47 protein-coding genes (2 of these 47 running past the window's edge) are annotated in these 57,671 nt (G+C 62.4%); 29 read left to right on the forward strand and 18 right to left on the reverse strand.

Annotated features, from left to right (window positions below):
- Positions 1-5,577, reverse strand: partial view of an amino acid adenylation domain-containing protein gene (locus tag Q7514_RS22980; RefSeq protein WP_456239151.1) — the start only. It extends 13,266 nt beyond the left edge of the window; 5,577 of the gene's 18,843 nt are visible here — the first part of the coding sequence; the start codon lies at positions 5,575-5,577; the stop codon falls past the left edge of the window.
- Positions 5,578-5,792: 215 nt separating this feature from the next.
- Here Q7514_RS22980 and Q7514_RS22985 point away from each other — a divergent pair, with 215 nt between their 5' ends.
- Positions 5,793-7,625: a DUF4012 domain-containing protein gene (locus Q7514_RS22985; RefSeq protein ID WP_330135574.1), complete on the forward strand. Its 1,833-nt coding sequence runs from the start codon at positions 5,793-5,795 to the stop codon at positions 7,623-7,625.
- 307 nt (positions 7,626-7,932) lie between these two features.
- On the opposite strand, the gene Q7514_RS22990 is transcribed toward Q7514_RS22985, so the two are convergent.
- The 9 genes from Q7514_RS22990 to Q7514_RS23025 all read right to left on the reverse strand — a co-directional run bounded on the left by Q7514_RS22990 (position 7,933) and on the right by Q7514_RS23025 (position 19,158).
- On the reverse strand, positions 7,933-9,237 hold the full coding sequence (locus Q7514_RS22990; RefSeq protein ID WP_330135575.1) for a polysaccharide pyruvyl transferase family protein: 1,305 nt from the start codon (positions 9,235-9,237) through the stop codon (positions 7,933-7,935).
- Entirely contained in the window at positions 9,174-10,430 is a 1,257-nt protein-coding gene (locus Q7514_RS22995) for an MATE family efflux transporter (RefSeq protein WP_330135576.1), read from the reverse strand. Before Q7514_RS22995 ends, Q7514_RS22990 begins: the two co-directional genes overlap by 64 nt.
- Complete coding sequence (locus Q7514_RS23000) at positions 10,427-11,500, reverse strand: O-antigen ligase family protein (RefSeq protein ID WP_330135577.1); 1,074 nt, start codon at positions 11,498-11,500, stop codon at positions 10,427-10,429. The genes Q7514_RS22995 and Q7514_RS23000 overlap by 4 nt, the downstream gene beginning before the upstream one ends.
- A gap of 312 nt (positions 11,501-11,812) precedes the next feature.
- The gene (locus Q7514_RS33250) at positions 11,813-12,856 is read right to left on the reverse strand and encodes a nitroreductase family protein (protein ID WP_408016163.1); all 1,044 of its coding nucleotides are present in this window, start codon (positions 12,854-12,856) and stop codon (positions 11,813-11,815) included.
- Between the two features lie 57 nt (positions 12,857-12,913).
- The gene (locus Q7514_RS23005; RefSeq protein ID WP_330135578.1) at positions 12,914-13,789 is read right to left on the reverse strand and encodes a glycosyltransferase; all 876 of its coding nucleotides are present in this window, start codon (positions 13,787-13,789) and stop codon (positions 12,914-12,916) included.
- A gap of 56 nt (positions 13,790-13,845) precedes the next feature.
- The gene (locus tag Q7514_RS23010; RefSeq protein ID WP_330135579.1) at positions 13,846-14,625 is read right to left on the reverse strand and encodes a glycosyltransferase; all 780 of its coding nucleotides are present in this window, start codon (positions 14,623-14,625) and stop codon (positions 13,846-13,848) included.
- A gap of 238 nt (positions 14,626-14,863) precedes the next feature.
- Complete coding sequence (locus Q7514_RS23015) at positions 14,864-16,192, reverse strand: UDP-glucose dehydrogenase family protein (RefSeq protein WP_330135580.1); 1,329 nt, start codon at positions 16,190-16,192, stop codon at positions 14,864-14,866.
- 116 nt (positions 16,193-16,308) lie between these two features.
- A complete protein-coding gene (locus tag Q7514_RS23020) occupies positions 16,309-17,403 on the reverse strand; it encodes an acyltransferase family protein (RefSeq protein ID WP_330135624.1) in 1,095 nt (364 codons plus the stop codon).
- Positions 17,404-17,589: 186 nt separating this feature from the next.
- Positions 17,590-19,158 carry a sugar transferase gene (locus Q7514_RS23025; RefSeq protein WP_408016164.1) on the reverse strand — a complete coding sequence of 523 codons (1,569 nt, stop codon included), beginning with the start codon at positions 19,156-19,158 and terminating at the stop codon, positions 17,590-17,592.
- A gap of 499 nt (positions 19,159-19,657) precedes the next feature.
- Here Q7514_RS23025 and Q7514_RS23030 point away from each other — a divergent pair, with 499 nt between their 5' ends.
- Positions 19,658-20,578, forward strand: a complete 921-nt coding sequence (locus tag Q7514_RS23030; protein ID WP_330135581.1) for a UTP--glucose-1-phosphate uridylyltransferase — start codon at positions 19,658-19,660, stop codon at positions 20,576-20,578.
- 75 nt (positions 20,579-20,653) lie between these two features.
- On the opposite strand, the gene manA is transcribed toward Q7514_RS23030, so the two are convergent.
- The gene (gene manA, locus Q7514_RS23035; RefSeq protein ID WP_408016168.1) at positions 20,654-21,919 is read right to left on the reverse strand and encodes a mannose-6-phosphate isomerase, class I; all 1,266 of its coding nucleotides are present in this window, start codon (positions 21,917-21,919) and stop codon (positions 20,654-20,656) included.
- Between the two features lie 451 nt (positions 21,920-22,370).
- Between manA and Q7514_RS23040 the strand changes: the two genes are divergently transcribed.
- Positions 22,371-23,129, forward strand: a complete 759-nt coding sequence (locus Q7514_RS23040; RefSeq protein ID WP_330135582.1) for a helix-turn-helix domain-containing protein — start codon at positions 22,371-22,373, stop codon at positions 23,127-23,129.
- A 652-nt stretch (positions 23,130-23,781) separates the two neighbouring features.
- Here Q7514_RS23040 and Q7514_RS23045 read toward each other — a convergent pair.
- A complete protein-coding gene (locus tag Q7514_RS23045; protein WP_330135583.1) occupies positions 23,782-25,176 on the reverse strand; it encodes a DUF4041 domain-containing protein in 1,395 nt (464 codons plus the stop codon).
- 92 nt (positions 25,177-25,268) lie between these two features.
- Positions 25,269-25,700, reverse strand: a complete 432-nt coding sequence (locus Q7514_RS23050; RefSeq protein ID WP_330135584.1) for a hypothetical protein — start codon at positions 25,698-25,700, stop codon at positions 25,269-25,271.
- Between the two features lie 495 nt (positions 25,701-26,195).
- On the opposite strand from Q7514_RS23050, the gene Q7514_RS23055 reads away from it, so the two are divergent.
- Both Q7514_RS23055 and Q7514_RS23060 read left to right on the forward strand, forming a co-directional pair.
- Positions 26,196-26,843, forward strand: coding sequence for a hypothetical protein (locus tag Q7514_RS23055; protein WP_330135585.1), 648 nt, complete (start codon positions 26,196-26,198; stop codon positions 26,841-26,843).
- A gap of 955 nt (positions 26,844-27,798) precedes the next feature.
- Positions 27,799-28,569 (forward strand): Ltp family lipoprotein, encoded by a 771-nt coding sequence (locus Q7514_RS23060; protein WP_330135586.1) that lies wholly within the window; start codon positions 27,799-27,801, stop codon positions 28,567-28,569.
- A 448-nt stretch (positions 28,570-29,017) separates the two neighbouring features.
- Here the strand turns inward: Q7514_RS23060 and Q7514_RS23065 are convergent, their stop codons facing one another.
- The gene (locus Q7514_RS23065) at positions 29,018-29,173 is read right to left on the reverse strand and encodes a hypothetical protein (RefSeq protein WP_330135587.1); all 156 of its coding nucleotides are present in this window, start codon (positions 29,171-29,173) and stop codon (positions 29,018-29,020) included.
- 272 nt (positions 29,174-29,445) lie between these two features.
- Complete coding sequence (locus Q7514_RS23070) at positions 29,446-29,961, reverse strand: hypothetical protein (RefSeq protein ID WP_330135588.1); 516 nt, start codon at positions 29,959-29,961, stop codon at positions 29,446-29,448.
- Positions 29,962-30,046: 85 nt separating this feature from the next.
- Here Q7514_RS23070 and Q7514_RS23075 point away from each other — a divergent pair, with 85 nt between their 5' ends.
- From Q7514_RS23075 to Q7514_RS23085, 3 genes are all read left to right on the forward strand, one after another.
- Positions 30,047-30,631, forward strand: coding sequence for an NADPH-dependent FMN reductase (locus Q7514_RS23075; protein WP_330135589.1), 585 nt, complete (start codon positions 30,047-30,049; stop codon positions 30,629-30,631).
- A gap of 187 nt (positions 30,632-30,818) precedes the next feature.
- The gene (locus tag Q7514_RS23080; protein ID WP_330135590.1) at positions 30,819-30,965 is read left to right on the forward strand and encodes a hypothetical protein; all 147 of its coding nucleotides are present in this window, start codon (positions 30,819-30,821) and stop codon (positions 30,963-30,965) included.
- An 87-nt stretch (positions 30,966-31,052) separates the two neighbouring features.
- Positions 31,053-31,838, forward strand: coding sequence for an alpha/beta fold hydrolase (locus Q7514_RS23085; RefSeq protein ID WP_330135591.1), 786 nt, complete (start codon positions 31,053-31,055; stop codon positions 31,836-31,838).
- A gap of 51 nt (positions 31,839-31,889) precedes the next feature.
- Here Q7514_RS23085 and Q7514_RS23090 read toward each other — a convergent pair whose 3' ends face one another.
- The gene (locus tag Q7514_RS23090; protein ID WP_330135593.1) at positions 31,890-32,069 is read right to left on the reverse strand and encodes a hypothetical protein; all 180 of its coding nucleotides are present in this window, start codon (positions 32,067-32,069) and stop codon (positions 31,890-31,892) included.
- Between the two features lie 302 nt (positions 32,070-32,371).
- On the opposite strand from Q7514_RS23090, the gene Q7514_RS23095 reads away from it, so the two are divergent.
- Positions 32,372-34,036: a hypothetical protein gene (locus Q7514_RS23095; RefSeq protein ID WP_330135594.1), complete on the forward strand. Its 1,665-nt coding sequence runs from the start codon at positions 32,372-32,374 to the stop codon at positions 34,034-34,036.
- 117 nt (positions 34,037-34,153) lie between these two features.
- Here the strand turns inward: Q7514_RS23095 and Q7514_RS23100 are convergent, their stop codons facing one another.
- Positions 34,154-36,946, reverse strand: coding sequence for an FAD-binding and (Fe-S)-binding domain-containing protein (locus Q7514_RS23100; protein WP_408016169.1), 2,793 nt, complete (start codon positions 36,944-36,946; stop codon positions 34,154-34,156).
- 83 nt (positions 36,947-37,029) lie between these two features.
- Positions 37,030-38,190: a ketopantoate reductase family protein gene (locus Q7514_RS23105; RefSeq protein ID WP_330135596.1), complete on the reverse strand. Its 1,161-nt coding sequence runs from the start codon at positions 38,188-38,190 to the stop codon at positions 37,030-37,032.
- A 102-nt stretch (positions 38,191-38,292) separates the two neighbouring features.
- Here Q7514_RS23105 and Q7514_RS23110 point away from each other — a divergent pair, with 102 nt between their 5' ends.
- The 20 genes from Q7514_RS23110 to Q7514_RS23205 all read left to right on the forward strand — a co-directional run.
- On the forward strand, positions 38,293-39,663 hold the full coding sequence (locus Q7514_RS23110) for an aromatic ring-hydroxylating oxygenase subunit alpha (RefSeq protein WP_330135597.1): 1,371 nt from the start codon (positions 38,293-38,295) through the stop codon (positions 39,661-39,663).
- Positions 39,660-40,136 carry an aromatic-ring-hydroxylating dioxygenase subunit beta gene (locus Q7514_RS23115; protein ID WP_330135598.1) on the forward strand — a complete coding sequence of 159 codons (477 nt, stop codon included), beginning with the start codon at positions 39,660-39,662 and terminating at the stop codon, positions 40,134-40,136. Before Q7514_RS23110 ends, Q7514_RS23115 begins: the two co-directional genes overlap by 4 nt.
- 13 nt (positions 40,137-40,149) lie before the next feature.
- Positions 40,150-40,383 carry a hypothetical protein gene (locus Q7514_RS23120; RefSeq protein ID WP_330135599.1) on the forward strand — a complete coding sequence of 78 codons (234 nt, stop codon included), beginning with the start codon at positions 40,150-40,152 and terminating at the stop codon, positions 40,381-40,383.
- Complete coding sequence (locus Q7514_RS23125) at positions 40,380-41,492, forward strand: zinc-dependent alcohol dehydrogenase (RefSeq protein WP_330135600.1); 1,113 nt, start codon at positions 40,380-40,382, stop codon at positions 41,490-41,492. Before Q7514_RS23120 ends, Q7514_RS23125 begins: the two co-directional genes overlap by 4 nt.
- Positions 41,489-41,683: a ferredoxin gene (locus Q7514_RS23130; protein ID WP_330135601.1), complete on the forward strand. Its 195-nt coding sequence runs from the start codon at positions 41,489-41,491 to the stop codon at positions 41,681-41,683. The genes Q7514_RS23125 and Q7514_RS23130 overlap by 4 nt, the downstream gene beginning before the upstream one ends.
- A 1-nt stretch (position 41,684) precedes the next feature.
- Positions 41,685-42,872, forward strand: coding sequence for an NAD(P)/FAD-dependent oxidoreductase (locus Q7514_RS23135; protein WP_330135602.1), 1,188 nt, complete (start codon positions 41,685-41,687; stop codon positions 42,870-42,872).
- Positions 42,873-42,909: 37 nt separating this feature from the next.
- A complete protein-coding gene (locus Q7514_RS23140) occupies positions 42,910-43,878 on the forward strand; it encodes a LysR family transcriptional regulator (RefSeq protein ID WP_330135603.1) in 969 nt (322 codons plus the stop codon).
- A 140-nt stretch (positions 43,879-44,018) separates the two neighbouring features.
- Positions 44,019-45,416, forward strand: coding sequence for an MFS transporter (locus Q7514_RS23145; RefSeq protein ID WP_330135604.1), 1,398 nt, complete (start codon positions 44,019-44,021; stop codon positions 45,414-45,416).
- A gap of 46 nt (positions 45,417-45,462) precedes the next feature.
- Entirely contained in the window at positions 45,463-46,353 is an 891-nt protein-coding gene (locus tag Q7514_RS23150; RefSeq protein ID WP_330135605.1) for an alpha/beta fold hydrolase, read from the forward strand.
- Positions 46,353-47,297 carry a 3-carboxyethylcatechol 2,3-dioxygenase gene (locus tag Q7514_RS23155; protein WP_330135606.1) on the forward strand — a complete coding sequence of 315 codons (945 nt, stop codon included), beginning with the start codon at positions 46,353-46,355 and terminating at the stop codon, positions 47,295-47,297. Before Q7514_RS23150 ends, Q7514_RS23155 begins: the two co-directional genes overlap by 1 nt.
- Before the next feature lie 226 nt (positions 47,298-47,523).
- A complete protein-coding gene (locus tag Q7514_RS23160; RefSeq protein WP_330135607.1) occupies positions 47,524-47,949 on the forward strand; it encodes a LapA family protein in 426 nt (141 codons plus the stop codon).
- 737 nt (positions 47,950-48,686) lie between these two features.
- The gene (locus Q7514_RS23165) at positions 48,687-49,439 is read left to right on the forward strand and encodes an SDR family NAD(P)-dependent oxidoreductase (RefSeq protein WP_330135608.1); all 753 of its coding nucleotides are present in this window, start codon (positions 48,687-48,689) and stop codon (positions 49,437-49,439) included.
- A 116-nt stretch (positions 49,440-49,555) separates the two neighbouring features.
- Positions 49,556-50,596: an LLM class flavin-dependent oxidoreductase gene (locus Q7514_RS23170; RefSeq protein ID WP_330135609.1), complete on the forward strand. Its 1,041-nt coding sequence runs from the start codon at positions 49,556-49,558 to the stop codon at positions 50,594-50,596.
- Positions 50,593-52,230, forward strand: coding sequence for a long-chain-fatty-acid--CoA ligase (locus Q7514_RS23175; protein WP_330135610.1), 1,638 nt, complete (start codon positions 50,593-50,595; stop codon positions 52,228-52,230). Before Q7514_RS23170 ends, Q7514_RS23175 begins: the two co-directional genes overlap by 4 nt.
- Before the next feature lie 68 nt (positions 52,231-52,298).
- Complete coding sequence (locus Q7514_RS23180; protein ID WP_330135611.1) at positions 52,299-54,263, forward strand: LLM class flavin-dependent oxidoreductase; 1,965 nt, start codon at positions 52,299-52,301, stop codon at positions 54,261-54,263.
- The gene (locus Q7514_RS23185) at positions 54,260-54,985 is read left to right on the forward strand and encodes an SDR family NAD(P)-dependent oxidoreductase (RefSeq protein WP_330135612.1); all 726 of its coding nucleotides are present in this window, start codon (positions 54,260-54,262) and stop codon (positions 54,983-54,985) included. The genes Q7514_RS23180 and Q7514_RS23185 overlap by 4 nt, the downstream gene beginning before the upstream one ends.
- 143 nt (positions 54,986-55,128) lie before the next feature.
- Positions 55,129-55,548: a nuclear transport factor 2 family protein gene (locus tag Q7514_RS23190; RefSeq protein WP_330135613.1), complete on the forward strand. Its 420-nt coding sequence runs from the start codon at positions 55,129-55,131 to the stop codon at positions 55,546-55,548.
- A 42-nt stretch (positions 55,549-55,590) separates the two neighbouring features.
- A complete protein-coding gene (locus Q7514_RS23195; protein ID WP_054714124.1) occupies positions 55,591-56,688 on the forward strand; it encodes an LLM class flavin-dependent oxidoreductase in 1,098 nt (365 codons plus the stop codon).
- A 64-nt stretch (positions 56,689-56,752) separates the two neighbouring features.
- Positions 56,753-57,247 carry a flavin reductase family protein gene (locus tag Q7514_RS23200; protein ID WP_330135614.1) on the forward strand — a complete coding sequence of 165 codons (495 nt, stop codon included), beginning with the start codon at positions 56,753-56,755 and terminating at the stop codon, positions 57,245-57,247.
- 4 nt (positions 57,248-57,251) lie between these two features.
- A protein-coding gene (locus Q7514_RS23205) for a bifunctional 3,4-dihydroxy-2-butanone-4-phosphate synthase/GTP cyclohydrolase II (protein ID WP_330135615.1) crosses the window boundary here: on the forward strand, positions 57,252-57,671 show its 5' portion. The gene runs 825 nt beyond the window's last position; the window shows 420 of its 1,245 coding nt (coding positions 1-420); it begins with the start codon at positions 57,252-57,254; its stop codon lies off the right edge, out of view.

Below are 57,671 nucleotides of genomic sequence, written 5' to 3' on the forward strand. Positions count from 1 at the left end.
GCCGAGTTCGATTCGGAACCCGCGGATCTTGACCTGATGGTCGGCGCGGCCCACGAATTCGAGGGCGTAGTCGCGGGTCCAGCGCACGAGGTCGCCCGTGCGGTACATGCGTCCGCCCCCGAAAGGATCGGCGACGAAACGCTCGGCGGTGAGGGCGGGTGCGTCGAGGTAGCCGCGGGCCACGCCCTGCCCCATGAGGTAGAGCTCGCCGATCACGCCGTCGGGCACGCGTTGCAGTCGATGATCGAGCACCGCGACGGTGACACCGACGAGCCCGGTGCCGATGGTGAGCTTCTCGCCCGGATGCAGCGGTGTGCTGGAGGTGGCGATCACCGTGGTTTCGGTGGGCCCGTACACATTCAGCATGGTTCGGCCCGGCGACCACCGGGCCGCGGTCTCGGCAGGCCACATCTCGCCGCCCACCGCGAGGACTTCGAGATGGTCGAGTCCCGACGGGTCCAGCTGAGTGGGCACCGACGGCGTGGTGAACCAGTGCGTGATGCGTTCGCGACGGAGCAGCTCGAGCAGTTCGTCGCCGCCCAACAGCTCGGGCGGTGCCACCACGAGGGTCCCGCCCGCGGTCAGGGCCATCACCTGTTCGAGGACGGCGCCGTCGAAAGCGGGGTTCGCGAAGTGCAGGACGCGGGCGTCGTCGTGGAGTGCGAAACGGTCGATGAACGACTGTGCGAGCGGCCCGAGTCCGCGGTGCGCGACCGCCACGCCCTTCGGTTTACCCGTCGACCCGGAGGTGTAGACGAGGTAGGCCAGGTTGTCGAGATGCACCGGACGCGTGCGGTCGGCGTCGGTGATCTCACGTGTGTCGCCGTCGAGAGTGAACGGCACGATCTCCACACCGGACGGCACGGGCACGTCGGGCCCTGCGATGGCGTAGGCGACGCCGGAGTCGGTGAGCAGCGCGTTGATACGAGCGGCGGGCTGGCCGGGGTCGACGGGCACGAACGCCGCGCCGGTGAGTGTCACGGCGGCAGCCGCGATCACCGACGACGACCCGCGCGGCAACATCACCGCGACACGGTCTTCGGCTCCCACTCCGCTGTCGAGCAGCGACCACGCCAGCGGCCGGGCGGCGGTCGCGATATGAAGCGGCTCGCCACCGGGCTCGACGACCCGCGCACCGGATCGTTCGATGATCTCGGCGAAGGTGGCTTCGGGTCCGGGTTCGGCGACCGTCACCGGGACGGCGCCGAGATCGACGTCGCTCACGGGCGTGGTGGGGTGCTGCGCAACATGCTCGAGGACCACGCCCAGTCGCTGCGACCACGACGTGATGGTGGTGTGGTCGAACAGTGTCGTGTCGTAGACGAGCCGGCCCGTCAGCGATCCGTCGCGCATGGCGCGGATCGAGATCTCGAGGTCGAACCGTGCTCGGGCCGAGCCGATTTCCTGCGGCCGCACCGTGAGGCCCGGAAGTTCGAGGTCGGGCACATCGACGTTGTCGTAGGCGAGCATCACGCTGAACGGGCCGAACCCGAGCGCATCGACAACCTGCTCGAACGGCACGGTGGCGTGCGCGAACGCGTCGAGGTCGGTGTCGCGGGCGGCTGTGAGCAGCGAGGTGAAGGGCGCTGCGGGGTCGACGTCGAGGCGCAGCGCGACGGTGCCGACGACCATGCCGACGAGGGCGTCGAGGTCGGGGTGGTCGCGGCCGGCGGTGCCCGTGCCGATCGCGATGTCGCGGCCGGAGGTCCACGCCGACAACCACACCGAGACCGCGGCGTGCACGGCCATGAACACCGTGGCGTCGTGGGCGGCGGCGATCGAGCGCAGTGCGTCGACCTGGTCGGCGGGCACCGTGAACTCCACTGCCGAGGCCGGGCCGAATCCACCGCCCCGGGGACGATCGGTGGGCAGCGGCGCTGCGGCGTCGAGACCGTCGAGGGCGGTGTTCCAATAGGCGAGTTCGCGGCCGGCGGGGCTCGCGGGATCGGCGGCATCGCCGAGCCGGTCGCGGTGCCAGCGGGCGTAGTCGCGGTACTGCAGCGGCAGCGGCTTCCACGCGGGTGCCTTGTCCTCGACGCGCGCGGCGTACGCAGTGGCGACGTCGGTGGTGAGCGGCACGAACGACGCGCCGTCGAGTGCGATGTGGTGGGCGACCACCACGAGCACGTGCTTATCGTCGGCCACGCGAAACAGGCGGACGCGGAACGGGGTATCGGCGGTGAGATCGAACGGTGCCGCCGTCCACTCCCTGATCACCGCGTCGACAGCGTCCTCATCGATGTCCTCGAGGTCGAGCGTCGCCGCAGCATCGTCGATGTCGAGTACCTGCTGCACCGGCCCGTCGCGCGTCGTCGGGAAGACGGTGCGGAGGATGTCGTGGCGGCCGAGCACATCGGTGAGCGCGGCCTGCAGCGCCAGCACGTCGAGTTCGCCGTCGAGGTGCAGGGCGAACGGCAGGTGGTAGGCGGCGGGGTCTCCGTGCGCGCGGGCGAGCAGTAGCAATCGCTGCTGAGCGGGCGCCAGCGGAGCCGGTCCCGTTTCGGCCAGCGCAACCGGCGCCGACGCTGCGAGCGGGCGCGCTTCGGCTGCGGCGGCGAGGCGAGCGACGGTGGGGTGCTCGAACACATCGCGGAGCTGCACGTCGCGGCCGAGTGCGGCGCCGAGGCGTGCGGCGAGCTGCGCAGCGCCGAGCGAGTGCCCGCCGAGCTCGAAGAAATCGGCGTCGCCGCCCACGTCGCCAGTGCCGGTGAGGTCGGCGAACAGGTCGGCGACAAGCGTTTCGGTGGGCCCGTTCAGCGGCGTCGACCCGGCGGACACCACCGCGGGGGCGGGCAACTCGCGGTGGTCGATCTTGCCGCCCGGAGTGAGCGGCAGGGCGTCGAGCACGGTGATCGACGTGGGCCGCAGGTAGCCGGGAAGCTGTTCGGCGAGGTGGATGGTGAGGTCTGCGACGAAGGTGCCGTCTCCGACGGCGGGCGTATCGACGTCCCCCACCACGTACGCGGCGAGGTGCTCGCCGCGCACCACGACGGTGGCCGCGCGCACGGCGCCGAACGAGGTGAGCGCCGTTTCGATCTCGCCGAGTTCGATGCGGCGGCCGCGGATCTTCACCTGCTGATCGGCGCGGCCCAGGAATACGAGCTGCCCGCCCGAATGCCAACGCACCACGTCGCCTGTGCGGTACATCCGCCCACCGAACGGAGATGCGACGAAACGTTCGGCGGTGAGTGCGGGTGCGCCGAGGTAGCCTCGGGCCACGGCGTCTCCCCCGAGGTACAGCTCGCCGGACACTCCGACGGGCACGGGGTGCAGGCGGGAGTCGAGGACCACGGCGGTCATGCCGTCGATGGGTCGCCCGATGGGGACGCCGGCGCCGGGTTCGAGTGGCGCGCTCAGCGTTGCGAGGACGGTGGTTTCCGTCGGCCCGTAGGCGTTGAGCATGGTGCGACCCGGCGACCAGCGGTCGGCGACAGCCTGCGGCAACGATTCCCCGCCGGCGTCGAGCATCGTCAGATCGGGCAGTCCGTGTTCGGGGGTGACGGCGAGGACGGCGGGCGCGGTGATGGCGTGGGTGACGCGCTCGGTGCGCAGCAGTGTCGCGAGGGCTGGGCCGCCGACGGCGTCGGGCGGGCACAGGACGACGGTGGCACCGGCATCGAATGCGAGCAGCAGTTCCTGCAGTGAGGCGTCGAAGCTGGGTGCGGCGAGATGCAGCACGCGCGAGCTCGCGTCGGCGTTGTAGCGGTCGCGCAGTGTGGTCACCAGCGCGGCGATGCCACGGTGCCCGACGGCAACTGCCTTCGGCGTGCCGGTGGAGCCGGAGGTGTGGATCACCCACGCCGGGTTGTCGAGGTGCAAAGGGCGCAGCCGATGCTCGGCGGTGAACTTCTCCGACGCTTTGCTATCGGAGACGGGCACGACGCGGGTGAGGTGCTCGGGCAGTTCCGGATGTTCGCCCGCGACGGCCACCTGCACGTCGACGAGGAGTTCGGCGAGGCGGAGCGCGGGAAGTTCGGGGTCGATCGGGGTGTAGGCGGCGCCGGTCTTCGCCACTGCCCACAACGCAATCACCGAGTCGATCGAGCGCGGCAGCAGCACCGCCACGCGATCTTCGGGGCCGGCGCCGGCAGCGACGAGGCGATGAGCGAGTTCGTCGGAGCGGGCGTCGAGTTCGCGGTAGGTGAGCGAGTGATCGCGGTCGCGCACGGCCACGCGGTACGTCTGTGCGTGTGCGGCCAGTAGGTCGGGCAGCAACGCCGGGGCCGGTGCCTTGTTGCCGCGCGCCGGGGTGAAGCCGTCGAGTTCGTCTGCGGTGGCGAACGGCAGGTCGCCCACAGGGGCCGACGGATCGCTGACGAAGTGCAGGAGGAAATCGAGGAACCTGCGATGCAGGAAATCGAGGTATTCCTGCGTGTACAAATTGGGGTTGGCTTCGAAATCGACGCGGAGGGTCTTACCCGGGATTCCCGCATACACGTTCATCGACAGGTCGTCGACGGGACCGGTGGACTGCACGTGGTAGTCGGCCGGCACATCGCCGTAGACGATCGGCTGATGGAAATTCATGACGTTGACGACGGGCCCGAAGGCGTTGCGCGTCTCGGTGTGTTCGCGGCCGAGTGCGCGGAGGTCGGCGAGCATGTCGGCATACGGATACCGCTGATGACGCAGCGCGCCGTTGAGCTCCACCTGAACGCTACGAATCAGGTCGGTTCCCGACTCCGACAGTTCGAGCCGCACCCGCAGCGGCACCACATTCGATACCGCACCACCGGACCTGCGCAGTGCAGCTGTGGTCCGAGCCGAGACCGGAAGCGACAGAACTACATCGTCGGTGCTTCTGGTGCGAGCAAGGAAGGCAGCGAATGCGCTCAGGACGATCGGGACGTCCGTGGCATTCAGCTCTTGCGCCCGGGCGGTGATCGCGTCCGACAGTGCGATCGAGACTGCAGTCGCCGACCTGCGCGCGGGCATCGTCGGAGGAGCAACCTCGCCGATCAGTGAGAGCGGCTCGGGCAGATCCGCCAAGCGCTGCGCCCAGTGCTCGCGGTCTCCCTCCTGCCGCTTCGATCCGACGTATGCCGCCTCGAACTCGATGATCTTCTCGATCGGCAAAGACTTGACCGGCGGCGTCTCTTCACCCGCGATCCACGCCGAATACAGCTCGGCGGCGCGGCTCAGCTGGACCATCCCACCGTGGCCGTCGAGTGCAATGTGGTGGACGTAGCTCGACAGGAAATAACGCTCGTCGTCGATATGCAACAACACGCTCGCGATGAGCCGATCGCGGAACATATCCATCCGAGTCGAGAAGCGCTCGGTCATCAACCGATGCGCAGCCGCCTCCGGATCATCGAACTCGCGCAAATCGACATATGGGACATCATCGGCATACTCGACATCGACGAATTGTTCGGGAACACCGTCACCTTCAACGAGGAAAAGGAATCCCGACTCCACATCGCGGGCAGCCTGCACCATCGCCTTGGCCACAAGTCCGTGATCGAGACTGCCCCGAAACTCCAAATACTGGGCAGTAATAAAAGGCACGTCCGGATTCAATACCTGGGCGTACCACAGCCCCCGCTGGCTTGGGGACAGCGGAAGTATTTGCACCACGCTCCCTCGCCTCACCCGACAAAACACAAACCTGAGGCGCGATAGCCAGTTGTCATCCGCCCCGACAGATCGCCTTCGATGCCTCCCAACACCGTTGCGACGATCAACGCGACAAAGTGTATCGAGGGTTGTGGCACCTCACCACTTGAACGGACGGCCAACTCGATGTCGGTTATCGTTCCGGCGGAGAACACGAAGGGGGCACAGGCCGCGTGAACAATGTTACCGGTGAGTCAGATTCGTCAGGTCGGCGTCGACGCAAGGTCCGTCGACGCCTGTCCGACGAGGAGATCGCAGCACGCCGCAAGAAGCGGCTGCGCGTGCAGATCGGCAGCGGTGTCGGCGTTCTCGTGGTCGTCTGCTTTTTTGGATGGCTCGGATACGAAGGCCTCCAGGCGAAGTCGAGTCTAGAGAAGGCTCAGGATTTCGCAATGCAAGCGAAAGATGCCCTGCTGTCGGGTGATACCGACACGGCAACTCGCGCAGCCGGCGACGCCAACCGTTACGCACAGGACGCGCAGGGAGCTGTCGATTCAGCCCCATGGCGCGTGGCCGGCGCCGTTCCATGGCTGGGCAGCCCTTTCGATACGACACGTCAAATGACCACGATTGTGAGCGGTCTCACACACGATGTGCTACTTCCCGCGGTCGATGCCGGTAGTGCGGTATCTCCGGATCAGTTGATCCTCGACGGTGCGCGGATCAATCTCGCAGCTCTTCGCGACGCGGCGCCGGTACTCGAAACTACGTCCGCCGCGATTACAGACCTCGACGCGCAGGCACAGGAGGTCGACAGCACATATCTCGGACTGATCGACGACGCACGCCTGGACCTTCAAGACCAAGTGTCCGAATTGTCTGGCCTGCTGAACAATACGTCGACCGCAGCGCAGATTGCACCCGCGATGCTGGGTGCGGATGGACCGCGCAGTTACTTCATCGGGTTCCAGACCAACGCCGAGGCACGTGGGACGGGCGGGCTACTGGGCGGCTTTGCGGTGGCCCAGGCGAACGACGGCGCCGTGAGCATCGACGATGTCGCCAGCAATCGCGAGCTCACCTTCGACTACGCCCCCATCGATCTCGGACCTGATTTCAAGCAGGCCTACGGCCACAGCCGTGCCACCCAGGACTTCCGCAACAGCAACGTCAGTTCACACTTCCCCTACGCCGGCCAGATCTGGCAGTCGATGTGGGAGCAGGAAACCGGCGAGCGCGTGGATGGGGCCATCGCGACCGACCCTGTCGCGCTGAGCTACGTCCTCGAAGTAGTCGGTGATGTAACGCTGCCGACCGGTGAGAAGATCACGGCAGACAACGTGGTCGAATTGACCGAATCGACCGCATATTCCCGTTTTGGCGATGACAAACCAGCACGCAAGGCTTACCTTGAGATGGTCGCCAAGACAGTCGTCGACAAATTGACCGGCACTATCTCAAAGCCGCAGGCCCTTCTTGAAGCGCTTGGACGAGCCGCGAGTGAAGGCCGTCTCTCCGTGTGGAGTTCCGTCCCTGACGAACAAGAAACACTCGCTGGCACCGCGTTGGGCCACGTCGTCCCTAATGATCCTGCCCCATACGCAGGTGTGGTGATCAATAATCTTGGCGGCAACAAACTCGACTACTATCTGGAGCGTGAGGTCGAGTACACCGCCGGATCATGCGAAGGCGAAACACGCGACTCGACCGTAACTGTGCGTCTGACCAACAATCTTCCACCGGGCGACTACACCGACTATGTGGTGGGAATGTTCGACAACCCAACAGGTGCGCCGGCCGGTACGAACCTCGCTGATGTCGCGCTTCTTGCCACCCAGGGCGCGAAACTGAAGAAGTCGACGGTCAACGGCATGTCTAACTTCGTCTTCAATAGCACCGAAATTGGACATCCAATGTTTAACGCACAGGTCCCCATCCCTCAGGGCGAGACAGTTGAAATCGTTTACGAACTCACTGAACCCACAGCTGCAGGCGCGGCGCGCATACCACTTCAGCCGCTCGTCGACGAACCGAAGGTCACCGACAACGTGCCCGTGTGCAACTAAATATCGCGGCATTGGCCCGACCACGCAAAAAGATCCAACTGCTGACCGAGTCACGAACCTCGACCTAGAGGTGATCGTCAGGGTGTCAGACAGCAAGAGCAACCAAACACCACCACTCCAGCGCGTTCGGTCGCTCCTGTCGACTCCACACGAAGACTAGAATGCAGATAACCTCACCACCGCACAAGCTTTACGGCTGACTGAAGCAAAGCACGGCCCGCCACAGGAGGGCTCCTGGCGCGAAAAAAAATCGATCGCAGCAACCACGAGAGAAATGCCCCAAAGCAACGTCCAAGCTACGATCTCGTCAGGCAAAGGCAAGTTCTGCTCGACCACGCAACTCCTCGACATCAGCCCCCGGAATCATCCCGCTGAGTACAGAATTACGGTCAAGCTCAAGCAAGACCTCGACGATCCTTCCGCCACACCCGCCCTCGGGTTCAATGCAGAGCTCCGGCAGGCGTAACGACTCATATAGACCCTCAACCTTGCCCTGTGTAGCAATCGTAATAGGGTAAGTACCACCAAGGATCGACAGAACCGCCAGATGCATCCTGCCCGTAACAACGACAGACGCATCGCGAACAACGCCGAGTACCTGATCGGGCTCCAACAGCCGATCGACCTTTATTATCCGATCGCTTGAAACCTCGGAACAAAGGCGAGTCAACTCCTCGATATCATCGTTCCCCGGGCGCGAAACATGTGGGAGGAGGACGACACTCCAACCTGATGTGAGCAGGTAGTCGAGCACCTTCTTGTACTCTCCAACCTGATCAAACTGTTCGGCAATCAATCCACTCGCATTGACAACTGCGACGCGCCGACCATCCTTAACCTGGGAGTCCATCCATTCTTTGATCGAACCGTCCACCTGGGCTGGCGAGGTCCGAGCAAAGACAATGTCCGCACATAACTGGGCTCTCTCGACCCCATCCGCATGAATCCTCGTCAGTGAGATCGGGTCACGTACCCAAAGCTGCACCCGCTTTTCTACTCGACGAGCAGCCAGGACACTCGAATCGACCGCAGAGCCATTCCAGCTGAAGCCAAGGATCCTTGAGTCCGCACCTAGAACCGACGCAATCCGCGCCAATGAAAATCGAGAAATCGAAGCCAGTCGATTATATGCACCGTCCATTGTATCTGCTCCAATAACCCAAACCCGATCACTTCTCACAGATAAGCGGGCGAATCCAACAATGGCAATTAACCGCCGCCAGCCCAACGAATAAATTAGATCTCTGTTCTCGAAAACAGACACGTTCGGCATGTACCGCTCGGGAATCGCCAAGGAGTCATGGCTTCCCATAACAACTGCCACTTTCCCCTCACCCGCCCGATCCAGGCAAGTCTCCAGAAGCGCCTGGTCACCAATATTCCCATTGCCGGGTGCAGCAACGACACAGGTACGGAACTCCTTCTCCTCCCTGCGCCTACCAACCCTCGCCGGGAGCGCAGCCAAACCGTCCACGACCAAAACTCCCAAAGCGAACATGTTGGTGCCCATGATTCGCTTCAGTTCGCCCTTAATGAACCCAATTATATTCATCGAATTCCCTCCACTTGCTTCTTCGGCCTTGACGAAGTCGACGTCAACATCAAACCCCACGACCATGTACCTCGAAGCGCCGTTCCACCCGCAAGGCCCCACTGCGAGCCAACGGCACCTCCAAAGCTCGCCCCAGTTGCAACCGCCAATAATGTAATCGGTGCAGCCACGACCTTAATCAACATCGACGCACGCACTCTTCCTACCGCGCGCAGAACCAGACCTGGACCAACGCTTATTGCCGACACTGCCAGCGCGACTGCTGCATACGGAAGTACTTCCATGCCACCAATCGCAGCATCGCCCATCAGTTGCACAATAATTGTGTGCGGAACGAAGTGGTACACCGTCACACATACAATAGAGATAGCGAGTACTACGAGCCCATATAAGACCGGTAGCCGTTTCATAGACCTCACATCACCATTGGATGCATATCGGGTCACTTCGGGCACCAAAGCAAAATTCATTCCCAAGGTAAACACCGACAATGGCATCAACAACATCTGAGCAGCACGCAACCAGCCTGCAGCTTCCAGACCAGCTATCGCAGACACAATGAAAGTGACACCGGCAGTGAGCCCCCCTGCTGCGAGATAGTCAACGGCATAGATAGAGCCAACGTTCCGGACCGAACGTATCCAGCTGCCAATCAGCCTAATAGATAACCGGGGCCGCAATCGCCAATATCCGAATCCCACACTCAGCGCTGCCCCTGCACCCCACGCTCCAACATAGGCTGCAAATGGCATGGTCTTTGGAAACGACAGAATGATCAAGACTTCCGTCAACAACCACAGAACCTCTGCGACAAAGGCATGGGATGCTTTACCCGCATCGACGAGGGAAAATCGAACCGAATCCTGTGCAATCGAGAAGGGCAGCGATACACCGAAGGCTAGCGCCAACCACTCATCACCAGAAACTAGATATATCGTCAGACCTGCCAAGAATCCGATGCAGGCGCCGGCAAGGCTGGCCATCGCCAAGGATGCAGAACGACGTGCCTCCGACCGCAACCGTCGAATCGAGGCCTCTTTGAAAATCATCGGTTCGCTGGTCCAGGCCCGAACGATGCCAATAGCAAACCCATTCACCGACATGAGTATTGCAAATAGGCCAAGCGACTGCACTTCAAGGGCGCGTGCGATGAGGACTGTTAGAATAAAATTTGACCCGTTCGACGCAATTTGCGCCGCCGCCGACCAGCCAATCCGGCGACCCCCTTTAATAGCCTTCGCCAATAGGCTCAATTACGCGTCCTTGAAACGTCTGGAATTTCCACTGAATCCGTTCCGCCGGACCGAATTGACGATGGTCGATCAGGAAGAAATTCAGCACCCATCATGATGCCAACCAACACTACAAGCAATTCCGACGAGCCAGCGTCGTTGAGATATGGATGAATTAACATCATTCCAACTAGGCCAATCAGAAAGACGAGTATCGCCCTTCCGGATACGAACACGACAGCGTTCGACTCGGCGGACGTCTCGCGAATTCGCCGAGATAAACCAATGACCATGTTCGCAAGCAATATCAAAAATGCAATAAACCCGACTATACCAGTGGTGACCAGCACTAAAAGATACATTGACTCGACATATGCAAATACGCGATCCGATTCGCGGATGGGGCCGTAGCCAATCCACGGGTTGTCAGAAATCAGCGGGAGGTAGTCGCGCGTCCAGACGACTACTCGAAATGCCACCGTCTGAGGAAGGAAACTGTACTCCGTCGTAACCGTCTCTTGTCGGCTAAGTCGTTCGCTCAAAATACCGGTGATGGAGCTCGCACCCACACCTATCACCACCAGCACACAACCCAAGAAAAAAGCCTGGAATTTCCGGTTCTTCAAGAGCAAATATCCGGCACCCGCCGCTCCGAGACCAATCATCCCAAAAGTCATTGACGAGATCAGGCCCATACTGATACATAACGAACAGGCGGGAAGAATCCAACGACTACGAAATAAGCTCACCCCATACGCTAGAAACGCGACAGAGATTATCAAGCATAGAGCCATGTAACTCGCATACGCATGCCACGCATGAAATATTCCGATTGCTCTCGGAACTTTCCAATCCGGAATATCGACAATTGTCTTATTTCCTGTCAGGCTCGATGCAAATTGGCGAGCGCCTGGTACATCTGCCACCTGAAGGAATCCAAGAATTCCCATAAGCGATGCCATGAGGAGCAGGTATTTGATGACTCTTTTCAGCAGCCCCGACCACGCGGCACCTGCTCCGTATGCAGCAATATAAGCGATCAGCAACACCAAGGGGCCGAACCCAAACGCAAGGAAGTCTTGAGGGCCCAAGTCTGAAGAATTAAACCAATGGGCCGCCACAATCGTTGCAGTGACAGCCGAGAAGGCGAGGAGCGTCCAAAATATTGAACCCCCGATCCGCAACCTTCTATTCAAACTGAGCACTAGGTACGCACAAACACTGAGTGCCACAAATTCCGATAGACGTAACCCTGGGACGATAAGCCCCCTGGCAGTTCCCGAAACTGTCGGAATCAGCGCCAGTGCGAATGCAAGAAGTCCAACGCGGTCACGTCTCGATTCACTCGCTCTTACCGACACACTTGTCGGAGAACCATGGGTAGTACGCTGGTCCGTCACGATTCAACCAGCCGAGACTTGATGGTTTGCGCTTCGGCCCGACAACCTCACCCGATCGATATCGCGTAACGGGGATGCAGTGACGATGGCTCCATCAACTGGGTACCCGATCGCGACTAACATAATGATGACCTCGTTGTCCGGAAGATCAATCAAGCTCCGCAGCCTACGGTCCTGTCTTCGCACAGTGCTCCAATTCAGGGGACAGCTTGCGATACCACCCCCTTGCAGCGCGTAGATCAACGACATTGCGAACATGCCGCCATCGATGAAGCCTTGATTCCGTTCGCCTGGAGTGACGAATGCGTCAAGATCCGCCGTGACTACCAGAACGTGACTTGCAGTATGTCCGAAACCTCGATTCCCATTCTGGGTCTGGAGGATAAGTTCGGTAAAGTCGCCTCGTTCGAAAGCCCGCACACGGGCAGCCTGCCGATTGCAGACGCTAGGGGTAGTTTGAGCAACCGAGATCGCAGACTCAAGATCAGATGTCGACACTAACTCTGAACTAAAGTTCCGTACGCTACTCCGGTTCCGCGCAAAGACGTCGAAATTCCAGACCCCGGTGTTCTTATCCACGACCAGCGCCTCGGTTCCACCAACCACCTGGGAATGGAGCTTTTCATCCGTTAGCCTGCTCGTGGATAGGCCGCGGAACTGTGGTTCGACAAGATTCCACCAGTCAATCGGTTCGTCCTCGAATGCGACCCGATAGGCGTCAAGCGCTCCAAGCGCTCCGCAAAGTATCCCCTCGTCGTGCTGACTGTTGCCGGCGTACTCGGCACAGTTTGCGAGGAGACGCTCAACTGTCTCACGCCCAAACCATGGGCGGGGGGACGGTAGCGTGAGTCCTTTCTCAACCCGATGGAAGTCCATAACGATATGGGACTCAAGGACAGTCAAGTCCCGAGAACGGAACAGGCCCGAGGAACGTATGAACCGACGCGCATCGTGGAGATATGCATCTGTCACAAGGTACAACGAGTGCATGTTCTTGATTTTGGTTGATCGCTTCGCACGGCTACGAAGCTTACTCACCATGGACATCTTCCGTGCTCCTCACAAGGGCTGACGCGCGATGCTGGGATCCAAACTGGAGCGAGTCTAAGACGCATACAGCCTCCGAAGCTCGTCGAGCGACTCACTTTGCTCGGAAACACGTTGACGCAAAGTCGACTCGACAATGCGTGAAAACTCGGCTCTGCGGTTCGCAAGCTGAGTGGCCGCCTCCGCCAAGGCCTGAGGGTCGTGAGGTTCCACATATAACGCAGCCTCCCCTAGGAACTCACGGAGGACGGCGAAATCTGCTGTCACCTGGGGCTTACCTGCCATTAAAGCCTCGTACCCCGCGCGCTGCATAGTGTGGTCCCGGTCCGTAACAGCAACGACCCCGAGACAATCACTCAATATCCGCTCGTAGTCCCCGACATCGACATAGCCCGAGAAGCTAACGTTCGGGGGCGCTGAGGCCATGACTCTTTCTGGGGCTTTACCCGTCCATACATATTTCAGCTTCGGTGTGAGCCGGGCTGATTCAAGGAGAGCCGCAATCGGTTCGTCGTTAGCGTAACTCAGAGGACAGAGAATATACGGTTCCACCTGGGAATCTGCGTCCATATACTCCCCGACCTTAAGAATATCGTGCAGAACAATTGCATCAACCCCTGACTTACGACAGAGTTCTGCCAGCGGTCGGTTCGTCACAATCGCAAGCCGCCCCCGCATAAGACGTAGTCCCGCTTTGGTAAACCATGACCACTTCGGATCGCTGAAGAATCCAGTATGGAGATCCGCGATGAGCCGAGTCTTCGTCCCTTTAAACAAGAGGGCGACCAGGAAAGCTGGAGCTGGCGGCGCCATTACTATTACGGTCGAAGGATTCCTTTCCCGCAAAATGCGACGGGTGAATATGGCAGCGTAAAGGTACTTGACTAAAATCGGCTTAGCCGCGATATCCGCTGGCAAAAATACCGGTTCCATCCCAAGCTCACGCGCAATTCCGTCACTGCGGCCGTGATACCGTATCCAACTGATAATCAATTCCCAACACCTTCATCCACCACACGGCGCGAACTCGCATCAAGTACGTCGTCGCGTGTCAACTTAAGCGGGTCGACAGCGGTCGATATTGCAGACTGCGACACAAGGTTTGCGATCTGCATTTGGTGGTCGTCCACGTGTTCTCCTCGCGACTTGTCACGCGGAAGCACAACGGGATATTTCCCAAGCCCCAGTATCTTCAATATCGATCCCACACCGCTGTGTGTGATTACGACATCAGCGTCTTTGACCAAGGATTCAAAGTGGTCGTTTTCAACTGTTTCATATATGATCCCGGGAAGTCCCTCACGTGTTGTTGATCCCAGTTGCCACACAGTCTCATCATTTGCCAGCCCAGTACGAAGAACAGCATCGACAGCCGAATCAAATCGATAGGGTTTGATCGTTCCAAGTGTTACGAAAATTTTAGGATTACTGGCAATCTGCGTGCGCTCAACCGCACGGTAAGTACTCATAACGCTCGGACGATGCTTCCAACGGCCAGTGGCCCACCCTGCATGTTGAGCTTCCAAGGCGCTAAACCGCAGTGCATGAAGAACTCTGCCACTAAGAGACGGGCCATCTGTGCGGGAGACGCTTTCAATGTAGCGTGTCGATATCCCCGCGACTCTAGCCGCTGGCAACGCCGCGAGCGCGAGCGCGGCGCCGGTGCTCACGGCCTCGTCGAAGTCGGATCCAGTGGTTTTCAGCCGATTCCTGACGATCTGGAAAGCCTCAATCGTGCGTCTGAAATCACGGGGTGCGATGTAGGGCACTGTGAGTACCTGTTTGCCCTCCAAAAGGGACCTACTTTGCGGTGAGTCAAATGTCACCCACAGGGAATCATCAGAGGCACCAAGAGAAGGAGCCAGGCGAACCAATTGCTCAAGATGTCCTCCTGTCGAGGCTGCCAGCAGTAGCCTCCGGGTAGGTCCGCAATTCGTAGTCATCTCTCCTCCGCTTCCACCACGTGAGAACCTGCCCTCGCGATTACGTCCTTGACGGATTGTTTCATCAGGGACGACCCAATGCGCGATAGGACCAGTCAGCTGACCGCCATTTCTGAGGATCAAGACAGTTGCGGCCGTCAATCACCTGCTTCCGTCGAACCACTCCAGCGATCTCATTGGGCTCAAGGTCCCGAAACTCGCGCCACTCAGTTAGAACCAACACAACATCCGCGCCCTCACACGCCTCCTCCACACTTGTCGCGTAGTTAAGCGTAGGGAAGATCCTGCGCGAGTTATCCATTGCTTTAGGGTCAAAAACGCTGACCGAAGCACCCTGCAATTGGATTTGACCTGCAATGTTCAAAGCCGGTGAATCACGTACGTCATCAGAGTCGGGTTTAAATGCCGCCCCCAGCACTGCGACACGGGCACCGATAAGTGAACCACCTGTTGACTGCCTCGCAATCTCTACCATCCGAGTGCGGCGTCGCATATTGATGTTATCGACCTCGCGCAGAAATGTCAGCGCTTCATCGGCACCAATTTCACCCGCTCTTGCCATAAAGGCACGAATATCTTTGGGAAGGCATCCCCCACCAAATCCAATTCCGGCGTTGAGGAAACGGCGGCCGATCCGCGCGTCGTACCCAATCGCATCGGCGAGGAAAGAAACGTCCGCCCCCGCAGCCTCACACACCTCGGACATGGCATTGATAAAAGAGATCTTGGTCGCAAGGAACGCGTTTGCTGCCGTCTTGACCAGTTCCGCAGTGGAAAGATCCGTGACCAGAAACGGAATACCCTCGGCCAAGGGCTGCTCATAGACCTTTCGCGCAACCTCTTCAGCACGACCCGCGCGAAACTTATCCGTTCCCAAAACGATCCGGTCGGGGTGAAGGGTGTCGGCTACGGCAAAGCCCTCCCTGAGGAACTCCGGATTCCAAGCAACTTCTACATCTACACCTGCTGGGGCAAGTTGCTTTACTCGCTGCGCGAGCTTCATTGCGGTTCCGACCGGGACTGTCGACTTGCCGAATATCACTGCAGGCCTCGACAGGAGCGGCGCAAGTTCTTCGATGACCGAATTCACGTACGTCAAGTCGGCACCAAATTCTCCACGTTTTTGGGGTGTACCTACTCCAATGAAGTGAACATCCGCGAAATCAGCGGCATCTGCATACGAGCTCGAGAATCGAAGTCTTCCATCTTTGATGTTCTTCTGCAATAATTCGGCGAGCTCGGGTTCGTAGAATGGCAACTCACCGGATTCCAGTTTCGCGAGTTTCGCAGAATCCACATCCACACCGACTACCTCATGCCCAAGTTCTGCCATGCAGGCAGCATGAGTGGCTCCAAGGTAGCCTGTCCCGAATACAGCGATGCGGCAAGTCATTAGCTCTCCGAGGTCTGATCGTGATCTGGTCGCACTGTCTTGAATAAATAGGTAAGAGTAGAAACTAAAGGCTTTTGCCCCAACAGCAAATAGAGTTTCCTTGCAATCCCAAAGGGCTAACCACGTATCTCCTGCTCATAGGGATCGGCAGCCTTAGCCTTGTGACCGACACTGACAAACCACTCGGGTGCCGCGTACAAACCCGGCACCCTCTTCGTCAGGCGATAAACTCCGATCGACAGAGGCGTAGCAGCAGTAGTCAACAACACGGCCACAACCAGTGGAGCCGCTGGCAATGATCGAAGCGCCCCACTCATGTATACGACCGCCACAGCAATAATGAAATAGTGGAGCAAATAGACCTGGAGAGTCTGCCTACCGATCGACTGTAGCCACCGCGTGTTGAGCAATTTTGTGACCCAGCAGCTAACAAACAACATGCTTGCGACCGCGAAAATTCCGGTTAAGAGCCGAACGCCCGGCGAATCCTGGATGTCTAGTAGATACGATCCTCCCGTTAGCAGGGCTAACAAGATGAGTGTAAAGATCGTCCCACCGCCACCGATTCCCGATACCGTCGCGATGATTTGACCCCGCAGTCGCAGCGCAATTGCGAAGAAGAACCAGTAAGTAAGGATGCTGTCCCATTCGTAATCACCTGTCGTCACGAATGAGCTGAAGAGAATAGACACTACACCCGATACTGCGAGAACCGCGTAGGCAGGGATCCTCGCTGTCGCCAGGGAAACTGCAAAATATATCGCCAATGCATAGATGAACCACAGCGTCCCGGACGGGGACCATGCCGACTGAATAAGGCTAGATACCGTACCGGCTTCGCTGCTCTCCAGCGGCCAGTCAATCACCGAGAACACGACGAATCGGATCATGGACCAAATGACGTAGATCCATACAAAAAGGCCAATTCGTTTCGTCCAGGTGGTGCCCCAGCCACGTTCAACCGTCTTTGCGCCCAAGAGACCAGCGCACACAAAGAACAGCGGCATGCGGACTGAGACAAGCAGATTGTCGAGTTTGGTCACGATAGATGATCCGATTTCGATCGCCTCGTCGAAAATCACTGCATGATGGAATACCACCATCAGAATTGCGACGCCCCGAGCGAAATCAATCCAGCTAAGACGCGTTGGTGGACCATGACCCGAAACTGGTTGCGCTCCCTCAGTCAAGTCATTCCTCTCGGCGGACATCGTTTTCGTTTCTGGATTCAACTGCGTAAATACTCCATGGGGTCACTTGCTCAGTCTCCCTGTATTGATCACTTCACCTGTTGGTCACCGCTGCCGTATCCAGTTGCTTTGCAAACCAACAATTAGAACCGCAGCGCACCAAGGCACGTGCTCCCAAGCCAGCAAGGCTGAAGCCAGCTTGCGCTATCAGTACGCGCCATCCTTCGCGAGCACTGCCTTGACAGTTTTTCCGATAATCAACACATCCGAGACCATCGACCAATTCTCGACATACGAAAGGTCCAAGCGCACCGACTCGTCCCACGACAGATCCGAACGGCCACTGACCTGCCACAGACCCGTCACACCGGGACGCACCAACAAACGACGCTTGACGCGACCGTCGTAGTTCTCCACCTCACGACGCAACGGCGGACGCGGACCGACCACACTCATCTCACCGCGCAACACGTTGATGAACTGCGGCAGCTCGTCGATGCTGTACCGGCGCAGCACCTTGCCCACCCGCGTCACGCGCGGATCGTCGCGCATCTTGAACAGCAGGCCGGCGCCCTCGTTCTGCACCAGCAACGACTCGACCATCGCGTCGGCCTTCGTGACCATCGACCGGAACTTGATCATCCCGAACGGCTCACCGTCCAGGCCAATTCTTTCCGACCGGTAGAACACCGGGCCCTTGTTATCCAATTTGATGGCAACAGCCACAACTGCAAAGAGTGGCAGGAGAACCAGCATGGCCGCGGCGGAGAAGGCTAGGTCGAAGAGTCGCTTGCCACTGCGTTTGGCGCCGTGATAGCTCGGCTTCTCTACGTGGATCAGCGGGAGCCCGGCAACAGGCCGCATCTCGATACGAGGGCTTGCCACATCGACAACGCCGGTCGTAACCACTAGATCAACGCCGTGCGGATCAAGCTTCCAAACCAAGTCCTTGATGCCTTCAGGGCCCAAAGTCTCGGTAGCCGCCACCGCAACCGTGTCTGCACCCGATGCGCTGAGTGCCTCGACGATCGAATGCTCGTCGCCGAAGATCGGCACCGACCGACCATCTACGTCGATCTCATCACCCACCGATCCTGAGTAGGCTGGAACACACACTCCGACAACTCGGTATCCGTCGGTGAATTTGCGCTCGAAAGTACTTCCCAGATGCCTAACTGCACGGGCACCCCCTACCACCAGTACAGAAGTAGTGAATTCCCCGCGGCGGCGCTTCCGAGCCACTGCCTTTCGCCACAACCACCGGCTGACCAGCAGTCCGAAGAGTCCGACCGGCAAAGCAATCGCCAAGTAGCCACGCGCGAGTTCGAGCTGGAAGACAAGCGCGGCAATTGCTATGAACCCGAACAATCTCAGTGTGCTGGACACGACCCGTTGATACTCGTCGTAACCAGCGCCGATCACTCGCCGCGACCGTGTACGGAACAGACGAAGATTTGTCAGCCAAGCAACGGCAATCCCTACAGAAATAAGCGTGTAGTTCAGCGTGCTGACCGGATCCATCGTCAGCAGATTCTCGTGGCCGAACCGGACGATGTGCGCCAATAGGACAGCCAGCGTGACAATTATTGCGTCAGTCCAGAACAGGCGACGCACATACGCCGCCTGCCAAGCCCGTCTTGTCCCGGTGGTGTCTGCGCTCCCCAGCGCACGTACCGAATCAGCGCTGGTCGCATCGACTTCCGAAGCGGATGTCCGCTTCTCTCCGACGGCGGTCACTGTGAACCAACCCTCATGATTGTCTCCTCCCCGAGACATGCCTACTGTCCAAGGGCGGTTACGACCCACGGCCGCAACCCTCCCCGGTCACGCGCCAGCGTCAGACACCGCCCACTCTGTCGCATTGAGCGTCTATGCGTGAGCACTTCGAAGCATCACTGCCCGAGCCACCCACGATTGAGACTGTAACGTTACTTACCTCCGTTAGCAGGTTGAACCGATGTCCAGATGGCGCGGAACTCACCGCCCCCTACTCGCGATGCAGTTTGCGTTACCCGACGCCACAGCAACGAAACTGCGGCATCCCCTTTGACGGAATACCGCTGAGCTTCCGCCATTTTCGAAACAACACCCGATTCGCGCACTCAAGCAATCAGCCATAGACTTCACAGGCCGGAACCCATCCATCTCGCCGACACAGGCAATCAATCTCTACCGAAAGAGACGCATATCACATTTCGGTGACGTGCCTTGATGAGTCAAATAGAGGATTTCCGGACAACTTTCACAAACTCGACAGGGGAGGCGAGGTTCCACAATGGAAGGAAAAGCGATAGTGCACACAGCATTCCGTACTGCTGTAGTGCCAGCAGCGGGAATGGGCACACGATTCCTGCCCGCAACAAAGACTGTTCCGAAGGAACTGTTGCCGGTAGTGGACACGCCGGGCATCGAGTTGGTCGCTGGGGAGGCGGCCGATTCAGGCGCTTCGCGACTGCTCATCGTCACCGCCCCGGGCAAGCACGGAGTTGTCTCACACTTCGTCGAGGACCTGGCCCTCGAGAGCCACCTCGCAGCCAAAGGCAAACACACACTGCTCGAGAAGGTCCGAAAGTCGTCAAGCCTGCTCAATGTGGAATCTGTGATTCAGGATCGCCCGTTAGGTCTCGGCCACGCCGTCGGCTGCGCCGAGCAGTCCCTCGCCGACGACGAGGACGTGATCGCAGTGCTCCTCCCCGACGATTTGGTCCAGCCCGCTGGGATTCTGGAGACGATGTCCCGGGTTCGTGCTGAACGCGGTGGGACCGTGCTCTGTGCAATCGACGTCCCAAAGGCACAAGTGAGCTCGTATGGAGTCTTCCACGTCGAAGAGGTCCCCGGTGTTGCTCAGGCGGATGTGATGAAGGTGCTCGGCATGGTGGAAAAGCCTCTGCTCGCTGATGCTCCCTCTACACTCGCCGCTGCGGGTCGCTACTTGCTTGATCGTCAGATCTTCGACGCACTCCGACGCATCAAGCCCGGTGCCGGCGGCGAGCTTCAGTTGACCGATGCGATCGCCCTTTTGATCGAAGAGGGTCATCCCGTCCACGTGGTGGTTCATCGCGGAACCCGTCACGACCTTGGCAATCCCGGCGGGTACCTGCGCGCTGCGATCGACACCGCACTGAACGGCGACGAATACGGGCCAGAGCTTCGGAAGTGGCTCACCAATCGTCTCGAACTGAGCGGCGACAAGTAAGGGTAGACCCAACAAGCGAGTGGGGCGGCTGAGGAGCAATTGTTGCTCCATCACCGCCCCACTCGCTTGCGCCATTCAAGGGGTCGTCGCAATGAATACCTGCGAATCGCTATCGTCTGCGAAGATGGTGACTGTTCCACCTGCAGGAATCCAGATCGATTCGCCCTGTGCCACTTCGAAGCTTGAATCGGGCGCCGTGGTCTCCACGCCACCCACTGCGATCCTGCATGTACCTCTCGTACACAGCAGAATTTGCGGGCCTGCGGCCGATGAACAAGCAACCGAATATCCCCCGGCGCCGCACCTACCAATTTCGACACGACGCAATTGGAACTCGGAGGCCGGCGTCGCGTATTGCAATACACAGGCGTTCTGGAGCCCCGCGAGAGGCTCCGGATGAACAATCGGTGGCGCGACCGACTCGAACCGGAGAACACGGACTAGTTCACTCCGATTGATGTACTTGGTGGTCATGCCACCACGTAAGACGTTGTCCGAGTTCGCCATGATCTCGATGCCCGCGCCCCGCAGGTATGCGTGCAGGTGACCCGCACCGAGGTAGATTCCCTCGCCCGGACGCAACGTGATCAGGTTGAGGAGCATTGCGGCGAGCACACCCGGATCACCCGGGTACTGTTTGCCCAGGTCGATCACCATCTGCGCTTCATCCACGAAGTCACCGTCAGGGAACCCCTCGATGTATCTCCGACAAGCCCCCAACACGAGCGCCACGAGCCCCTGTGACTCAGCGTCGCCGAGGTTCAACCAACCTTCGAACAGATCGCGTAGGCCACCTCTCACCAACAACCGTGCGGATTCGGCTAGCTCCGGCAAATCCAGGGCTCTCAAGAGTGCAAGCGTTCGGTCTTCATCTCGAAATCCAGCCAGGGCGTGGAATTCGGTGAGCGCAACGAGCAGTTCGGGTTTGTGGTTGTCGTCTCGGTAGTTACGCGTCGGCGAGTTGATCGGTATTCCTGCCGCATTCTCACGAGCGAAACCGGCGCGTGCCTGGTCGAGGGTCGGATGGGCTTGGAGGGACAGAGCAGTCTCAGCAGCTAGCACCTTGAACAAGAAGGGCAGCCGAGGTCCGAACTTATCAACACATTTCGGTCCGAGTGCTGACGTCGGGGCCCTGTCGATCACATCCGAAAGCAACACGCCCGTTTCCAGCATCGACGGGCCGCTTGGGTGAGCACCCAGCCATAGTTCGGCTTCGGGAAGGTCTGTAGGGCAAGGCCGCCCCATCAATTCAGCGATTGCACTGCGGGAGCCCCACGAATACGACTGGACAACTCCGTGAATGCGTTGTGCGGCGTAAGCGCTGGGACCTCCGACATCCAGACCGCTATCTTCATTTGCTTCGACGCTATTCAATCCGTCCTCGACCCCCTCGATTGCATATATCTCTGCCGTGGCATTTGGCGGCTATTCGCTTGATCGCTTCACGGAGAACTGTGAAGTGGTGGGCACACCGTTGAGTCCTCTGCACGACTGAGGGGAGGATGCCGTGCAGACTGCAGCAAAAATGAGGCAGACCCTACGGTCATGTGCCGTACAGACACATTCCGACCGGGCCAATCCTAGGCGTCGGGCGTCACGGCCGCGACTTGGGTATTTTCATCCGAGTGGTTGACGCTTGCCAACGCCGGTGACAAGATGATCAACCACACGCGACGAACGTGTGTGCGAATAACTGAACAGAAGGCCCGCCGCGACTGGCATCGCGACGGGCCGGATGTCCGACTGAATAGGAGTCGAACATGCGTCAGCATACCTATGTGCAGGTGTCATCGTGAGTATCGAAGCGATCACCTGGACACTCAAACACGCTGCTATTCCTTCCCCCACCCCACCTGGCATGCCATCGGCGCCGGCATTGACCTTGGTGCTCCTCGGGTTGGCGAACCACGCGTCACGCCAGGGCAAAAGTGCCTTCCCGTCGGTGCGCACCCTCGCCGGATACGCCCGCATGAGCGAGCGCCAAGTGCAACGCTGCCTCAGCGCACTCGTCGAACTCGAAATCATCGCCCACGGCGATCAGAAGACTGTTGCGGCCACTATCTCCCGTGAGGATCGTCGCCCCACCTGCTACAACATCCGCATGTCGCAGGGTGGCAACCGGTCCAGCAGCGCTGGATGCCCGGAGTTGCGGCGGTCAGGCAGATCGCGTGTCGAGGTCGCGCACCATGCCGCCGCGATCGAGGTTTTCGGTAACGCCCGCTCCGGCATCACCATGACTGATGAAGCGTTCACCTCGCGCAGGTCCTGGACGACGGACATCAGTGTCGACCATCAGGGGGCGACGTTGGTGATCGAGTATGACGGCGTGTACTGGCATCGCAGGGACGCGAAGATTCTTGTCGACCAACGCAAGAGCCTTGACCTGCTTTCGGCAGGGTGTGTGGTGGTGCGTCTGCGGGAAGATGATCTGCCCACCCTCGAGATCGAGGACCCGTGGTATCGGGAGATTCGGGTGCGTTCGGCGGCGCCGCGCCCCCGAAGGGTCATGGAAGACATTCGCAGGTGGATCGAGGATCTACCAACTGGCTGATCGCGCGCGGCTGTCAACCTCGACCCCGCTGGCGGTGACAGGATCGCCGAATGAACCGCGATATCGCATTCCACACCGGTGCAGTGGTGGGTCTGCTCATGAGTGGTTGGGCGATAAGGAGAGCACGTCCGGAACTACCGCCTCGACCGGTGAATGATGTTGTGTGGTTGTGGTTCTCGGTTTCCGTCGGCGAAGCGATCACCTCAGCGTCAGCACTGATTGTGCTCCTTGTTGTTGGTATCTGGTTGGAATGGCTGATCGAACGCTACAGCGGCGTTCTGGCACCGCTGGGTGCGGTCGTCGCGGCTGCGATTGCATCGGCAGGCGGTGCCAGGCTGGCGATGGAACAACTGCGAACACCAATAGTGCACGAGTCGAGGACGCAGAGAGAGGATCCACCCCGCCCGGGTTTTGGTCCAGCTGATACCGACCGAGCCCGAGGCGCGGGGCCTGTTGGCGTTGATGCCGCCGCTCGAGGCGCGCCGCGCGATGATCGAATACTGATACCAACATCGACAGTCGCACGGACACCGACAAGCGAAGGCGCCCCACCTGCTACAACTCACCGATGGTACGCGTCAGTAACGCAGCGACGGCCTGATTCCGGAGCGTCATGACTTGCCGCGAACACTGCGGACGAGTGCTTTCACAGTCAGAACGCAGGGTCCTTCTTCCCAATGCTGACCCGATACTCCTCTGCCTCAGGCTCGGCCGTGAACGAAAGCACTTCGCCGACATGCGTACGCAGTGTCCCGAGCACGTCATCCGGGGTGGCGTAGAAGAACTCGCGCCTCGGATTCACCTTGTTCACTCGCCGCTCGGCGAACGCTTCGTGCAACTTCGCTTCGACGGTCACCGCATCCTCGGAAAAGAACAACGCGTGCACATCGAAGCGGAACGGCACCGAAGCGTCACCGAGCTCACGCACCCTGTCCATCGGATCAAGCCGCCGTGTCATTCCGATCTTGACCATGTTGATCCCGAAGGCACCCATGTTGGAGATGACGTAGACGTACCCTGCGCGGATATTCGCTGCGCGATAGTCCACATCGTCGATCGCGTGCTGGACGTCGGCGAGCTTGGCCCGCAGGCGTTCTGCCGCAGCACTGTCACCATTGGTCTCCAAAGCTGCCAGTGCGGCCTGGTAGTGCGCCAACTCTTTGTCCAGCTTGGCGCGTTCGGCAGCCAACTCCTGCTCGGCCTTCCGCTGCTCACGCATCTCTTCACGACGAGCCCGTTCGGCTTCCTTCTCCTCCTGCACCTTCTGATGCACATCGGCCGCGAGTTCGAGTTCCCTCAGTCGCAGACGGTGATAGTGGTCCGTCACACGCAGAGCAATCATCTGGCCCTGGCGGGCGATCTGCTCGGAGGCTTTGAACAACCGCGCGGAGGCGGCACCAAGGTTTCCGGCCTTCACCGTCTTGACGCAGTTCTCAGCTTCGGCGTTGTAGGCGCGCAGCATGATCTTCGACATGTCCGCGACGAACTTTCGCCCCTGCGCTACCGAATTGTTGAACGTGAAGTTCGACGTAGCGGTGATCGCGGTCTTGTCGCGGACAGCTTGTTTGATTGCTGCCTGCACGCGAGCGAGTTCGTCCTCGAGCTGAACGGACGTCTCGGCTGGATGGTGGTATCGATACAGGCCCACCGTCTGCAGTCCCTGCTTGTCTTGCGTCTCGACGAGTTCGACTCGCGCTGCCGCGATTTGCGCATTCAGATCAGCGTGCTGGACGTGCAGGGCAGCAACTTGATCGTTCAGGCGGGCGGTTTCGGCGTCGAGCGCATCCACCCCACCAATGCCCATCCGATCGATGAGAACGCGCAAGCGGTCCACCTCGGCCTGCAGCTCCTGGGCACGCTTCTTCCCGTTGAACAGCGTGATGCGCTGCTGCTGCGGCGACACCGGACCCGCGGGCGGCAGATCCGCCGGCGGCTGACCGCTCTCCGGAGTGAAGGGATGGACAGCCGACGTCCACTGCACTCCGTCCCACCAGCGCAGCTGCGGCAAGCCTCGAGGATCGGGATGCCATCCAGGTGACGCACTCATAGACAACAGATATCAGATCCTGACGTGTTCGGGCTGCGGAGACGCTTACACGTCTCCAGGATCAAGGCAAGGTGGTCAAGCCCCTCCCCCGATCACGACGCGATTGCGTAGTTGAATCCGCCGTTTCGGTCACGGCTCTCATCGCGGGCCACAAGGGTGGACTGCGGTGCCGCACCGGAACTGCCTGAGAACAGCGGGTAGCGCACCTCGTAGATCGCGGCATGGACATAGGTCGAGTCATCGTTGTCGATCGATGACCACACGTAGGAACCGGATTCGATACCGACCTCGATGGCCGCGCAGTACGTATTCGCGTCGACCTTGTTGTTCAAGGTGACGTACTTGTCGGCCATGCCGTACCGGTCGTAGTAGGTGATGTGATTGCCATTCGGGTTCGCACTGCAGAACACGTACTTGACCGTGCTGCTCGAGACCGTCACCGCCTGCGCTACCGGCGCGGTGAGCATCGCCGCTCCCGCCGCAAGCGTGGCAGCACCGGCGAGGGACGTGATCAACTTGTTCATGCTTTCCTATCTTCCAATTCCAAAGTTACGAGAATCGAGCACCAGTCCCCCTGCTTCCTTCGCTCCGATACGGATGCAGGGCGGCAGCAGTGGCTATTCGCAAGACTTGCTCAATGGAGATTCAGTCGCGGATCGGAGATGTCGTACTCCGAGCAAGTATGGCGATAGCGGTGGCGATGACGACGGCGATCAGGCTCGGCGCAAGCGCCACTACCGCCTGAGCAAGACGAGGGGCGAGAGGCCCGATCTCGGCATGGATTTCGTCGTCATGGCTGCAGACTACTTCCTAGCGCCGACAAATCACGAACTGGTACAGCCTATGTAATTCGATCGGATGACACGCCATCTGCCCAGAATGCGACGGCACCCGGCCGCAGTCCCTGGTTCGGACAAGGCTCGAGTTCAGCGCGGTAACAGGACGCTCTCAGCCGCCGATTCCATGTCGAGTCGACCAGACTGTCCCGTCCTCAACTGAGCTCAGCCGGAGGTAATTCCATGAAGTCCGCCGCTGTCTGGGTATTCGCTGGAGCTCTGTTCTTGGCGGGATGCAGCAATGACGGCGGTAACGACGCACCCGCAAGAACAACGACGTCTCCCACGCAGACAGCGGAGACCACGACGTCGGCACCACCTCCGACTCTCTCCGGCACCGTCGAGGCGTCCCCGAGCGAAATCCCTGACGAAGTACCGATTGTCGACGAGTTACCCACCGAACGGGCGTCCGACGAGCCATACGTTGTCGAATGCCTCGAAGGAACACCCGGGCCTGCTCTCTTCAGTGACGGAACCAAAGCCTTTTCGCAGTGGTGCTTCGATCAGCTCGGCGGGGACGAGTACCTTCGACAGGAACGCGAAGCGAACACCTTCGAATGCGATGGGCAGGTGTGCCGCAACCCCTATACCGGCGTTACCTATCCGGACCCTGACGCCCAGTCACAGTTACCCGTCGGCACAACGTCTGATCGCGGCTACTCGTGCTACGAAACCGGCTGCTACTGGCCCAATGGATCGCCCGTTACCAATGCCGACCGATGCGGCACACGCTGCGGGGAGCCACCGACATCCGCCGAGATCCAGACCCAGCACGGGTGCGAAGCCGGCTACATCACCGATCCGGAGCTCTGCGCCGTCGACGCGTACTGATCTACGCACCCCTGAATACCACTGCGAGGGGAGCCCGCTCGTTCACACTCCCACGCATGACCTCCGCCGCGGTCGTCCCGGCGGCGCCTGGAGTGAGAGCTGAAACCGCGAATCTATAACACCCAGTTACAGGAACTTGTCACCAGGTACGCAGCAGCAGGAGGCGACGGGGGTCGCAATGGATCATCAGTGCTCGGAAGGCCCCTTCGGGTCGATTCACCTGCGCCGATGCAGTCGTCCGGCGTGTGAGACCTGTAACTCACGGATTCATCCAAAAAAATGACAAAGAATTTGTAACGCCCTCATAATTGCTTCCGATGACGAGGACATGGTGCACCATTCTCGAACGCCGAGCCGAAGGCGAGACCGACGCAACATCGCCTTCTGGGCGTTCCTTGTAGTGGCTGCAATCGCTGCTGCCTTGATGTACACGACGATCGAGGGCAGGGAACCGCCCGCCGCCAATACCAAGCCGGCCTACGAACCGATCAAGCCGACGATTCCAGCGCTCTCGCCGCCCCTGCATCCGCTTCCGCAGATCCCGGAAACTACTGGGCCTGTTCCGGTTCCAGCCGGACGCATTTCGACAGGAGCCGCCGAGTAGCCCATTCTCGAATCTGCCACGGCGGTCGACGGGCGTAGGTGCTCATCGAATCGGATGCGCAGGTGTCCCTGAGCCCGCATTGTGTGACGATGTCGGGTAGACGCGAATGACACGGGCACGAACACCCGGTCGACCGTAAGCAACTTCCTCTGCGACGCACGGGTGCATCCGGGACCGGCATTTCGCCACTGACCCTCCATACACCGCCGCGCCTCTTGTCTCGCATATCGACGACGTTCCAACCGATCGCGGAGATACCGACGATTCGATCTGAAACGACTATGTCGCAAACGATCTGACACGAACTTCATGTGCAACACCAAGCGGTTGCCCCCATAGCAAGGAACAGCCTTGACGACACCTGCTGGATGGCTTCCCGATCCCGACGGCTCCGGACAACTGCGCTGGTGGGACGGGCAACAATGGACGTCAGCCGTTCACTCGCCCGAGGCGAGCTCGACACCGTCCGACCACATGTCGGCGCCGCAACCAGACCCGGAGCCCGGCACTTCCAAACGCAAGAAGTGGCCGTGGGTCGTGGGCGTCGTCGCGGTGCTCGTCATCGTTGTTGGTGCTGTGAGTTCTCCCGATCAATCCACAGGCAATGACTCTGACGCCCAGACAACCACGACACGGTCGAGTGCGGTAGCGAAGGCTCCGGTCACGACGAAGTCGACGACCCCGACAGAGACTTCAACACCCCACGAAACGCCAGTCGCACCCGTCGAGACAGTGACGCTGCCACCCGAGACCGTGACGGTTGCGGCCACAGTGACGGTCGAACCGCAGAGTGCCGCGCCGGCAAGGGCGGAGCCCGCGACGACGAGCGGAATGACAGGTGGCCACAGGAACGCTGTACGGTCGGCGCAGAGCTATCTCGACTTCTCTGCATTCTCCCGACAAGGCTTGATCGACCAACTCGAGTACGAGGACTACTCGACCGAAGACGCAACATTCGCCGTGGACTACGTGTCGCCGGACTGGAACGAGCAGGCGGCGCTGTCCGCGGAGTCCTACCTCGATTTCACCTCCTTCTCGCGACAGGGCCTGATCGATCAGTTGGTATACGAGGGATTTACCTATGAGCAGGCGCAGTACGGAGTTGCACAGACCGGGCTCTAGCCGAATCACCTCTGGCAGGACGCCGTGCACAGAGAGTCAGACCAGGGAGTAGGCAGCACAGGCATCAAGCTCGCGGCCCTTGGCGGTACCGATACGGCCCCACCGTCTGCAGTTCCGGCTGGGCGTGCGTCTCGACGAGTTCGACTCGCGCTGCGGCGATTTGCGCTTCGAGATCCGCGTACCCGGCGCGCGAAGCAGCAGCTTGATCGTTCGGACCCACCGTATCGCCCGTCGCCAATGCCGACCGGTGCGGCACTCACTGCGGGGAGCCACCGACGTCCGCCGGGACTGTGACCAGCGAGCATCTTCGTACTACCGGTGTCGGACTGGGACGAAGACGCGAACACCTGGACAGGCCACACTCGGACATCCGAATCAGATGACCGAGGGTTACGGCAGATCCACGTCGGTGCTCACGTTCTGATCCCACGTCTCACGCGCAGAGAGTTCACCCGGCGTCTCTCCACGTTTCGTCGGAGGAGTGGTCCTCGAGTGGAGGCGGCGTCTCGTGGCGGTCGCGTGCTGCGATCACCCGTCCGAACACCAGGGCTGCGACGACCGACAGCATGAGCCATGCGATGAGCAGCCAGACGATCCAGTGCATACCTCGCGTATCGGCCGAATCGGATGATCGTTACCGGCAGAAACAGGCATCACCCTACGATTCACCCCACCCGCAACGCGCCTCGATGACCTCTCGACCTGGTGATCGCAGCCAACGAGAGGCACCCATCCGCCGCGGCAACCACATCTCGATGCTCAGCAAGCTCAACCGTGTCGACGGCACGTGAACGCTGACCCAGGCATGGACCGGGTTCGAGGCGGAGCTTGCGTCCTGATCGTCCTGTCTCCACCCGATCCCATTACCAAGACGGCTCAGCTACTGCCGAAGGACGGAGCTCCGGCGCCCGGAGCGGGCAGAGCGGGGGCTGCACCCGGCACTGTGACGACCGTGGACGCCTGCTGGACAGCGAAAGCCTCCAACGGGAAGAGGTCGAGAACCTCCCCGATACCGGGATAGTCCGACGCCCACATGGCCGTGTTGTCGGCATTACCGCACGACGCCAACACAACATATGAGCCGTCGGGAACCTCCGTCACCGTCTGCGTGGTGGCGCCGGGCTGCACGTCACCTGACGTGTAGAGCGACTGACCCGGCGCCATAACTTCCCAGATCGGAGGCAAGACCCCGCCCGGCGCAGGAGCGAGGGAGGTCGTGCAGGTCAGGACTCCCCCGGTGTTGTTGGTGATCGTGTTGGTCACGCTCGTGCCGTCGACACCGAATGCATAGGCGACATCGCCTGCGTTGGCTGCTGAGGCCACAGCAGTAGCTGCCATGGCCAGGGGGACAGTCGCCGCAGCGATCAGGGCGGCGCGGGCAATCGGTCGCATCGAAGTTCCTGACGGTCGAGGAATGTGGTCCTTTGTGATCTTGCTGTATGCGCGAGCATCCGGCAGGTTTTCGACACAAACCGGCTTGGGAACCGTCGGCGCCACCACCAAGAGCGAGCGATGCAGCGTGCGTGGGAGCATCGACCTTGTGAACCTACTGCTGTTATCCGGGAGTACGAGAGCGAAATCGACCAACGCTGCCGCTCTCGCGTCGGTCGCCGCCTCCGCGCCTCCCACAGCGACCACAACGATCTACCGCGGGTTGTCGGCCCTTCCCGCGTTCAACCCCGACGACGATCACGATCCACTCCCCGACGAAGTATCCACTCTCAGGCAGCTCATCCGAGCCGCAGACGCAGTACTGTTCTGCACACCCGAATACGCCGGCACTCTGCCCGGCAGCTTCAAGAACCTCCTGGACTGGACCGTCGGGGGAACCGAGATGGCCGACAAACCGGTGGCGTGGATCAACGTCGCCGCACCGGGTCGTGGGCACGGCGCCGGGAGCACCCTCGAAACCGTCCTCGGTTACGTTGGAGCGCAATTGATCCCGACTGCGTGCATTTCCGCACCGGTGGGGCGGGACGACGTCGACGACGACGGAGTCATCCGGAACGTGGAGATCTCACGGACACTGGCGCAGATCTGGGTCGAACTACGACGGCAGTGACGGCCAGAGACCTCACCGGGACCTCGCCTGGATGCCCCGCCGTTCACGGCGGCGAGGAATGGTGTTCGACATGTCGGACCCTTCTGTTGTCATGAGGAGATGAGGACCGCGTACAAGGGACACCGACGCCACGCTGTCCGAGTGGAAGAAAACCGAGGAGCTTGCGTCCCTCGGCGAGGTGTCCTCGGTGCCGCTTCAGCAGACGCTGCGCCACCAGCACACCGCGTTCCAGTCGTTCTTCAGGCTCGAAGGCGGCCGTGAAGTGGCATCTTTCGCCGCGAGACAGCGGCGTGGGCAGATCTCGTTGGTGCCCGTGTCGCCCATGGCAACGTAGCCCACCATTTCCGAGTGAAGTCCCGCTACAGTTCTGCGCGGAGGGACGTCGCAGATCTTCATCTCGCACCGGAATCGAGGCTCTCGAGTGGCAGCACCAATTACATTGGAACATCAGCGGTTCGGCGCATCAGGCGGATACCCGGTACTCGTCCACCACGGCCTCATCGGATCGGCATCGGTGAGCCCCGACGCTGCGAGCGAGGCCGCACGCCGCAACATCGAACTCATTGCCCTCGCGCGGCCGGGATACGGCCGCTCTGCACCACAACCGATGACGAGCATCGGCGACTGGCATGGCATCGTCACGCCACTCCTCGACACGCTGGGGATCGAGAGATACAGCGTGTGGGGAACCTCCGCCGGCGCACCCTACGCATACGCGCTTGCCGCCCTCGACAGAGAACGGGTCGACAGTGTCGCCATCACGAGCGGACTGGGATACCTCCCCGACACCGAAATCCTCGCCGAGTACGACACCGAGTCACAGCAGGCGTTCGAAATGTTCCGGACCGCATCCTTCGACGACGTGCGCAACTACTGGAGCCAGGCTCTTCGCGCATCCCTCGAAGAGCAGGGGGACGACGGCGAGTGGACACAGATCCTGCGCAGTTCACTTGCACACGACTGCGCCGGCCCGGCACGTGAGGCGATCCTGCAGCAACAGCCCTGGGCTTTCGAACTGACCGCTCTCACGTGCCCTGTACGCATGTGGCACTCCCGTGACGACACGATGGTGCCGTTGACGACCGCGGAGCTCACACGGAACCTGATGCGTCATGCCGAACTGACGATCCTTCCCGGCGACGAGCACATCCCCACCGCCGGCATGGTGCGCGAAGCAATGGACTATCTGCAGTCGCGATCGCGATAAAGGATCCGCCATCTGCAAAGGTACGGGTGGCGACGTCCGGCTCGCAGTCCCTTACCCGGTCGACGACCTGTCAATTCGCGCGCCGCCGAGGTCGACGATGCGCAGCTCGATCAGATCGCTGACGTAGCAGCCACCGTGCACATCGCTCGGAACGACCAGGCGCGGCTGATCGAGTGGCTGCCCGTCCTCGATCTTCTGCGTCGCCGCACGCCACCAGCGGTGCGCACACAACAACGGCTGTATCGCACACGCTCGGCGGTTCCTTCCGGCACCCACCCCAGCTTCCCGCTCCCGCGATTTCTGCAGCGGGAAGCTGAAAATCGCGCGAGAAGTGTTCTTGCTCAGTGAGTTTACGAATCACGCGTCGTCCGAGTGTGCGGGAGCGCATTGCTGCAGGCGCAAGAGCCGTGATCCTGGCCGGAGCCGAGGCGAACCGTGGGTCGAGACGGATGCGAACAGCGCACTCCCGAAGTCACCGTCATCGAATGGGAATCGACATACCGAATCGACGAGACGTGCCGTTACAATCCGGCATGCCTTACGCCGCCGCGCCCTCGGAACCCAACATCCGACTCGAGATCAACGCCTACGCGCCCGCTGCACTTCAAGACGTAGGAATCGCGTATTGGCGGCTGGAAGGGCTCGATCCTGCGACGGGTGAGCCGGTCTGGGAGCAGAGCATCAGTGCACTTCCCTACAGGATGTGGTCCGGCGGAGCTCACTATGCGGCGGCCGCTGCAGTAGCCGCGACGCTGCTCGGCTACTGGTGCGCATCATGCAGGGGCGAATTGGTCTTGACCTCGAGGCAAGCACTCACCGATGCCCTCTTCGGGAAGGCAGTCGAATGCCGGCGATGCAACACTCGAGTCGACGATCAAGCGGCGGGGATCCTCAATCCACGCGCACTCAATGGCAACACCCCACGAGCGCTGGAGGTGCGAGGGCAAGGGACAATCGAACAAGCACGACGCGAGGTGATCGCAGAGCACTACCCGGTCGAATCCCAAGACCAGGAGCAGCTCCTTGCCGAGGCCTCGATCCAGGCCAAGCTGGGAGCCCTGTCGGTGATCCACGCGGTCGGCGATACGGGCGGATTGATCTATCCCATCGAGATCAACGATCAGACGATCGCCCCGAACGCTTCACTCAGCAAAGACCTCTTCATCGCTGCCTGGGATGCAGGACTGCTCCAAGTCCATCCGACCTCACCGACCACGGCGTTCGCCTGGGACAGCGACACCGCCCTCGGTGAGGGTTTCTACACCAACCGCACCCGATTCTTCGTCCCCGGCGACGGGCCCGCCGAAAGCCGTCTCGACGGCTTCGTCGACCTCCTCCTTGCGCACCTCGACCCGACTCGCATGCTGCCGCCCGAACACACCGAACTGACCGAGCTCGCCCAGCGTCTCATCGCCGAGGAAGCCGGCCGATACTTCGTTCGCATGCTGGGCGAGCACAACCTGCCGGCCGTGACCGAGACCCAGGAGGAGGCGCTGCGTGCTGCTACGGCCCGCGGCGCAGAGCTGTTCCCGATCGGGCATCTGGACCGGATGGCCTGGGGTGCCACCCGTGATGCCGCCGGTGCGTATCGCCGCAACTCCGGAATGCCGGAAGCGGAAGCGATCACCTACGGGTTGAAGCAGTTCGAACGCTGGATACAAGGCGCGTCCGATAATCCACGCGTATTGTCCGAGCCGTTCAGCGAAGACGAACGAAACCTTCCGCTGTCCTCCGCCACCGGCATCGTGTTCCGCACAATCCTCGGTCTCGACCCGATGAGCGCGAGCCCCCGCGAGATCACCGAAGCCTTGACCGACGCCCCGGGCACTGAGCCGCGCAACGACTGCGATGCACGCATCCCCGACCACCATGTGCTGATGGAATGGCTCCGAGCGTCGCCCGAGCATTGGGACGACGGCAGGTTCCGGAAAGCGCTCGGCCTTCTCGAAGATTCGGTGCCTCAGGTCTGCACTCCGGGCTGCGCACACGAACGCATCGCGCACGTCGCGCGGGAATGCGGCCGCGTCTACGACCGCATCGTCTCGAGCATCGGAGGGACCGACGCCGCCATCCTCACTGCCGAGGCGACCGCCGTCGCCAACGCGCTCGATGACGAAGTGCGCGCCGGCGACGCACTGCTCACCGCAGTCATCCACACGCTGCAGGCTCACCCATCCCCCGCATCGAACGATGCTTGAGCAAGGTGCGTAGTGCTGTCGTCGTTTGCCGCATCCCGGGCCTCCCCGCACGCGACCGAGGCTGATCCTCCACGCAGTCCGCGGACCTTGCTGCGGCCTACTTCGGGTAGCTGCCGGTCACTCCGCAGAGCGGCCGTTGTCGACCCTGCCGGAGGCGAGCAATTGCGCGAGGGTGACTGCGGTGCGCCCGGCCAACTCCTCGAGCTGGAGACGGCACGAGAATCCGTCGGCGAGGACTACCGTGCCGGCGTCCGCCTCCCGCACTGCGGGAAGCAGGGTGAGTTCGGCAACCGCGACAGAGGTCTCGTAGTGCCCCTTCTCGACGCCGAAGTTCCCGGCAAGCCCGCAGCATCCTCCGAGTTGCCTGACCTCCGCGCCCGCCCTGGCGAGGAGCGCGGCATCGGCGGCCCAGCCGAGCACCGACGTGTGGTGACAGTGGGGTTGGGCGATGACCGAGACCCCGCGCAGGTCCGGCGGCTCCCAGTCGGGTGACTTCGTGAGCACCTCGGCGAGGGTGAACACGTGGGCAGCGACCGTGGCCACCCGCTCGTCGTCGGGGAGAAGTTCTGCCGCGTCGCTGCGCCAGACAGCAGTACACGACGGTTCGACTCCGACGATGGGGATGCCTGCCGACGCGATCGGGTGCAGGACGTCTAGCGAGGCGCTCAGTTGCTTGCGTGCACCCTCGCGCTGACCAGTGGAGATCCACGTCAATCCACAGCACGCGTTCTTCTCCACGAACCGCGGAGCGTAGCCCGCATCGACGAGCACGTCGATCAACGCGGAGAGTCCCGCTCCTTCGAAGGAATCGGTGAACGAGTCCACCCAGACCGCGACCGGCGTTCCCGGCGAGGAGGGGACGGCGGTGGATCGGCGCGTGCTCTTCGACGCGAACCGTGGGAGGCTGCGTCGCCGGTCCACCCCGGCCGACCAGCGAACAACCTTGCCCAGCAACCTGTTCTGCGATCCTGCGTTGACGAGGGCACCCAATCGGAGTGCCGTCACCAGCCTGCCCCACCGGGGAAGCCGGCCCAGCATGTAGTGGCTGCGTGGGCGGATGCGGCCTCGGTGGGCCTCGTCGAGGACGATGGACTTGTACGACGCCATGTCCACGCCGCGCGGGCAGTCGCTCGAACATCCCTTGCAGGACAGGCACAGGTCGAGAGCCCCAGCGACCTCCGGAGAGTCCCAGCCGCCGATCAGGTCGCCGCCGACCATCTCCTGAAGTACCCGGGCGCGTCCGCGGGTGGAGTCCTGTTCGCGTCCGGTGGCCTGATACGACGGGCACATCACCTGACCCGCCGAGCCGTTCCCTGCGAGGCACTTGCCGACGCCGGAGCACCGGTGCACTTCGTCGACGAAGCGCCGGTCGGTGATGGTGAGGGGGCGCGTCAGCAGGGACGGAACCCGCATCTGGGTGTGGACAGGGTCGGGATCGACGATGATTCCGGGGTTGAGGACGCCGTGCGGGTCGAGGAGATCCTTGACCTCGGCCATCAGCGCAACGGCCTCCGAGGAGTACATACGTGTCAAGAGCGCAGAGCGGGCCCGTCCGTCGCCGTGCTCACCGGAGAGCGATCCACCGTACCGGCCGACGAGATCCGCCGCTTCCTCCACGAACGCCCGGTAGCGTTCCGGACCGTTCTCTTTCCCGAGGGGGAAGTCGATGCGGCAGTGCACACACCCATCACCGAAGTGGCCGTAAGGCAACCCGTGCATGCCGTGCGCGGCGAGCAACGTGTCGAAGTCGCGCAGGTAGTCTCCCAGACGCTCAGGGGGTACCGCGGCATCTTCCCACCCGCCGTACGCGGGTTCGGCCAAACTCGATTCGGCGAGCCCGGCACCGTCCGCGCGGATCTTCCACAGTGCAGCAGCGATCTTCGGGTCGTCGACCACCCATCCTTCGACTGCGGCGCACTCACGGACAAGCGCCTCGGCGCGCCGGCTCAGTACCTCGTCGTCGTCATCGACGAGCTCGACGAAGACCCAACCGTCGCCGGCGGGCAGGACAGGAAGGGCGCCGGCGCCGGGTTGGTTCGCGACCACGTCGACGATCCGCCGGTCCAGCCCCTCGGCAGCGGTGGGCAGGTGACGCAGTATGTCCGGTGCGTCATCGGCCGCATCGGCCATCGTCGGATATCCGAGCACCACCATGCGCTTGTGGGGAGCGTCGGCGACAAGGCGGACCGTCGCCTCGGTGATCACGGCCAGCGTCCCTTCGGTTCCGGCGAGGAACTTGGCGACGTCGAAACCGTTCTCGGGCAACAGATGTTCGAGAGAATACCCCGACACCTGACGTTTGAACCGGCCGAACTCCGTGCGGATCACCGCCAGGTTCTCGTTCACCAGGCCACGGAGCGCATCGAGCGTCACCGACGGAGGCGGCGCACCACCCGATTCGAGCCGGACCCGTTCACCGGTTCCGAGCACGGCCTCGAGGGCGACGACGTTGTCGGCGGTCCGGCCGTAGCCGAGCGCTCGGGGCCCGCACGCATTGTTGCCGATCATGCCGCCGATAGTGCATCGGTTACTTGTCGACGGATCGGGCCCGAAGCGGAGTCCGTGTGGCGCGGCGGCCGCCTGGAGGTCTGCCTGCACCACACCGGGCTGCACCGTCGCGGTGTGCGCCTCCGCATCGACAGCGACGACCGCGTCGAGGTATCGGTGCATCTCCAGGATCACTCCGCTCCCGATCGCGTTGCCGGCGCACGACGTACCCGCACCGCGGGCAGTGAGAGATACACGGTGCTCGATCGCAGCGGCAACGACCGCCTCGACATCCTCGGCGGTCCGTGCACTCACAACGCCCTGTGGTGCGATTCGATAGAGTCCGGCGTCGCTGGTGTACAACGCTCTGGCCAGATTGCTCCGGTCGACGCGGATTCCGGAAGCCTGCAGATCCGAGTCCAGGTGCTGAACACCCTGCCTGTCGGCGGGCTCGGGCGTGTGGCGCGGTTTCCGCCGTTCGGCGGACGAGTCGGTGTTCTCGACCGTCACGGCGACACCCCGGCCCTTCTGAGTCCGTGCACGCCGGCGTGCACTCGGGACAGCCCGAGCAGCGCATTCATCGAGGGGGTATCCGTTCCTGTCAGGTCGGCGAGTTCGACCACAGCGCCGACGAGTTGGTCGAGTTCGATGAGCCGGCCCGCCTCGGCGTCCTGGAGCATCGACGTCTTCGCCGCGCCGAGCTTACGGGTGTGGCGCAAGCGGTCGCGCGGTGACTGGTCGATCGGCAGGCCGAGTCGGTCGCCCACCGTGGCAGCTTCGCGCATGCACCGCTCGACGAAATCGTGCAGGTAGGGGTCGTCGAGAATCAGATCCATCGTCGCGCCGGTGAGCATGGAGATCGGGTTGAGGGACATGTTGCCCCACAGTTTGAACCAGATCTCCCGGCGTATGTCGTCCGTGAGCTCGGCGTCGAATCCCGCGGCGGTGAGGTCCGCGACGTACTCTTCGGACCGGGCACGGTCAGCGCCGATCGCCGGGCCGACTACGAGTCGGCGCCCGGCCCGGTGCCGGACAACCCCGGGAGCAGGCACCGACGAGCTGAGGTGCACGACTGCACCGGCCGTTCGGCTCGCAGGGAGCAACCTCTGCACGCGGGCACCCGGATCCACCGAGTTCAACGCGGTTCCTTCGAGGTCGCCGCCGAATCCGTCGAAGAACCACCACGGAATTCCATTCATCGCAGTCAGGATCGTGGCGCCACCGGCAACCAGTTCAGCCAGGTCATCCGCGATATCGGACAGCGCGGTGGCTTTCACCGCAACGATGACGCAGTCGGGGGCCGGCAGCGCGCGCGGGTCGTCACTGACCTGCACGTGACTGCCCGTCGCCGAGTTCTCGTCGCCGTCGAGCACGATGAGCCCGTTGGTGCGAACTGCATCGAGGGTCTCGCCCCGGGCGACTGCGGTGACCTCCACACCTGCTGCTGCGAGACGGCCCGCGATCAGACCACCGATCGCTCCGAGGCCGTATACGCAGTACTTCACGAGACTCCCATCCGGTAGGCCCGCGGCCACCATTTCGAGTGTGATCGAAGACTTACACGAGACAGTCGACAGACAGTCTTCGCCGTGGTCGGCCGAATTCGCGAACAACGATTCGTTGTGGTTCACAACGGTAGCGGCTTGGATTTTTGTGAGCGGAGTCACCTAGCGTCCTTGGGGCGATGCGAGTGCGAACACTTCATCAACTGCCAACACGATCGATCAGCCACCCCCGTCACACGTGGCGCCGAGCTTCGGAGGAAGTCAGTGCACAGCCCCACAGATCCCGACTACTACCTGGATGCGGCCGGGTCCAGGGTGCGCAAGACCGCATACCTCGATCCCGATCTGTACGCCGCCGAACTCACCCGGATCTTCGAGAAGACCTGGCTCTACGTCGGCCACGGTTCGGAGATCCCCAACGCCGGGGACTACAAGACGACAACGATCGTGGGGCGGCCCGTCATCGTCTCGCGTGACCGCACCGGTGAGGTCCACGTGCTGCAGAACCGCTGCCGCCACCGCGGTGCCAGCGTCTGCCAGGCACCGACCGGAAACGCTCGCTTCTTCCGGTGCGAGTACCACGGCTGGACGTACAAGAACAGTGGTGAGCTGGTCGGTGTCACGTTCCCCGACGGCTACACCGACATCGACAAGCCGTCGCTCGGACTGCTCTCGGTGCCGCGCGTCGAGGTATACCGCGACTTCATCTTCGCCTCGCTGAACCCCGATGCGATGCCACTGCTGGACCACCTCGCCGGCGCGAAGGAGTTCATCGACCTGTTCGTGGACGCCGGACGCGGGAAGCCCCTCGAGGCCGACCACGGAACGCATCAGCTGGAGTACCCAGGCAACTGGAAGCTCCAGCTCGAGAACGGCTGCGACGGCTACCACCCGAACTTCGCGCACCGGTCCTTTTTCCGCGTGGTCGGTTCGCGCACCGGCGAGGATTCCAGCGGGTCCTACCTCGGAGGCGAGTCGAAGGCGGCCGCGCGCAGCCTCGGCAACGGCCACACGATACTCGATCAGCGCAACTCGGTAGGCGACCACTACACCAAACGGTCGCTCCTCGCCCCGGACGCGGAGGAGATCGTCGAGGAGCTGAAACGGGAGGTGCCCGAGGACGAACTCGACGATCTCCTCGGCGACTCCGTACATCTCGGCTTCAACCTCACGGTCTTCCCCAACCTGCAGCTCATCGGTATCCACATCCGGGAGATCGTGCCCGTGTCGCCGACCCAGACCGTCGTCAAGTACACCCCGATGACGATCGACGGCGTGCCGGACGGCATCAACCAACTCCGTCTGCGCAGTCACGAACTGTTCTATTCGGCAGCGGGTTTCGGCGTGCCCGACGATAGTGAAATGTTCCGTCGCGTCGCCAACGGTTTCGGTACCGACGCCGAGTGGCTCCTGATGTCCCGCGGACTCGAGCGCGAGGTCACGGACGAGCAGCACCCCTACGCGCACGTCACCGACGAACTTCCCCAACGTGCCGAATGGCTGCACTGGGCGGGGTTGATGCGCGCCGGCGAGGTTGCGGTCTCGACCGCCGGCACACCGACCGTCACCGAATCCGCGCTCGATGCCGAACTGTTCGCCGAGCGCGCCCTCAACGAGAAAGAAGCTGTCCGATGAGCGCGATCGACTTCATCAACGACGAAGCCATGCTGCTCGATGACCGTCGCTACGACGACTGGGCCGGGCTGTTCACCGAGGACTGCCGCTACTGGGCGCCGTACGACTGGTACGCGAGTGAACCTCGCGGATCGCTGAACGTGATCTACGACGACCTGAATCGTCTCCAGGACCGGGTTTCCCGGCTGACCGGCGGTGATCTGCACTCGCAGGATCCACCGTCCAAGACGGCCCGGATCCTCGGGCACGCCACCAGAATCAAGGACGCCGAGTGGAACCCCACAGGCGCGTTCGACGAGGTGTGGGCCACCTCGTTCCGGCTGTCGGAACTGCGGCGGGAGCAGATCACCGAGTACTCGGGCCGCTACACCTACTGGCTTCGGGGCAGCGGTGACGACTGGTCGATCGTGGCAAAGAAGGTGCAGCTCCTCGGCGCGGAACGACCGCTGTCCAATCTGACGTTCCCACTGTGAAAAGGATCCGCACATGAGGGCATCGGAAGTCCAGGAGATGGTCTTCGCCAACGAGTTTGCCAGAGTCCGCATCACCCGCGTCGTCGGCAAGTGCGGCGTCCGGCTCCAGCTGACAGACCTGGAGACGTCGGCGACGACCTTCGTCGACCCGCTCGAACTGGCGAGCCTGTGCGACTGGCCCGAGGACGAGCGCCGCATCGTCGTCAGCGGACCGATGTACAACCGGGCGAAGGAGAGCCAGTCGTGACCACTGATACGGGAGCAGTCGTCCGGGCGCAGGTGCTGACCGCACCGGGCACGTTCGAGACGCGACACTTCCCGCTACCGGTCGTCGGCGACGACGACGGAATCCTCGACGTCCTCGCATGCGGACTCTGCGGCAGCGATGTCGCAAGCTTCCTCGGAACGAAAGATCACGGTGGTGAGGTCATCCTCGGCCACGAGGTGATCGGACGGATCTCCCAACTCGGGCGCGGGGCGGCGTCGCGGTGGGGTGTCGACGTCGGCGACCGCATCGCAATCGAGGAAGCGCTCCCCTGCGGGGCGTGCGAGTACTGCCGGAACGGCCGACAACGAGTCTGTACGAACTTCGGTATCCGGTACGGGGATTCGACCATCGATGTCGCACCGGCACTGTGGGGCGGATTCGGAGAGCGGATGTATCTGCACCCCAACACTCGAGTGCACCGAGTTCCGGAGGGTGTCGCCGACGACGTAGCGACCCTGTTCGTCCCGCTGTCCAACGGACTCGCCTGGCTGCGCGACAGCGGCGAACTCCGCCCCGGCGACTCCGTCGTCGTCTTCGGCGCCGGCCAGCACGGTGTCGCCACCGGCTTGGCCGCGCTTCGACTGGGAGCACGCCGGTCCCTCGTAGTCGGCACCACCGCGGACCGCCATCGGCTCGACCTCGCCGCTTCCTTCGGGTGTGACGTGCTCGCGGTCGATCCGGACCGGTCCGCCACCGAGGCGGTACTCACCGAGCTGGGGGGATACGCCGACGTCGTCGTCGACATGACACCCGGCACCGCCCTGCCGCTGATCTCGAGCATCGAGATCGCGAAGAAAGGGGCCCACGTGCTCTGGGGCGGACTGAAACGCTCTGAGGTGTCCGCTCCCCTGCCCGTCGACGAGATCATTCGTCGTGAACTGACGGTTCGAGGGTTGTGGGCGCGCCCCAGCTGGGCCATTACCGCCGCCTTCGAGTGGCTGGCGGCGGATCCGTCCCTTGCCGGGCTGTGCGAACGGACCTGCGATGCGGCCGATCTGGCCAGCGCCTTCCGAATCGCCACCGACCCGAACGCCTCCGAGCGCCCACTACACATCGCGATTGTCGACCAGGAAAGGGCAGCGTCATGAAGTTGGAAGTCGACGCAAGGAAGTGCGCGGGTCACGCGCTGTGCACCGTCATCGATCCCGACCGGTTCGAGATGAACGACGCCGGTAAGGCCGACGTCATCGGCACCCTCACCGCCGACGACCTCGACCTGGCGCGGGAAGTCGTCGCGGAGTGCCCGGCGGCCGCAGTCCTCTTACACGAGGGCGAGTGACATGGCTGACAAACTCGTGGTGGTCGGCGCCTCCCTCGCTGGAATCAAGGCCGTGCAGGAACTGCGCCTCCTCGGATACGGAGATGCGATCACGCTGATCGGTGCGGAACCGCACGGTCCGTACGACCGTCCACCGCTGTCGAAGGGTTTCCTTTCGGGCACGGTGTCCGCCGACGACCTGCGCCTCGTGGACGACGACGCGCTCGCTGCCCTCGACGTCGAGTTGTTGCTCGGCACCGAGGCGACCGGCCTCGACGTCGAGTCCATGCAGGTGCAGTGCGGAGATCGGCGGGTCGACTACGACCGGCTGCTCATCGCGACCGGTGCGAGTCCGCGTCGACCCACCTGGTTCCGGGGCCTTCCTGGCCTGCACGTCCTCCGGTCCATCGACGACGCGGACGGGCTCCGGGCGGACATCGCCGCGGCCGAGACGATCGTCGTGGTCGGCGGTGGCTTCATCGGCACCGAGGCCGCGGCGCACCTCACCGCCTCCGGCAAGAGAGTCACCGTGGTCACGGACGCAGACACGCTGGTGCCGCCTCTCGGCACCCACATGGCCGACCTCGTCACCGAGCTGCACCGCAGCCGCGGTGTCGGCGTGGTGACTGGCGCGGTGGTCGACGGATTGCTCGGTGACGACCGCGTCCGCGGCGTCGAGTTGGCCGACGGTCGCACCATCGCCGCCGACGCGGTGCTGGTGTCGATCGGGGCCGTTCCCGAGACACGGTGGCTCAACGGAAGCCTCGTGTCGGATAACGGCTCACTCACGTGCGATCCCGACGGCCGGGTCAACGAGACCGTTTGGGCCGCCGGTGACGTCACCTCGCAAGGCGCGGGACACTGGTTCAGCGCCGTCAACCAGGCTCGGCGCGTGGCGCGGAGCATGCTCGGTGTCGTCGACAACACCACCCGCCGGCTCGAGCAGGAGGTCCGGTACATGTGGACCGACCAGTTCGAGTTCAAGGTTCAGATGCTCGGCGTCGCGATGCCGGGTGACGAGTTCACCGTGGTGTCGCAGGCCGAGCCGGGCAGCCCGGAGATCGCCGGTCTGTTCTCCCGCGACGGGATGGTCAGTGGTGGAGTGGTCGTGAACCGGCCCAGGGACCTCGCCGTCGTGCGCCGTGTCGTGGGCGCTGCGGAGCCGCTCGAATCCGCGCTCGACTCCTTCCCGCGGAAAGTCGTAGCGTGAGATGACAACGGTGGACTGTTCGGCAGACGAGGACAACATGACCGGCGAGCGCGCACGCGACCTGGATACGAGGCTCGCCCGTACCTTTGTCGCGGTCGCGACGGAGGAGAACTTCACGAGGGCGGCGGCGCTGCTGGGCATCACCCAGCAAGCGGTGAGTGCCCACGTGCGCCGCCTCGAATCCGTCCTCGGCGTCGTACTGTTCGACCGAACCGCATCCCGCACCACCCTCACCGAGCAGGGACGCCGACTCCTTCCCGCGGCGAAGACACTCATATTCGCTGCCGACGCATTCCTCCGGTCGTCCCACCAGGAGATCCCCCGGATACGGATCGCGGAGATCCGGGGTCGGCGGATGATGCAGGACTGCTGGGCCGTTCATCGCCGCTCCCATCCCGACAGTCGAGCGAGCTTCTACGACATGCTCAGTGTCGAGCAGATCACCGCAATCCTCGACGGCAGACTCGACGTCGGAATGGGGAGGTTGATCAAATCGATCCCGGAGATCGAGTCGGCACCGTTCCGGCTCGACGCCACCATGGTCCTGAACATCCATCCGCTGCCGGACCCAACCCTTCGGGGAACTCGACTCGGCTACACCGGCCTATGGGGAGGACGTTTCTCAGGGTGGATCGACTTCTGCCAAACGCTCGCTGGAGAATTCGGTGTCGAGCTGGAACAGGTACCTCACGACAACACCCTGCTCGAGGCCATCGGACAGGGACAGATCGCCGGTGAGATCCCACCGATCCTCGCGTTGAGCGGAATGCGCGACTACGCCGACGCCGACTCGTTCAGCTTCCAGTACCTGGACGATGTGCAGCCCTACTACCCGTGGAGCATCTTCTGGCGCAAACACGAATCCAGACCGGAGGTACTGGAATTCGTGGAGACCGCTCTGGACGTGGCTCGGTCCAAACGCTGGTTGAGTCTGCTCGATCGGAACGTCGAGACGTGGATACCACCCGACGGAATGCATTTTCTCGACACCCACACCACCGCCTGACAACCAACCGTTGTCTTGCCCGAAAGGGTGTCTGTCACCCCGTCCGGCGCAGCCCGCCGGACTGTTCGTTCTACTGAACCCGTGCTGTCCCCGCGAGATTCGGACATCATCGACTTCTCAGTCAGAGATAGAGAGATCCCATGACCCACGAAGCCCTACCCGACCCCGGCGCCGCGCCCGACTTCGATCGCAAAGAGTACCGCAAGATCCTATGGTCGAGTTTCATCGGATCGACGGTCGAGTTCTACGATTTCCTCCTCTACGGTACCGCCGCAGCACTCGTCTTCGGCCCGCTGTTCTTTTCCGAGCTCAGCACCGCCATGGCGTTGCTGGCGTCGTTCGCCACCTTCACCGTCGGATACGTCGCACGGCCGTTCGGTGGTGTGCTCTTCGGCCACTTGGGTGACCGCATAGGTCGCAAGTCGACCCTGGTCGCGACGATGGCGATCATGGGCCTCGCCTCGACCCTCATCGGCGTCCTGCCGACCTACGGGCAGATCGGTGTGTTTGCGCCGATCCTCCTTCTCGTGTTGCGCGTCATACAGGGAGTCGCGGTGGGCGGCGAGTGGGGCGGTGCCGCGCTGATGGCGATGGAGCATGCGCCACGCAAGGAACGGGGCATGGCGGCGTCGGTCGCGAACATGGGTGGACCCGCCGGCGCGATGCTTGCGACGATCATCTTCGCCGCGGTCGCCGCGCTTCCCGAGGAACAGCTCATGACGTGGGGGTGGCGTGTTCCTTTCCTGCTTTCCTCGGTTCTCGTTCTGATCGCGTTGTTCATCCGCCTCCGCATCTCGGAGAGCCCCATGTTCGTTGCCGCGCAGGCGAAGGCGATGGAACAGGAAACCAAACGGAAGGCGCCGGTCGTCGAAATCCTGACGAAGTACCGCGCCCATGTCGTCATCGCGGCCCTCGGCGGTCTTGCCGCCTTCGCATACTCGAGTTTCATGGCCACCTTCGCCATTTCGATGGCGCGGGAAGCCGGCAGCAACTCGTCGGTTGTGCTGATCTGCAAGGCATCCGCGGCCTTCATCCACATCTTCACCATCGCCTACTTCGCTCGACTCTCCGACCGGATCGGCAGGAAGAAGGTGATGCTCGCCGGCTGCATCGGCAGCTTCGTCATGGCCGTCCCGCTGATCCTTCTGCTCAGCAGCGGCAACACCGTCCTGGTGCTGCTCGGGTTCCTCATCGGCAACCCTCTGATCCAGGGATCGCTGTACGGTCCGCTCGCTGCGTACATCGCGGAGCGCTTCTCGACCGAATCGCGTTACACCGGAGCCGGTGTCAGCTACCAGATCAGCACAGTTCTCGCCAGCTTCACACCGATCATCTCGTCCGCGGTGTGGGTGCTGGGCCAGGAGCACTTCGGCACCGGCGACTGGACGCAGTACGCCTACGTCTCCGGATATCTCGTGGTGGCAACCCTGATCAGCTTCCTCACGATCCTGGGGACACGCGACACCGCCGACCGGCGCATCGACGACTCGAGCGCCGAAACCACGCAGGAATCGAAAGAGCTGACCCCGAAGTCCTGACCCGCACCACACATCATCAGTACCAACCCTTTTCGAGGAGACCCCAATGACCACCGCCTACGCGTCCGTCTGGTCCGACCTGAACCAGGTCGAGTTCAGTCAGGGATTCATCGATGCCGGCGGATACCGCACTCGCTATCTGCACAGCGGCAGCGCCGACAAGCCCACCCTGCTGCTCCTGCACGGCACCACCGGCCACGCCGAGGCGTACGTCCGCAACCTCGCGTCGCATGGAGAGCACTTCAACGTCTACGCAATCGACTTCATCGGACACGGCTACTCCGACAAGCCCGATTTCCCGCTGGAGATCAAACACTACGTCGACCACGCTCTCCGGTTCCTGGACGCGATCGGTGTGGAACGCGCGTCCGTCTCGGGTGAATCCCTCGGTGGATGGGTCGCGGCGAGCATGGCCCAGCACCACCCGGAGAGGGTCGACCGCGTCGTCCTCAACACTATGGGCGGAACCATGGCGAACCCTCAGGTCATGGAGCGGCTCTACACCCTCAGCATGGAGGCGGCGGAGGACCCCAGCTGGGAGCGGGTGCAGGCCCGGCTCGAATGGCTCATGGCCGATCCGTCGATGGTGACGCCGGACCTGATCCGCACACGCCAGATGATCTTCCAGCAGCCGGAGTGGAAAGCAGCGTGCAAGGCGAACCTGGCCCTGCAGGATCCGGATATCCGCCGGCGCAGCATGTTCTCCGACGACGACCTGCGATCCATCCGGACGGAGGCGCTCGTGGTGTGGACGTCGAAGGACCCGTCGGGCCCGGTCGAGGAGGGCCGCCGGATCGCGGACCTGCTGCCGAACGGTCGGCTCGCGGTCATCGAGAACGCCGGCCACTGGCCGCAGTACGAGCAGACCGCCATCTTCGATGAGATCTCCCTCGACTTCCTGCTCTACGGTCACGGACCGGCCGAGAAGGTGTCCTGATGCCGATGCATTTGGTCGCGATGTCGCATAGCCCGTTGCTGGACAAGGTCGACGTCCCAGAACTGGTGCGGGCGGAACTCGAAGTGGTCTTCGAGTCGTTGCGGAAGGTGGTGTCCGCCTTCGCGCCCGACGTCGTCGTCCTCTTCACCCCCGACCACTACAACGGGTTCTTCTACGACATCATGCCCCCGTTCTGCATCGGGACTGCTGCCGAGGCGATCGGCGACTTCGAGTCGGCCGCAGGGTCGCTCAACGTCCCGGATGACTTGGCGGAGGAACTGGCGCGGTTCGTGCTGTCCAGGGATGTCGACGTTGCGCTCTCGCGTGCGATGCATGTCGACCACGGCGCGGTGCAGCCCCTCGAGATCCTGTTCGGCGGCATCGAATCGATCCCGGTGATTCCGGTATTCGTCAACGGTGTTGCGGAGCCGTTCGCTCCGATGACTCGCGTGGGCACGCTGGGCCGTGCGATCGGCGAGTTCTTCGCGGACCGGCCGGAGAGGGTCCTGGTGCTGGCATCGGGTGGACTGTCCCACGACCCGCCGGTGCCACAGTGGGCAACCGCACCATCCCCGCTGCGGAAGGCCATCCTCGACGGACGCAACCGCACACCGGCTGCGCGTGCGGAACGGGAGGCGCGGGTCTTCGCGACGGCACGCGACTTCGCTCAGGGCACGGCGACGATCCAGGATCTCAACCCGAGTTGGGACCGCGAATTCATGTCGCTGTGCAGGTCCGGCCGTTTGGAGGAGCTGGAATCGTACAGTTCGGAGCAGATGACCTCCGACGCAGGCCACAGCTCCCATGAGGTGCGCACCTGGGTCGCCGCCTTCGCAGCCCAGGCGTCAATCAGCCCCTACGAAATCGGGATCGAGTTCTACAAGCCGATTCGCGAATACATTGCAGGCTTCGGCGTGATGACCGCGACAAGCAGCTCACGCTGACCGGACGGCAAATCCTGCTGCCGAGTCGGCGAGGGGTCCAGGTCAGCTGCTGTAACAACCACCTGGACCCCTCCGGGCACCGCCTCACCCACATCGAACGAACCCGACCGACGGCCTGTGCATCAGATGGCTCAGGAGTGTGTTGCCGATCCCGGCACAATGGGCATCGAATTCGGCCGAATCGGGACCGGAATAGTCGGAACGGAATGTGGGTACCCCACCAACCATGTCCACCACCTCGAAGGGCCCGGGCTCAGACGATCCGGACCCCGACTTCTCGCCATCGCCGCGGCACAGCAGCGGCCCAGTGCCCCCATCGGGCAAGACGCCCGATCCGGACGCGCGCAGCGACCTGCATCCCGATGTCGCCCGAGGTAAGGGCATCAGGGGCACCCGCACCGGCGCACTCTGGACCGCGCTGATCGCCGGCGTGCTCATTCTGCTGTTGCTCTTGGTGTTCATCCTGCAGAACCTCGACAGCATCACCCTCGAACTGTTCGGGTGGGATTTCTCGCTGCCGCTGGGGGTGGCACTGCTGTTCGCTGCGATCGGCGGGGCCGCAATCGTCGGCATCGCCGGTGGCCTGCGGATCCTGCAGCTCCGTCACGCCGCCAACAGACAACGCGGACTCAGCACCAATCCACGCGGTTGATCGTGAGAACGTCACGCGTGTCGCTGAAGCACCGGCGGAGGCTTGCTTCGCACCGGTGTACCAGCTCAGTGAGGGTTGTTCTCACCCCCCCGTTTCATCCTTCCTCGACAGGAAACACGTTCGGCTCGGCGATAGCCTTCAGGTTCGACCCGGATTCCCCCGACATCCGGGTCGAACGACGACGCTCCCACCAATGACCTCTCTCATGTCTCATGGTGGGAGCGTTTCGTCTCTTCGCTCAGCCCGCGGAAAAGCACCCGCCAAGAACAGCCGGTCTGTTAACCGAGGTAAGAATCTCATCGTCGGATTCACCTTTGAGGCCTCCCTGTCCCCCAGGACACGCTCGAAGCAATGCCAAGTGCAACAAGCGCTGGTCGCCACCTGACTGCCCCGCCATCCACCGCACCGAATCCTCACCAACCGGCATCGTGCGCTCGACCACGAGCTCGGCGAAACCACGAATGTGCTCACGCACTGCACTCAGCGCCGGGCAGCGGCTCGTGGATCTCTGTGAGCCCCTGACGTCGTTTGTGCTCTCCTCCAACCATTGACACGAAGCGTGTTCCGAGGACCGCACCGACTTCGTATCGTGTGCACCACGCAGGATGTGCACCGGCCGCCACCGAACAGGCGGAGACACCGGAACATCGCGTGCCCAACAGATTCCATCTCGCGAGGAGCCCTTGTCTCCGCTCCTGCCCCCACCCACACGTTCCCACGTGAGAAATGAGAACTCGATGTCGTTGAACGGAAGAATCGCAATTGTCACCGGCGCCGCACAAGGTATCGGCGAGGCCACGGCGCAGAGGCTCGCCTCAGAAGGTGCCACCGTAATCGCCGCGGACATCCAGGACGCAACCGGGACCGTCAACTCGATCCTCGAGATAGGAGGCAAAGCCGAGGCGCATCAACTGGATGTGCGGCTGAAGAGCAACTGGGCCGAGACCGTGGACCAGGTCATTGGGCGGCACGGCCGTATCGACCTGCTCGCCAACGTGGCCGGTGTGGTGAACATGATCAGCGAGGACAACGTCGTCGGCCTCACGGAAGAGGCCTGGGAACATGTCATCGGCACCGATCTCAAAGGCGTGTGGCTCGGTATGCAAGCGGTGATCCCGAACATGATCGAGCGTGGTGGCGGCCGAATCGTGAACATCGCGTCGATGGCGGCTCTGCGTGGTCTACCCAATCTGGCTTCCTACTCCGCGGCGAAGGGTGGAGTGGTCTCGCTGACGAAGCAGGCCGCGTACGAGTACGGAGAGAAGAATATCCTGATCAATGCCATCTGCCCCGGCACGATCGACACCCCGATCCTCGCCGACATCACCGACGAGATGAAGCAGGCCAACGCGAACGCCCACATCGTGCGGCGCCTGGGCGAACCTCGGGAGATTGCGTCGATGGTCGCGTACCTCATGCGTGAGGGCAGCTTCCTCACGGGAGAGATCTACCCGGTCGATGGCGGCTGGGCGGCGAAAGGCAACTTCTGACGACGGTTGGACCCGCCGACAAACGTGCCCGCCCCGACCTCTTCACCGGCTGAGGCGGGCACGACATTGTGTGATCCACGACATAAGCGATGCGATCGAGATCGAGGAGATACACCGTGGACGATCAACACTGCACTTTCGGACTGTGGTACGACTTTCGCAACCCGGCTCGATGGCCGCGCACCTTCACCGACTTCTATCGGCAGAGTCTCGAACAGATCCGCTGGGCGGAAAACTGCGGAATCGAGTCGGTGTGGCTGACCGAACACCACTTCATGGAGGACGGGTACACCCCGTCGCCGTTCGTGCTGGCCGCCGCGATCGGCGCCCGCACCGAATCGCTCCGAATTGGCACGAATCTCATCGTGTCTCCACTGCACAACCCGATCCGGCTCGCCGAGGACGCCGCAACACTCTCGTTGCTCACTGAAGGCCGGTTCGATCTCGGTGTGGGGCAAGGCTATTGGCAACCCGAATTCGCGGCTTTCGGCCGATCTCTCCGCAACCGGCCCAGCCTCCTCGAAGAGGGCGTCGAACTGATCCGTCGAGCATGGTCGACCGAACCCACCGAGTTCCACGGCAAGCGATACGATTTCCCCGCCCTTCCGGTCACTCCACAACCCGAATCCGTCCCGCGCCTTCTTGTGGGAGCGATGACCCAACCCGCGATCGAGCGGGCCGCCCGGATTGGCGACGGCTACCTCAGCACGCAGAATGCGCATCACAGTATGTATCTCGATGCGCTCGAGCGAGTCGGCCGGTCGCGGGAAGATGGACGAATCTATGCAGGTCAATGGGCCGTAGTGGCCGACGACCCCGAACGCGAATGGGCACGGATCGGTCAGCACGCTCTGTACCAGATCAACGGGTACATCGAGATGGGCGCATTCGGCCCGCCCGAGTCCGTCCCTACGTTTGCGACGCCACAGGATCTCCTCGACGGCGGGGCGTTCACACTCTGGGATGCTGATACCGCGGTCACCGAACTCACGACGCTGCTGGCCAACCGCCCCCAGATCAAGGACGTGCATTTCTGGGCGCAGTTGCCCGGCGAACCGGTCGACAGCGGCTCGGCCCGCATCGAACTGCTCACCTCGAAGGTGATCCCACAGGTCCGCGCGGCGATCGCCGCCACCCGACCGGAGGTGACCGCATGACCCCGGTGCCGGCTACGGCTTCCACCAGCCCGCTCGTCATCACAGACTTCCTGTACCGGGCACAACATCTGTTCTCCGCCAAATCCATCACGCAGTATCGGGACGGCGAGAAAACCTTCGAGTACACCTACGGCGATTACGCCGACAGAGTGCTGCGACTCGCGGCGGCATTGATCGATCGTGGTGTCCGCCCCGGCGACCGCGTTGCCACCCTCGCGTGGAACCACCACCGTCACCTCGAGCTGTACATGGCAGTGCCGTTGGCGGGAGCCGTACTGCACACCATCAATTTGCGGCTCGAACCCGACGAGATCGCCTACATCGTCGACCACGCCGACGATCGAATCGTCTTCGCCGACACATCGCTACTTCCGTTGCTCGACGCAGCGCGGACACGGCGCCCCCACATGCCGATCATCACCACCGACGGTGACGATACCGCTCTGCCATGCCAGGACACGCTTATCGCCGCCGCCGAACCACTCGCCGCGCCCGTGACCCGGGACGAAAACGACCTTGCCGCCTTGTGTTACACCTCCGGAACCACAGGCCCACCGAAGGGCGTCGGGTATTCGCATCGGGCCCTGTACCTACATACATTCACGGCGTGCCTCGTCGACGGGCATGCGATAGGTGAACGCGACACCGTCTGCCACGTCGTGCCGATGTTCCACGCCAATGCCTGGGGTATTCCGTTCGCCGCGTTGATGTCCGGGTCCGATCAAGTTCTTCCCGGGCCGCATCCCCAAGTACCCCATATTGCGACGATCCTGGCGAACGAACAGGTTACGTACACCGGCATGGTGCCGACGGTCGCGGTCGACCTGGTCCGTCACGCCCTGTCGTCGGGTATCGACCTGACATGTCTGCGCGCACTCGTTCTCGGCGGCTCGACTCCGACGGCAGAGTTGATCCGCAGCATCGAAGAAGATCTCGGGGTGCCCGCGTACCAGGGCTGGGGCATGACGGAGATGTCCCCAATGGGAACCTTCGCGCGCCCCCCACGTTCGGCCGACGGAAATCCGCAGCAGCGATACGACTACATCCGACGGCAAGGCCGCCTACTGCCCGGCCTGCGGTGGAAGTTGGTCGACGACACCGGTGCTGTAGTTCCCCACAACGGCGTGGACAAGGGCGAGCTGCTCATGCGCGGTCCGTGGGTGGCCGAACGCTACTTCCGCGACGAACACCCCGAAGCGTTCACCGACGGCTGGCTGCACACAGGCGACATCGCCACCATCGATACCGAGGGCTACCTGACCATCGTCGATCGGGCCAAGGACCTGATCAAGAGCGGCGGAGAATGGATCAGCTCGCTCGCGCTCGAACAGGCCCTGGTGACGATTCCGCACGTCGCGGAGGCGGCGGTGGTCGCGGTGCCGCACGAGCGGTGGCAAGAACGGCCCTTGGCGTTTGTCGCTGCCGAGCGCGGGCACACCCTCGATCCTGCCGGTGTGCTGGACGCCCTGACCGAGATCGTTCCGCGGTGGTGGCTGCCCGAGCGCATCGAGATCGTCGAGTCCCTTCCACGCACCAGTGTGGGCAAGTTGGACAAGAAGCACCTGCGCGGCGCGGTCGAGAATCGACTGTTTGTGGATTCCGACAACAGTCCCGCAGCAGGTTCTCTCACGTGAGGCGCCGGTCACATTAGCGTCGGGTTCCACCGGCCCGCACAGGGACATCCGTCACGAGGAGGAACACCGTGAAGTTCGGGATCTTCTACGTCCTCGAATGCCCCGATCACGATTTCGCGCGGGCCTACCGGGAGATGCTCGAACAGATCTCCTACGCAGAGAGACTCGGCTTCGACGAAGTATGGCTGGCCGAGCACCACGGCTCCGATTACGGGTCGATGCCCTCGCCGCAGGTCGCCGCCGCGGCAATCGCCGAGCGCACCGAACGAATGCGGATCGGCATCGCGGTGAGCAACCTGACCTTCGACTGGCCGGTACGCATCGCGGAGGACTACGCGATGGTCGACGTCCTCTCCGGTGGGCGCCTCGACTTCGGTGTGGGCCGCGGCTACCAGCCCCAGGAGTTCCACAACATGGGTGTCGGCGACATACAAGGTGAGAGCCGAGGAGTATTCGTCGAAGCTCTCGAGATCATACGAGGACTGTGGAGCAAACCCGTGGGCGAGCCGTTCTCCTTTCACGGCCGGCACTTCGACATCGACAAGGTCGACTGCCGGCCTACCCCGGTGCAGCGCCCGACCCCGCCGATCTACATCGCCTCGATCAGTCCCGAGACCCTCGACCTGGCTGCCGACCAGGGCTACAACATGCTGGTCACTCCCACATTGATGACCATGCCCGAACTGAATTCCTTCGTCGTCGGCGCGAAGCGACGGTTGCGCGATCACGGTCGCGACATCCTCGACCTCGATTTCCCGATGAACTGGCAGATCCACCTCGCAGACAACGAGGAAACCGCGGTCGAGAACGCACGTGACGCTCTGACCTGGTATTTCGATGCCGCTCTGGCGGCGGTTCCGCAGGGAGCCGGGGTACCGCCGACATATGAACGGTATGCCGAACTGGTCACCGCGACCGAAGAGGCAGGCGGAATGACCGTCGAGGGTCTACGAGATGGCGGCGTCGTCTATGTAGGAGACCCGGAGGGATTGATCCGGCAGCTCGACACCCTGCACGACGAGACCGGCCTGCAGCATCTGATCTGCTGGATGCGATTCGGTGGACTCGAGCACGAGAAGGTCATGCGGTCGCTCGAACTGTTCGCCGAGCATGTCATCCCCCGATTCCGGGATCGTGAGCCCGTGATTCCCCGTGCGCTGCGCGATACCCCGACTTCCACCGCTTCTACTCATCCGTTCGATTCCACTTCCCCATTCATAACGGAGGACACAATGGGATTCTTGCCCGTCGAGAACGACCGAAGCATCTACTTCGAACACCACCGGGGTGAGGGCCGGCCGGTCGTCCTGATCCATGGCTGGGGCGCCACCACCCGTGCCTGGGACACAACGCTTCCAGCGCTCCGCGCCAACGGAAACGAGATTGTCACCGTCGATCTGCGGTGCTGCGGCCGCTCCGACAAGGACTTCGACGACGTCTCGATTGGCACGTTGGCCTCCGACATCGTTCGGCTCGTCGACCACCTCGGCCTCGAACAACCGGTGATCAACGGCTGGTCGCTCGGTGGCGCCGTCGCGACCGCGGCGGCAGCGCAGCTCGGAGACCGCGCTTCGGCGCTGGTACTGACCGGTGGCGCTTCCCCGCGGTACACCGCTTCCGACGACTGGCCGCACGGTGGAACAGTGGCCGACGTCGAGGGCGTGCTGGCTTCGGCTGCCGCCAACCGCGCGGAAACCTTCCGCGGGGTGGCTGCTGCAGTATGCGCCGAGGACCCCGGCGAGGCGGTACTCGATTCGATCTGGGACATGTTCATGGCAATGGGGCCGCGCGGTGACGATTCTCTGCGCGATCTGGCTACGGTGGATCTGCGCAAGGAGATCACTTCACTCGAGATCCCGATCTTGCTGCTGCACGGCCGTGCCGACGCATTCGTCCCGTTCTCGGCCGCCGAAGCCGTACTGGGTCTCAACAACCGTGCCGAGGTCGTCGAGTTCCACTCCAGTGGCCACGCACCGTTCCTGGAGGAGCGCGATCGCTACCTCGCCGAGCTGACAGGATTCCTGAACCGATGAGTACATCCAAGACCTGGCTGGTCACCGGCGGTTCCCGCGGAATCGGGCGCGCTGTCGTCGAGAACGCGACCGCGCGCGGCGATCGGGTTGCAGTCTTCGCACGCAAGCCCGCCACCGAGCAGTGGACACACCCGGAGCGGGTTGTGGAAATCCCCACCGATATCAGTGATGCGTCCTCCTTGGGGCTCGCGGTGGACACGGTGTTCGAGACGTTCGGCTCGCTCGATGTGGTTGTCAATGCTGCCGGCGTGCATCGCGGCGGCCGGATCGGTGACGTCTCGCGCACGCACTGGGACGAGGTACTCGCTACCAACCTCACCGGCGCATTCGAACTCGCTCGCAGCGTGGTCCCACGACTGAACGAGGGCGCGTCTATCATCAATGTCGGTGCCGTCGTGGGGTTTCGGGGATTTCCTGGAGATGTCGCGTACGGCGCGGCGAAGGCCGGACTCAACGGACTCACCCAGGTGTTGGCCGTCGAGCTGGCTCCACGGGGGATCCGGGTGAATCTGGTGATCCCCGGGGTCGTGGATACCGACATGACATCCGCGTTGGCCGGACGCGCACGCGACCGGCTGATCGCAGCGATTCCGATGGGTCGCACGGGCCTTGCCGAGGAGATCGCGCAGGTCATCGTAGGTGTCACTGATTCGACCTATATGACCGGCAGCATTGTTGCCACCGACGGCGGACTGATGAGCTCATTCAGTTCCCGCTCCTGACCTCCACATTGTTGTAGCGACCTACAACGATCCGAAAAGACAGCGTGATCCGCACCACAACAGCGCGACTACTCTCGACTTCAGCAGATCGGAAGTTATTCCTACACTGCATGTTTCGCTGAAACCCTCCCGAAGGAGCTCACATGGACAACGTCGCGAGCGCCGGAAGTCTCGAAGCCGCCAACAAGAAGCTCATCGCCGAATTCATGGAGGTCTTCTCCACCGGCAATGTCGAATCGATCCTCGGCTACCTCGCACCCACCGCCACGTGGTGGGTTGCCGGCACCATCGAGGGGATCTCCGGAACCAAGGACAAACAGGAGTTCCGCGAGATGCTCTCAGGGCTGTCCGCCAACACCAAGTCCGGCGCAATCACACTGACCCCGCTTGCATGGACCGCAGAAGGCGACCGTGTCGCCGTGGAAACCGAATCGTATTCGGAGATGAACAACGGCCGCGTCTACAACAACCTCTACCATTTCGTCTTCGAAGTCCGAGATGGACTCATCCAGTCCGTCAAGGAGTTCCTCGACACCGAACACACACGGGCCGTGTTCCTCTGATTCTCTCTCCCCATTCACCCACTTACGCAAGGAGATACATCCATGGATGTCGGAATGCTGCTCGTGTTTCAGAACTACCACGAGAACGTCAGCGATCAAGAGGTATTCATCCGTGAGCTCGAGATGGGCGTCGCGGCAGAGAAGTACGGCTTCAACGCGGTCTGGTCCGCCGAACACCACTTCGACGACTACTCGATGTGCCCGGACAACATGCAGATCATGTCGTACCTCGCAGCACGCACCTCGACCGTCAAGCTCGGTACCGGTGCGGTGATTCTGCCGTGGAACAACCCTGTCCGCGTTGTCGAGAAGATGACGATGCTCGACATGATGTCGGGCGGCCGCGCCCTCTACGGTATGGGCCGCGGGCTGGCCAAGATGGAATACGATGCATTCGGCATTCCGATGGATGAAGCCCGCGGACGCTTCATCGAAGGCGCCGAGATCACCATCGAAGGCCTGCGTACGGGAGTCGTCGACAACCCAGGCGGGGAGTTCTACCCGCAGTCGCGCGTCGACATCCGCCCCGCGCCCAATCCGGCGTACGAGTGGGGACGCGACCGTCTGTTCGGTGCCGCAATGTCGCCCGACTCTGTACCGGTCATCGCCGACCTCGGTGTTCGCATGATGACCTTCATGCAGTTCGAGTTCGACAAGCACGTCGAGACGATCAACCGGTGGCGCGATCTATACCGTGAGCGCTGGGGCACCGAGCCGTTGCCGCCGGTCATCCAGGACTTCGTGGTCTGCCACGAGGACGAGGAGGAAGCGCGCCGGCTCGCCTACGAGCACACTGCACGCTACTTCCTGTCGGTCATCAAGCATTACGACTTCGCCGGCGAGCACTGGCGGAACACGAAGGGCTACGAGACATATCAGGTGGGCGCAGACATGATCCGCGAAGCGGGCATGGAAGCCGCAGCCGACGCCTACGTCGAGGCCAACGTCTACGGCACGCCCGAACAGATCGTCGAGAAGTACGCCGCCCGACATGAGAAGGTCGGCGACTTCTTCGCCAACGCCGCATTCGCGTTCGGTGGCATGCCGATCGACCAGGCCGAGAAGGCGCTGAAGCTCTACGGCGAGAAGGTCGTCCCCGAGCTTCAGAAGATGAAGGCGCCGGTTCCGGCCGGCGCCTGACACCCGCTGGGCGGTGCCCGGACACATACCGGGCACCGCCTCCCCCTTCCCTTCGGAGGACAGAATGACTTCCCCTGCCACCCAAGACTTCACCGCCGAGTTTCGTGATGTGATGGCCAGTGTGTGCACCCCGGTCACCGTGGTGACCGCGCTCGACGGTGCCCGCCCTCACGGCACCACTGTGAGCGCCTTCGCTTCGCTGTCGGTCAGCCCTCCGATGGTCCTGGTCGCCCTCGATCGCGGCTCCGACCTGCTCGCCGCAGTGCGTGAGTACGGCAGGTTCGGAATCAATGTCCTCGGCCGTGGTCATAGCGACCTTGCCCTGACCTTCGCCCGAAAGGGCACCGACAAGTTCGACGGCATCGGATGGACGTTGTCCGAAGGTGTACCCCGCATCGACGGCGTACCCGGATGGGTCGCCTGCAGTGTCGCCGAGCTGGTCGACGGCGGTGACCACGTCGTGGTTCTCGGGCATGTCGAGCACGCCGATCGGACAGACCAGCCGCCGCTGACGTATCACCGGCGCACATTCGGCACCCACAGCGCAGGACAGGAGTAACGCCATGCCGCGGACCCCCGCCCAGGATGTCGAGCTTGCGGTCGAAGCCCTCGCGGCCGGCGGCATCGTCGTTGTCGTGGACGATGCCGACCGTGAGAACGAAGGCGACCTCGTTGCTGCCGCCTCGACGATGACCACCGAACAGATGGCGTTCATCGTTCGGCACACCACCGGCATCATCTGCGCACCGATGACAGGCCACCGCGCGGACGCGCTCGATCTACCGCTCATGGTCGAACACAACACAGACGCGCACGGCACCGCCTTCACCGTCACCGTCGATCACATGTCCACCGGTACCGGCGTCAGCGCCGAAGACCGGGCCGCGACCGTTCGCGCCCTCGCCTCCGATACGACGGCGCCCGCCGACCTGCGACGGCCGGGCCATATCTTTCCGCTGCGCGCCCGAGAAGGTGGTGTCCTG

The organism is Rhodococcus artemisiae, assembly GCF_036327795.1.
GTDB classification, from domain to species: domain Bacteria; phylum Actinomycetota; class Actinomycetes; order Mycobacteriales; family Mycobacteriaceae; genus Rhodococcus; species Rhodococcus artemisiae.

Bases quoted from the DNA above. Each gene is read 5' to 3' on its own strand.
- Q7514_RS33250 (WP_408016163.1), bottom strand. From the start codon at position 12,856: ATGTCCATGGTGAGTAAGCTTCGTAGCCGTGCGAAGCGATCAACCAAA.
- Q7514_RS23005 (WP_330135578.1), bottom strand. From the start codon at position 13,789: ATGGAACCGGTATTTTTGCCAGCGGATATCGCGGCTAAGCCGATTTTA.
- Q7514_RS23015 (WP_330135580.1), bottom strand. From the start codon at position 16,192: ATGACTTGCCGCATCGCTGTATTCGGGACAGGCTACCTTGGAGCCACT.
- Q7514_RS23020 (WP_330135624.1), bottom strand. From the start codon at position 17,403: ATGTCCGCCGAGAGGAATGACTTGACTGAGGGAGCGCAACCAGTTTCG.
- Q7514_RS23025 (WP_408016164.1), bottom strand. From the start codon at position 19,158: ATGTCTCGGGGAGGAGACAATCATGAGGGTTGGTTCACAGTGACCGCC.
- Q7514_RS23030 (WP_330135581.1), top strand. From the start codon at position 19,658: ATGGAAGGAAAAGCGATAGTGCACACAGCATTCCGTACTGCTGTAGTG.
- Q7514_RS23045 (WP_330135583.1), bottom strand. From the start codon at position 25,176: ATGAGTGCGTCACCTGGATGGCATCCCGATCCTCGAGGCTTGCCGCAG.
- Q7514_RS23050 (WP_330135584.1), bottom strand. From the start codon at position 25,700: ATGAACAAGTTGATCACGTCCCTCGCCGGTGCTGCCACGCTTGCGGCG.
- Q7514_RS23055 (WP_330135585.1), top strand. From the start codon at position 26,196: ATGAAGTCCGCCGCTGTCTGGGTATTCGCTGGAGCTCTGTTCTTGGCG.
- Q7514_RS23065 (WP_330135587.1), bottom strand. From the start codon at position 29,173: ATGCACTGGATCGTCTGGCTGCTCATCGCATGGCTCATGCTGTCGGTC.
- Q7514_RS23070 (WP_330135588.1), bottom strand. From the start codon at position 29,961: ATGCGACCGATTGCCCGCGCCGCCCTGATCGCTGCGGCGACTGTCCCC.
- Q7514_RS23095 (WP_330135594.1), top strand. From the start codon at position 32,372: ATGCCTTACGCCGCCGCGCCCTCGGAACCCAACATCCGACTCGAGATC.
- Q7514_RS23115 (WP_330135598.1), top strand. From the start codon at position 39,660: ATGAGCGCGATCGACTTCATCAACGACGAAGCCATGCTGCTCGATGAC.
- Q7514_RS23120 (WP_330135599.1), top strand. From the start codon at position 40,150: ATGAGGGCATCGGAAGTCCAGGAGATGGTCTTCGCCAACGAGTTTGCC.
- Q7514_RS23130 (WP_330135601.1), top strand. From the start codon at position 41,489: ATGAAGTTGGAAGTCGACGCAAGGAAGTGCGCGGGTCACGCGCTGTGC.
- Q7514_RS23135 (WP_330135602.1), top strand. From the start codon at position 41,685: ATGGCTGACAAACTCGTGGTGGTCGGCGCCTCCCTCGCTGGAATCAAG.
- Q7514_RS23140 (WP_330135603.1), top strand. From the start codon at position 42,910: ATGACCGGCGAGCGCGCACGCGACCTGGATACGAGGCTCGCCCGTACC.
- Q7514_RS23145 (WP_330135604.1), top strand. From the start codon at position 44,019: ATGACCCACGAAGCCCTACCCGACCCCGGCGCCGCGCCCGACTTCGAT.
- Q7514_RS23150 (WP_330135605.1), top strand. From the start codon at position 45,463: ATGACCACCGCCTACGCGTCCGTCTGGTCCGACCTGAACCAGGTCGAG.
- Q7514_RS23155 (WP_330135606.1), top strand. From the start codon at position 46,353: ATGCCGATGCATTTGGTCGCGATGTCGCATAGCCCGTTGCTGGACAAG.
- Q7514_RS23160 (WP_330135607.1), top strand. From the start codon at position 47,524: ATGTCCACCACCTCGAAGGGCCCGGGCTCAGACGATCCGGACCCCGAC.
- Q7514_RS23165 (WP_330135608.1), top strand. From the start codon at position 48,687: ATGTCGTTGAACGGAAGAATCGCAATTGTCACCGGCGCCGCACAAGGT.
- Q7514_RS23175 (WP_330135610.1), top strand. From the start codon at position 50,593: ATGACCCCGGTGCCGGCTACGGCTTCCACCAGCCCGCTCGTCATCACA.
- Q7514_RS23185 (WP_330135612.1), top strand. From the start codon at position 54,260: ATGAGTACATCCAAGACCTGGCTGGTCACCGGCGGTTCCCGCGGAATC.
- Q7514_RS23190 (WP_330135613.1), top strand. From the start codon at position 55,129: ATGGACAACGTCGCGAGCGCCGGAAGTCTCGAAGCCGCCAACAAGAAG.
- Q7514_RS23195 (WP_054714124.1), top strand. From the start codon at position 55,591: ATGGATGTCGGAATGCTGCTCGTGTTTCAGAACTACCACGAGAACGTC.
- Q7514_RS23200 (WP_330135614.1), top strand. From the start codon at position 56,753: ATGACTTCCCCTGCCACCCAAGACTTCACCGCCGAGTTTCGTGATGTG.